The 48,637-nt window shown below is 45.5% G+C and carries 43 protein-coding genes; 22 read left to right on the top strand and 21 right to left on the bottom strand.

Features of this window, described 5'->3' with window-relative positions:
• Nucleotides 1–1,924, top strand: a 1,924-nt coding sequence (locus Q7V21_RS01895; RefSeq protein WP_304915664.1) for a LapD/MoxY N-terminal periplasmic domain-containing protein, incomplete at its 5' end; no start/stop codon positions are given.
• Between the two features lie 3 nt (nt 1,925–1,927).
• Complete coding sequence (locus Q7V21_RS01890; RefSeq protein WP_304915663.1) at nt 1,928–2,599, top strand: transglutaminase-like cysteine peptidase; 672 nt, start codon at nt 1,928–1,930, stop codon at nt 2,597–2,599.
• A 46-nt stretch (nt 2,600–2,645) separates the two neighbouring features.
• Here Q7V21_RS01890 and Q7V21_RS01885 read toward each other — a convergent pair whose 3' ends face one another.
• From Q7V21_RS01885 to rapA, 4 genes are read right to left on the bottom strand one after another with little or no spacing between them, the layout of a single operon-like run.
• Entirely contained in the window at nt 2,646–3,866 is a 1,221-nt protein-coding gene (locus tag Q7V21_RS01885; protein ID WP_304915662.1) for a TolC family protein, read from the bottom strand.
• 4 nt (nt 3,867–3,870) lie between these two features.
• Complete coding sequence (locus Q7V21_RS01880) at nt 3,871–7,011, bottom strand: efflux RND transporter permease subunit (RefSeq protein WP_304915661.1); 3,141 nt, start codon at nt 7,009–7,011, stop codon at nt 3,871–3,873.
• Entirely contained in the window at nt 7,004–8,236 is a 1,233-nt protein-coding gene (locus tag Q7V21_RS01875; protein ID WP_304915660.1) for an efflux RND transporter periplasmic adaptor subunit, read from the bottom strand. The genes Q7V21_RS01880 and Q7V21_RS01875 overlap by 8 nt, the downstream gene beginning before the upstream one ends.
• Before the next feature lie 41 nt (nt 8,237–8,277).
• Complete coding sequence (gene rapA, locus Q7V21_RS01870; RefSeq protein ID WP_304915659.1) at nt 8,278–11,136, bottom strand: RNA polymerase-associated protein RapA; 2,859 nt, start codon at nt 11,134–11,136, stop codon at nt 8,278–8,280.
• Nucleotides 11,137–11,247: 111 nt separating this feature from the next.
• On the opposite strand from rapA, the gene Q7V21_RS01865 reads away from it, so the two are divergent.
• A complete protein-coding gene (locus Q7V21_RS01865; RefSeq protein WP_304915658.1) occupies nt 11,248–11,823 on the top strand; it encodes a YigZ family protein in 576 nt (191 codons plus the stop codon).
• Here the strand turns inward: Q7V21_RS01865 and Q7V21_RS01860 are convergent.
• The 7 genes from Q7V21_RS01860 to Q7V21_RS01830 all read right to left on the bottom strand — a co-directional run bounded on the left by Q7V21_RS01860 (nt 11,816) and on the right by Q7V21_RS01830 (nt 16,256).
• A complete protein-coding gene (locus Q7V21_RS01860) occupies nt 11,816–12,415 on the bottom strand; it encodes a class I SAM-dependent methyltransferase (RefSeq protein WP_304915657.1) in 600 nt (199 codons plus the stop codon). The genes Q7V21_RS01865 and Q7V21_RS01860 overlap by 8 nt on opposite strands.
• A 41-nt stretch (nt 12,416–12,456) precedes the next feature.
• Nucleotides 12,457–13,179 (bottom strand): DUF445 domain-containing protein, encoded by a 723-nt coding sequence (locus tag Q7V21_RS01855; protein ID WP_304915656.1) that lies wholly within the window; start codon nt 13,177–13,179, stop codon nt 12,457–12,459.
• A gap of 16 nt (nt 13,180–13,195) precedes the next feature.
• On the bottom strand, nt 13,196–13,480 hold the full coding sequence (locus tag Q7V21_RS01850) for a hypothetical protein (protein WP_014707111.1): 285 nt from the start codon (nt 13,478–13,480) through the stop codon (nt 13,196–13,198).
• 20 nt (nt 13,481–13,500) lie between these two features.
• Nucleotides 13,501–14,793, bottom strand: a complete 1,293-nt coding sequence (locus tag Q7V21_RS01845) for a M18 family aminopeptidase (protein WP_304915655.1) — start codon at nt 14,791–14,793, stop codon at nt 13,501–13,503.
• Between the two features lie 78 nt (nt 14,794–14,871).
• Nucleotides 14,872–15,360, bottom strand: a complete 489-nt coding sequence (locus Q7V21_RS01840) for a hypothetical protein (protein WP_304915654.1) — start codon at nt 15,358–15,360, stop codon at nt 14,872–14,874.
• 7 nt (nt 15,361–15,367) lie between these two features.
• On the bottom strand, nt 15,368–15,793 hold the full coding sequence (locus Q7V21_RS01835) for a hypothetical protein (RefSeq protein ID WP_304915653.1): 426 nt from the start codon (nt 15,791–15,793) through the stop codon (nt 15,368–15,370).
• A complete protein-coding gene (locus Q7V21_RS01830; RefSeq protein WP_304915652.1) occupies nt 15,783–16,256 on the bottom strand; it encodes a YcgN family cysteine cluster protein in 474 nt (157 codons plus the stop codon). The genes Q7V21_RS01835 and Q7V21_RS01830 overlap by 11 nt, the downstream gene beginning before the upstream one ends.
• Between Q7V21_RS01830 and Q7V21_RS01825 the strand changes: the two genes are divergently transcribed.
• From Q7V21_RS01825 to Q7V21_RS01815, 3 genes are all read left to right on the top strand, one after another.
• Nucleotides 16,255–16,734, top strand: a complete 480-nt coding sequence (locus tag Q7V21_RS01825) for a DUF6231 family protein (RefSeq protein ID WP_304915651.1) — start codon at nt 16,255–16,257, stop codon at nt 16,732–16,734. The two genes, Q7V21_RS01830 and Q7V21_RS01825, sit on opposite strands and share 2 nt — an antisense overlap.
• 134 nt (nt 16,735–16,868) lie before the next feature.
• The gene (ppk1, locus tag Q7V21_RS01820) at nt 16,869–18,950 is read left to right on the top strand and encodes a polyphosphate kinase 1 (protein WP_304915650.1); all 2,082 of its coding nucleotides are present in this window, start codon (nt 16,869–16,871) and stop codon (nt 18,948–18,950) included.
• A gap of 2 nt (nt 18,951–18,952) precedes the next feature.
• Nucleotides 18,953–19,705, top strand: a complete 753-nt coding sequence (locus Q7V21_RS01815) for a ParA family protein (protein ID WP_304915649.1) — start codon at nt 18,953–18,955, stop codon at nt 19,703–19,705.
• Here Q7V21_RS01815 and rlmKL read toward each other — a convergent pair.
• On the bottom strand, nt 19,697–21,931 hold the full coding sequence (rlmKL, locus tag Q7V21_RS01810; protein WP_304915648.1) for a bifunctional 23S rRNA (guanine(2069)-N(7))-methyltransferase RlmK/23S rRNA (guanine(2445)-N(2))-methyltransferase RlmL: 2,235 nt from the start codon (nt 21,929–21,931) through the stop codon (nt 19,697–19,699). The genes Q7V21_RS01815 and rlmKL overlap by 9 nt on opposite strands.
• A gap of 49 nt (nt 21,932–21,980) precedes the next feature.
• Here rlmKL and yhbY point away from each other — a divergent pair, with 49 nt between their 5' ends.
• The 10 genes from yhbY (at nt 21,981) to Q7V21_RS01760 (ending at nt 31,898) form a co-directional block, all read left to right on the top strand.
• Nucleotides 21,981–22,274, top strand: a complete 294-nt coding sequence (yhbY, locus tag Q7V21_RS01805; RefSeq protein ID WP_304915647.1) for a ribosome assembly RNA-binding protein YhbY — start codon at nt 21,981–21,983, stop codon at nt 22,272–22,274.
• A gap of 29 nt (nt 22,275–22,303) precedes the next feature.
• Entirely contained in the window at nt 22,304–22,897 is a 594-nt protein-coding gene (locus tag Q7V21_RS01800; RefSeq protein ID WP_304915646.1) for a nitroreductase family protein, read from the top strand.
• A gap of 24 nt (nt 22,898–22,921) precedes the next feature.
• Complete coding sequence (locus Q7V21_RS01795) at nt 22,922–23,386, top strand: pentapeptide repeat-containing protein (RefSeq protein WP_304915645.1); 465 nt, start codon at nt 22,922–22,924, stop codon at nt 23,384–23,386.
• A gap of 112 nt (nt 23,387–23,498) precedes the next feature.
• Nucleotides 23,499–24,476: a YdiY family protein gene (locus Q7V21_RS01790; protein WP_304915644.1), complete on the top strand. Its 978-nt coding sequence runs from the start codon at nt 23,499–23,501 to the stop codon at nt 24,474–24,476.
• Nucleotides 24,477–24,597: 121 nt separating this feature from the next.
• Entirely contained in the window at nt 24,598–28,440 is a 3,843-nt protein-coding gene (gene hrpA, locus Q7V21_RS01785) for an ATP-dependent RNA helicase HrpA (protein ID WP_370654039.1), read from the top strand.
• A 119-nt stretch (nt 28,441–28,559) separates the two neighbouring features.
• Complete coding sequence (locus Q7V21_RS01780) at nt 28,560–29,099, top strand: glycine zipper 2TM domain-containing protein (RefSeq protein ID WP_304915642.1); 540 nt, start codon at nt 28,560–28,562, stop codon at nt 29,097–29,099.
• A gap of 16 nt (nt 29,100–29,115) precedes the next feature.
• Nucleotides 29,116–29,511, top strand: a complete 396-nt coding sequence (locus Q7V21_RS01775; RefSeq protein ID WP_304915641.1) for a cytochrome c — start codon at nt 29,116–29,118, stop codon at nt 29,509–29,511.
• A 70-nt stretch (nt 29,512–29,581) separates the two neighbouring features.
• Complete coding sequence (locus tag Q7V21_RS01770) at nt 29,582–29,872, top strand: PepSY domain-containing protein (RefSeq protein ID WP_304915640.1); 291 nt, start codon at nt 29,582–29,584, stop codon at nt 29,870–29,872.
• Nucleotides 29,873–29,875: 3 nt separating this feature from the next.
• Entirely contained in the window at nt 29,876–30,553 is a 678-nt protein-coding gene (locus tag Q7V21_RS01765; RefSeq protein ID WP_304915639.1) for a response regulator transcription factor, read from the top strand.
• The gene (locus Q7V21_RS01760; protein WP_304915638.1) at nt 30,546–31,898 is read left to right on the top strand and encodes an ATP-binding protein; all 1,353 of its coding nucleotides are present in this window, start codon (nt 30,546–30,548) and stop codon (nt 31,896–31,898) included. Before Q7V21_RS01765 ends, Q7V21_RS01760 begins: the two co-directional genes overlap by 8 nt.
• Here Q7V21_RS01760 and yjgA read toward each other — a convergent pair.
• The 5 genes from yjgA to Q7V21_RS01735 are packed head-to-tail and all read right to left on the bottom strand — an operon-like array spanning nt 31,892 to nt 36,630.
• Nucleotides 31,892–32,422 carry a ribosome biogenesis factor YjgA gene (yjgA, locus tag Q7V21_RS01755; RefSeq protein ID WP_304915637.1) on the bottom strand — a complete coding sequence of 177 codons (531 nt, stop codon included), beginning with the start codon at nt 32,420–32,422 and terminating at the stop codon, nt 31,892–31,894. The two genes, Q7V21_RS01760 and yjgA, sit on opposite strands and share 7 nt — an antisense overlap.
• 2 nt (nt 32,423–32,424) lie before the next feature.
• Nucleotides 32,425–32,841, bottom strand: coding sequence for a secondary thiamine-phosphate synthase enzyme YjbQ (locus Q7V21_RS01750; protein ID WP_304915636.1), 417 nt, complete (start codon nt 32,839–32,841; stop codon nt 32,425–32,427).
• Nucleotides 32,838–33,884 (bottom strand): anthranilate phosphoribosyltransferase, encoded by a 1,047-nt coding sequence (locus tag Q7V21_RS01745; protein ID WP_304915635.1) that lies wholly within the window; start codon nt 33,882–33,884, stop codon nt 32,838–32,840. Before Q7V21_RS01745 ends, Q7V21_RS01750 begins: the two co-directional genes overlap by 4 nt.
• On the bottom strand, nt 33,885–35,897 hold the full coding sequence (gene ligA, locus Q7V21_RS01740) for an NAD-dependent DNA ligase LigA (protein ID WP_304915634.1): 2,013 nt from the start codon (nt 35,895–35,897) through the stop codon (nt 33,885–33,887). It abuts the gene before it with no gap.
• Entirely contained in the window at nt 35,881–36,630 is a 750-nt protein-coding gene (locus Q7V21_RS01735) for a cell division protein ZipA C-terminal FtsZ-binding domain-containing protein (protein ID WP_304915633.1), read from the bottom strand. The genes ligA and Q7V21_RS01735 overlap by 17 nt, the downstream gene beginning before the upstream one ends.
• A 59-nt stretch (nt 36,631–36,689) precedes the next feature.
• Here Q7V21_RS01735 and queF point away from each other — a divergent pair, with 59 nt between their 5' ends.
• From queF to Q7V21_RS01715, 4 genes are all read left to right on the top strand, one after another.
• Nucleotides 36,690–37,079, top strand: a complete 390-nt coding sequence (queF, locus tag Q7V21_RS01730; RefSeq protein ID WP_014707089.1) for a preQ(1) synthase — start codon at nt 36,690–36,692, stop codon at nt 37,077–37,079.
• 2 nt (nt 37,080–37,081) lie between these two features.
• Nucleotides 37,082–38,359, top strand: a complete 1,278-nt coding sequence (locus tag Q7V21_RS01725) for an FGGY-family carbohydrate kinase (protein WP_304915632.1) — start codon at nt 37,082–37,084, stop codon at nt 38,357–38,359.
• Nucleotides 38,360–38,370: 11 nt separating this feature from the next.
• Nucleotides 38,371–39,129 (top strand): sulfate transporter CysZ, encoded by a 759-nt coding sequence (cysZ, locus tag Q7V21_RS01720; protein WP_304915631.1) that lies wholly within the window; start codon nt 38,371–38,373, stop codon nt 39,127–39,129.
• Between the two features lie 437 nt (nt 39,130–39,566).
• A complete protein-coding gene (locus Q7V21_RS01715) occupies nt 39,567–41,636 on the top strand; it encodes a TonB-dependent siderophore receptor (RefSeq protein WP_304915630.1) in 2,070 nt (689 codons plus the stop codon).
• A gap of 63 nt (nt 41,637–41,699) precedes the next feature.
• Here the strand turns inward: Q7V21_RS01715 and Q7V21_RS01710 are convergent, their stop codons facing one another.
• Nucleotides 41,700–41,903 carry a (2Fe-2S)-binding protein gene (locus tag Q7V21_RS01710; RefSeq protein ID WP_304915629.1) on the bottom strand — a complete coding sequence of 68 codons (204 nt, stop codon included), beginning with the start codon at nt 41,901–41,903 and terminating at the stop codon, nt 41,700–41,702.
• 288 nt (nt 41,904–42,191) lie between these two features.
• On the opposite strand from Q7V21_RS01710, the gene Q7V21_RS01705 reads away from it, so the two are divergent.
• Nucleotides 42,192–43,691, top strand: coding sequence for a glucan biosynthesis protein G (locus Q7V21_RS01705; protein ID WP_304915628.1), 1,500 nt, complete (start codon nt 42,192–42,194; stop codon nt 43,689–43,691).
• Nucleotides 43,658–45,844, top strand: a complete 2,187-nt coding sequence (gene mdoH, locus Q7V21_RS01700) for a glucans biosynthesis glucosyltransferase MdoH (RefSeq protein WP_304915627.1) — start codon at nt 43,658–43,660, stop codon at nt 45,842–45,844. The genes Q7V21_RS01705 and mdoH overlap by 34 nt, the downstream gene beginning before the upstream one ends.
• 50 nt (nt 45,845–45,894) lie before the next feature.
• Here mdoH and Q7V21_RS01695 read toward each other — a convergent pair whose 3' ends face one another.
• From Q7V21_RS01695 to Q7V21_RS01685, 3 genes are read right to left on the bottom strand one after another with little or no spacing between them, the layout of a single operon-like run.
• On the bottom strand, nt 45,895–46,506 hold the full coding sequence (locus tag Q7V21_RS01695) for a trans-aconitate 2-methyltransferase (RefSeq protein WP_304915626.1): 612 nt from the start codon (nt 46,504–46,506) through the stop codon (nt 45,895–45,897).
• Between the two features lie 15 nt (nt 46,507–46,521).
• Entirely contained in the window at nt 46,522–47,709 is a 1,188-nt protein-coding gene (locus Q7V21_RS01690) for a pyridoxal phosphate-dependent aminotransferase (RefSeq protein ID WP_304915625.1), read from the bottom strand.
• A complete protein-coding gene (locus Q7V21_RS01685; protein ID WP_304915624.1) occupies nt 47,693–48,460 on the bottom strand; it encodes an HAD family hydrolase in 768 nt (255 codons plus the stop codon). The genes Q7V21_RS01690 and Q7V21_RS01685 overlap by 17 nt, the downstream gene beginning before the upstream one ends.
• Nucleotides 48,461–48,637: the final 177 nt, after the last annotated feature.

Here is a 48,637-nt window from a genome sequence, read left to right as displayed (position 1 = left end):
TTTCATATTGAGGTTGTATCTTATGTCTTTATCAAAACAATTACTTATCTTGCTAACGCTGATTTTTCTGATTGTGTTCTCAGTAAATTTTGTCATGAGCATGGACAATATCCGTAGTTATCTGCAAGGTGAATCGGAAGTCCATGTACAAGACACTGCAACCTCTCTCGGATTATCTCTCAGCCCGCATATGGCAGATGAGACCGATCCTATTCTGCGAACCATGATGAACGCCATTTTTGATACCGGCTATTACAAAGAAATGCGTTTATTGGATGTCGACGATAACGAGCTGATTCGACTGACCAATCCAGATGAAGTCAGAGGTGTACCGAATTGGCTGATTACACTGCTGCCAATTGAGACTGTTACTGCCGTCAGTGAAATCAGCACCGGTTGGAATATTGCCGGTAGCCTGCATGTCACCAGCAATCCCGGTTATGGCTATCTCAAATTGTACGAGCAATTTAAATCCACCCTGAAATTCTCCCTGCTGATTTTGCTTGGCGCGATCATGCTGCTGTTGATTGTATTAAGAATGACCTTGCGTCCATTAAAAGACATTACCAAACAGGCTGATGATATTTCTGCTGGTAAATTTACTGTTATCGAGCATTTGCCCTGGACCAAAGAAGTTCGTTCTGTGGCTAAATCAATGAACAGCATGTCGAGCAAAATCGGCAAAACCATTCATCATTTGAATACCCGGCTGGATAAACTGAACGACAATCTCAACCGTGATCCACTGACCCATTTATTAAATCAACAAACCTTTAATGTTGACGTTAAACAGGCATTGTCGATTGGAGAATTCGGTCACGTTATCTATATTAAATTCGATGATTTAAGCGCGATTGCGAAAAATCATGGCAAGCAGTCAGTTGATGAATTACTAAAAGCTTTTGCCGGTCAGTTAGAACAACTGCCATTTCAACACACCCGTTGTTACCGTTGGTATGGATCTGAATTTGCTGTGATGACAACTGGCAGCAATGCCGACGATATCACGCTGCTTGCAGAACAAATTCAATCTTTGGCCAATGCTTTAGGTCAGCAATATGATCATGCTGATCTCTTGCATATGGGTATTGTTTCATTTGAACGCAGCAGTGAGTTTGAACGAATGGTTCCTGCGCTGGTTGAAGCCTACGAACAGGCTCGCATGATTGAAGCCAATGCGTTTTATCTCAAAGAAAATACGCTTAGCTCAATGACCGAAATGAGCTGGAAAGCCACCATCGAACAAGTCATTAAAACCGATTCCGCAGTTATCACCTTTACCAATCAGGCTTATAACTACAGCGATACGGTTAAACCGACCTTAGTCATGCGCGAAGCCTTTACCGAAGTTCGTGATGAAAACGGTGATTTGCTGCCAATAGGAACATTTTTCTCAATGGCCGAAGCATTTGATCTGGTTGAAATTTTGGACAAACACCTGGTACAGAAAATATTGAAACTGATGTCAGCTGAAACCGATCCTGCTCCGGTCACCATCAACCTGTCTCTGGTTTCGATCGCCTCGCTGGATTTCCGTCAATGGTTGGCAAAAGAAGTTATTCAGTCAGGTATTTCCCCTGCCCTGTTAGCCTTTAGTGTGACGGCTTATGCCGCAGCCAAAGACCTGGAAACCTTTACCAACTTCAGTATTTTTGTCAGACAACTAGGCGCACACAGTTTGCTGAAACGTTATAGCAGTGACGTCATCCCAGTGAACCTGCTTAAAGATCTGCATATTGATTACATCCGTCTTGCCCGTGATTTAACGACCGATATCAGCAGCAATACCAATAAACCGGATTTGCTGGATATTATTCAGGAAATTGCTCGTTTAATTGAAGTGCGGGTATTGGCCGAAAGTGTGCAAGATGAAGAAGACTTCCTGTGGTTGCAACAGGCAGGCTTATTCGGGATCAGTCGTTAGTCAATGTTAAAACGGCTAAAGCCAATTGTTTTAGCAGCCATCCTCGCATGGTTGCTACCGTTTTCGGTACCGCTGTTAGCAGAGTTACTGATCTCGGATGCATTACTGCAAAAGATTGAAAAACAATACGACCGTGATGCCAGAAACCGGGTTGAGGCCTGGCAAACATTAATGTTGGAAGGCAAAGAGCTGACGGATCTGGAAAAACTCACTCTGGTGAATGATTTTTTCAACAGTAATATTATGTTTGTCGATGATATTTTGCTGTGGAATCAGGAAGATTACTGGGCTACCCCCATAGAAATGCTGTCAATGGGCGCTGGTGATTGTGAGGATTATTCGATTGCCAAGTATTTCACGCTGAAACAACTCGGTGTTGATGAAGATAAACTGCGTATCACCTATGTTAAAGCCGTTAGTTTAGGTCAGGCACATATGGTGCTGACGTATTTTGAGAATAGACGGGCCATCCCGCTGGTTTTGGATAACCTGATTAATGAAATCAAACCGGCCAATCGTCGCCAGGATCTGATCCCGGTTTACAGTTTTAATGGTACGGGTTTATGGCTGGCGAAATCCCGCGGTGAGGGACAACGGGTCGGTGATGCTTCACGTTTATCATTATGGGAAGATCTGACTGCCAGAATGCGCGCCGAAATGGGAACCAGCAGATAATTAACCTTAGTTCTGGAGAAGCACAGCTATCCAGAACTCAGGTTAATTACAATGTTCGGCCAGCGATCTGATTAATCTGAGCAATCTGCTGCTGAATTTCGATTTGTAACTGCAGCAATTGGTGACGATGGCTATTGGTCACTTCCTGACTGCGTAACAATGTCGTTAAATCGATGCCACCCATATCAAAACTGCGTTGCTGCATCGAAACATATTGCTGACTGACATCAAACTGCTGTTTCAACATTTCTTGTCTTTGCTGCAAGCTGTTCAGCCTATCCATTGCCGCAAGTAAAGCGGCTTCCAGTTGCCGAAGCTGCTGTTGCTGGGCAATTTGCAAATCAGCTAATTGTCGACTTGCAGCAGCAATAGCCGGTTGCTGATAGCGGGCATCATTCAAAGCAAAATTCATCCCAACACCGATACTGTTATTGTATGGGGCGGCGTGTTCATCACGTTCTCGTTTAATGCCTAGCGACAAGCTTGGATGGCGCACATTTTCATAACGGGCATTGGCGACTTCACTGCGTTGTCTGGCAATTTGCTGTTCCAGTTCGGCCAACAAAGGATGATCACGATGAATTTCTGGCGATTCCGGCAGACGTTCTTCAATTTCGTCGGGCAACACTTGCTGCCCGGTCAGGTAACGATATTGATTTAAGCTTTGTTGCAGATCCAGTTTTGCCGAGGCAAGTTGCGACTGCATTTCCAGCTGATGCGTTTGTGCCAGCAACGCTTCAGAATCAGCCAGATCACCACCCTCAACGCGATCTTGGACACTTTTCAGTAAATTTTCTGAGTTTTCCAGTAAGCCTTCGGCATGACGGACTTTAGCCGCTGAAAGCATTACCTGCCAGACATGCTCTCTCACCTGAGCTGACGCATCCAAACGGATCCGTTGCTGATAATAAGGTACTTCTGCAGCCAGATGACGAGACAGATTCTGTTGCTGACGTTTTTCTCCGGGCAGCCAGATCGGCATTTCTACCGAGGTTTCCCATTCCTGTAAGCCATCACCGCTACCGATTACATCATTGTAATGATTGACCGACAAACTTAACGGCTCGGCGAATAACTGACCGGCCAATGCTGAACGACTTTCTGCCAGGGCATCCATACTGGCTTCAGCCTGACGTGCCGGATGATGCGTGAAAACATAATCTGTCAGGGTTTTCAACGTAACAGCCGCAGCATCATCCGCGAAAACCGAACTACTGACGCCACTGACTGCCAGCCAAATTAATAAACCCAGTGAATGTCGCTTCATCGTTTTATCCTTTTTCTGTTTGTGTCTTGCCGGAACGAAATTTAGCCATATAGTCGGCAATACTTTCGTGGAACGACAACAAGGCAGGAATGACCAGCAACACTAAGATGGTGGCAAACATCAGGCCGAATGAAATGGAAACGGCCATCGGAATTAAAAATTGTGCCTGAGGTGAAGTTTCAAACAGTAACGGTGTCAATCCGCCGATAGTGGTTAGTGAGGTCAGTAACACCGCCCTTAAACGCAAAACTGATGCTTCGATAATGGCAGTTTGGGTATCGAGCCCTTTTTCACGTAAGTTCTTGAAAAAGGTCACCAGTATAATCGCATTATTGACCACAATACCTGACAGACCAAAGATGCCGAATAACGACAGAATGGTCAGATCTATCCCCAACAGCCAGTGGCCAACCAAAGCACCGATTAAACCAAACGGTATCGCTGTCATCACCACCAACGGCCAGCCGTATGAGGCAAATACCCAGGCGAGAATAATGTAGATCAGCGCAAATGCCAGCAATACCCCTTGTTTCATATCACCAATAGTATCGGCCTGCTCTTCCGCCCTGCCCTCAAATACCACCTGAATGCCATAGCGTGACGTCAGATCGGGTAAAAATTCTGCTTGTAAATCTGCCAAGATCGTATTGTTATTGGTCACCAGACTGTCGACTGTAGCAGTTACATGCACCGCTAAACGGGTATCAGTATGCCGCAACACATCAAAACCTCGACGAGCATCAAAATGCACTACCGATTCAAGTGGCACACTGCCGCCGTTTGGTAAACGGATCATAAATGCATCCAAGGAAGCCTGCGTATTTCGCTGACTATCCGGCAACATCACCCGCACTTCGACTTCGTCATCACCGTCCTGGAAGATCTGCACCAACCGTCCGTCATAAGCCGCTCTTAATTGCCTGCCGACATCTTCAACGGTTAATCCCAGCACCTTCCCTTGATCCTTAAGCCGATAAATCAGTTGCGACTGACCATAAGGCAGATCGTCTTCAATGGCACTGACTCCTGGGTAGCGTTGTAAGGCTTCGATTACTTCTTTTGCAGCAGCTTTCAGAATATCGGTATTGCCACCAGTCAGACGGATATCAATATCACTGCCCGGTGGACCACCACGGCGTTCGGAAATAGTAAATGTCTCGATGCCTGCTGGCAGTACAATCTTTTCACGCCAGGCATTGATAAAGGTCTGATTACGCACATCACGCTGATCCGGAGAAGTCAGCTCTACTTGCATAGAAGCAAACCGATCATCAATTTGTGATTCGGACATTCCACCTGCTGTGCCAGCAGCACCCAACTTACTGGTTGCTACATCCACTAGGGGTTGCTCCCATTGCTGATCGGTCTGCTCTAAGGTGGCGGAGATATGCTGCAGAAATTTATCCACTTCACTACGCGGCGTGCCAGCGACAAAACGTGCATTGGCTAATACAGTGGTGCCTTCCGGTGACGGGAAAAAGTTAAAGGCGATTCGCCCGCCGGCTAATAAACCAAAACTGATAATCAGTAAGCCAATTGCCACACTGACGGTTAAACCGCGGTTTTTAACCGTCTGCGTGACCAGCGGACGGAAGAGATCATCACGCAGATAATTAAAAGCGCTGTCTAATCGTGCACGAATGGCCGAGGGTTTAGCATGATGAATGTTGTGAAAACTATGGCGTAAATGTCCCGGCAATATCAGAAAGCATTCGATTAATGAGGCGATAATCACACAGATCACCACAAACGGAATATCAAACAGAATATTGCCAATGACCCCGCTAATCAGCATCAACGGAATAAATGAGGAAATCGTAGTCAGCGAAGATGACAGAATCGGTGCCAGCATTCTTCTGGCGCCACCTTCTGAGGCGGTCAACGATGGTTCACCGCTCTGGTAGTGTGCGAATGCATCTTCGCCTACCACAATCGCATCATCGACAATGATCCCCAATGACATAATCAGCCCAAACAAGCTGATCATATTAATGCTGCCACCTAAAGCGTATAAAACGGCCAAAGCCGCCATAAACGACACCGGTATGCCAACAGCAACCCAGAAAGCTACCCGCCCATGCAAAAATAGAAACAAAATACCTAACACCAGCAACAAACCGCCCAAGCCATTTTTCAATAGCAAATTGATGCGTTCTTTTATTAGCTGCCAACTGGCATCGTAGACCTTTAGCTGAACGCCTTCCGGCAAACTGCCGGCTTTTTCATCCAGCCATTTTTCAAGGATCCGCGCGCTTTTTAACGAATCAGCATTTTCGGTACGCTGCAATTCCAGCTCAATAGCCGGTTGGCCTTGATAAAACAGGCTCATTTGCTTGCGTAATGGCCGACGCTCAATGGTTGCCACATCTTCCAGTTTGACTAAGCCACTGGCAAAGTCTGACTGCAAGGCGAATTCGGCAAATGCCTGTACACCACGGCCTTGATCCAGACTACGGATCTGTCGTGTGCTTTCATCATTACCAATTTCACCAGCGGGAAGGTCCTGACTGAGCTGAGCAATACGATCAGCGACCTGATCCAGATCCAGTCCCAAGGCCTCTAATTTGGATTTATCCAGTTGAATTGCAATTTCTTCGAGCGGCAGACCGCTGATATTAATGCGTGAAATACCGCGGTCCAGCAGTTCGTGCTCGATATCATGAGCAAGGTAACGCAGCGAGGCCAGATCGCCGGTTTCACTGGTAATCAGAATACGCGCCACACTTTCGTAATTAGTGACCAAAGTGACTTCGGGTTCTTCACTGTCAGTAGGCAAATTACGGATCTGTGCGATACGATCTTTAACCTGATCCAGCGCCTGACCCATATCGCTTTTTTCGATAAATTCAATGGTAACCAGCGACATACCGTAAGACGAAGTGGAAGTCATTTTTTTTACATAGTCGACACTGCGTAATTCCTGCTCTACCTGACGGGTGATTGACTCGGCAACGTCTTCAGCACTGGCACCACGCCATTCAATTCGAACGGTAATAATATCCAATGCAAAGGTAGGGAAAAACTGTGTATTGATTCGGTTTAACGACAGGATTCCGGCGAGAATCATCACCAGCATCAATAAATTAGCGGCAACCTTATGTTGGGCAAAGATGCCGATAAAGTCGCGACGCACCGTATTATTCATTTTTAACACTCACCGCTAAGCCATTGATAGCATTAGGTAACTGCGTGGTAATAATCAGATCGCCCTGTTGTAAATCCTGACTTTGAATCAACAAACGACTTTTACCATCCTGATCCGAATAATCGCCGATTTTGCTGACCTGGACGGCTTCAAGACGATTATCACGAACCCGATAAACCCGATCCAGACCATATAAAGCGCTGTATGGAATCGCGATACTGTTGCGGCGGGGCGGTAACGTAAGCTGTACGCTGACAAACTCTCCGACCGCTAAGGGGCCAGGCTCGCCTTTTAGACGGAATAAACCATCACGACCCGCCACATTGGCATTCACTTCACCACCGAGTCGTTGTAATTCAAATTGATAACGCTGACCGGCAATCTGTGCTGTGGCATTTAAACTCCTCTGGGCAAGCACTGGATAAATATCCACCAGATAACGCTGTGGGATGGATGCCCGTAACTCCAATTGCTGCATATCATAAAGAGTCATCAGCGCATCGCCGATCTGCACTCTGTCACCCTTGGCAATCTGGCGACTGCTAATACGACCATTAAATGGCGCTCTGATAATCGTACGACTGAGATCCAGTTCCGCACGATTCATTTGAGCTTGGGCTTGTTTACGTCTGGCGTTGAGTTCGGCAAGACGAATGGGATGATCCTGAATATCAAATTGACGTTGTTTAAGTGTCAGAATTTGCTGCTGTTGCAGTGAGATGGATTCATCTAATAAGGCTTGGGAGCTTAACTGGCTTTGTTGTAATTTTTCAGCGCGCGTCACCGCTGCTTTAGATAAATCTACCAACTGTTGCTGCGTACTTAACAATGCTTCATTACGTTTGAGCTGAGACTGTTCAGCAGCGATCTGTGCATCAATCAAAGCCAATTCCGCTGCAGCCTGATCCAGTGCCAATTGTGCTTCTTGAGGATCCAACTCGATTAACACATCACCTTGCTCGACCTGCTGCCCGTCAAATACATGTACTTCAATCACATCAGCAGTAACAGCCGCTCGAAGATTGGCCATTTGCGGGGCTTCAAGCCGCCCATAGAGAGTTAAGGTTGGTGATAAATCAGCAAAATCAATCTGCTGAGTATCCACCAACACCGCTTGAGACGGACGATCCTGGGTAGGAGCTTGCGGGCGAGTACTGATCAACGTGCTGAAAATCACAATGGCTAATGCCACGACCAGCAAAGGTGGTAACAAACGTTTAATCAAAGCCCTACTCCGTAATAAATATCATCCGTGACTTTGGCAGATCACTCCGCTTCTGTCACGATGATAAGACGTAACGCATCCAATTTTAATTCAGCATGTTGAAGATACTGCTGCAGTTGTTGTTGCTGTGCTTGCATCGCTGCAATTTCTGCCGGCTTGATATGGGTATTTTTGTCGGCAAGATGTTGCAAGCGTTGTATTTCATTATCCGTCAGCTGAGTCATTTTAGTGATGGCATCAGCGATAAACTGTTTTTGATATTGAGCAGCCACTTGTTTACCGGAATCAATTAAGCCGTCAATGCGTTCCCGAGCTACCTGCACCATCTGCTGCGCAGTATGTTTTGGAATCCGTCCCACTTGCTGATTCATCTCCTGCTCGGTTAAATGCTCATCCAGACGCCGTGCTTTTTCATCTATGACGAGCCGCAGATACGATTCAGGTATAAAGCGGGTGATATTAAACTGTTTTGGTGCCGGGCAATGCATCACAAACGCCACTTCCAGCAATAAACTGCCAGCTGGCACCAGATTACTTTTCAACTGACAAAAAGCGGTATTGCCCAGATCAGAGCTGATCACCGCGTCCATTGCCGATAGCACCAAGGGATGTTCCCAGCTTAAAAAAGCCATATCTTCACGTGACAGCGCTCTGTTACGTTGATAAGTTGCCGTCAGGCCATCTTCTGGCAAATCAATTTCATCACTGCGCAGTTCATCACCGCGTTGCAGAATAATGCTGTCAGCACTATGCGCCTGCTGTTCAACACCATAAGCATCAAAGAAATCATCCATAAAAGCTGCCAGTTCCAATGGACTGCTGGCTTCTTCAACCTGCATCAGGATCTCTTTTGCTGAAGATTCATCATAGGAATTCAGCGTCAGCAGGCGATCTCGGCCTTGACTGAGGTTTTCGCGTAATTGCTGTTCAGCCTGTTGCGTCTCTTTGAGTAATTTGGCAAAGGCTTTTTTATCTGCAGGATCGCGCAGACACTGTTCCAGTTGTTCAGCAAATTGTTCACGCAAAGCAGAACCCGTTTTGCAGACAGATTCAAACGCATTTAATCCCTGCTGATACCAGTCGAGCAGCAATTGCTGAGCCGTATCCTGATAAAACGGCAGCACGATATTGACGGTATTGCGTTGACCAATACGATCCAGACGACCAATGCGCTGTTCCAGCAAATCCGGATTCAGCGGCAGATCGAATAACACCAAGTAGGAACAGAACTGAAAGTTTCGACCTTCACTGCCAATTTCCGAGCAAATCAGGATCTGCGCACCCTCTTCATCATCTGCAAAAAATGCTGCAGCGCGATCACGATTGATCAACGTCATATCCTCATGGAACACACTGCTGCGCACACCATGTTGCACCCGCAGATGCAGCTCCAACTGTTGAGCAGTTTCAGCATCGGCGGTAATTAATAAGGTTTTTTCACTGCGATGCTGTTTCAACCAGTTGACCAGCCAATCAACTCGCGGATCCAAATCCAGCCAGTTTTCGCCCAGTAATGCTTCCGGCTGCAATAAGTCAGTTAACTCACTATCTGCTGCAGGCAAATAAAGTTCGGGGGCAGGTAATGGCTGTGTTGTTAATTGACGCTCAGGGAAACCTTTCACGGTATCGCGGGTATTACGGAATAAAATCCGTCCAGTGCCGAATTGATCCAGAAACAGTTGTTTGGCCTGTTCGCGTGCCGTTTCAAATTCATCTGCAGAACTGAGTGCTGTCAGCAGCGTTTTATCCAGATATCCGGCCAATGCCTTTTTCAAGCTTGTGTTCGCGGCAAAATCAGCAGCCGATTCAACAGCCATTAATTGATCGAGTAACAGGCTGATTTGCTGATATTTTTGCTGTTCTTCTCGAAACTGCTCTAGATCGTAGTAACGATCCGGGTCCAATAGTCTCAGCCGGGCAAAATGACTGTCCATGCCCAATTGTTCTGGAGTGGCGGTGAGTAATAATACCGAGGCAATCTGCGCCGCCAGTTTTTCGACCAGCTGATAACCCTCGCTGCTGTTATCAACATGCCATTGCAGATGATGCGCTTCATCCACCACTAACATATCCCAGCTCGCCTGCAAGATGTCTTGTTGCATTTCCGGATGGTTTTCCAGTGTCTGCAAATCGGTTAATACCAATTGCGCGCTGTCATAGGCATTACCTTCGTTTAATTCAACCAGGGCCTCATAGCGCTCGGCATCAATCACGGTAAAGGCCAGATTAAAACGCCGCAGCATTTCCACCAACCATTGATGCAGCAATGCCGAAGGAACAATAACCAATACCCGGCTGGCTCGTCCCTGCAGGATTTGCTGATGCATAATCAAACCGGCTTCAATGGTTTTGCCCAAACCAACTTCATCAGCCAGTAATACGCGGGTGTTAATACGATTGGCCATCTGTGAAGCGATATAAAACTGATGCGGTAAACATTGCACCCGGCCACCCAACAGACCAAATACCGGCGATTGATGCAATCGATGAAAATATTGGTGGGTACGCAGCCGCAATTGAAACTGGCGGTTTTTGTCTATCTGTCCGGCAAACAGACGATCGGTGGCCTGGCTGAACTGTACATAACTGTCCAAATCCATTTCATGAATACTGATGGCTTCACCACTTGCCGTTTCACCCTGATAGATAACACAGCCATTTAATGGATGTTTTTCGCTGATAGTGAATAACTGGCCATTACGGGTTTTTACCTGCTCGCCAACGGAATAATCCACCCGACTCAACGGCGCATTATTCGCTGCATAGCTGCGTTGTTCATCGGCGGCGGGAAATGAGATTTCAAGACGGCGACTGGTGACTTCAGTGATGATTCCCAGACCTAACTCGGCCTCGCTGTTACTGACCCAACGTTGGCCAACTGCAAAACTTAATTCTGACAAACTGTGTTACCTGATGATTGAACGGTGAAAGAAATGCTGCTCTGCATAGCACGCGAGCAAACGATGGCGATATGGTAAATTGTCAGGCTGTATTTTCCTATAGCAAATAAAATGTCCAGCCAATTTTTTATTCTACGCGCCGCATCCAGTGTTGAATCCGAAATAAAAAAATCGCGTTTTATTGGTTTTGCCATGCCCTGTGACAACGAACAAAGCGCCTTAAAACAATTGCGTCAAGTGGCTGCACAGCACCCCTCCGCCAATCATTTGGCCTTTGCCTGGCGGATCCGTGCGCCGGAAGGATTTATCACTGAACGTTTTTTTGATGCCGGTGAACCGTCCGGTACCGCAGGCCGACCAATTCTGGCACCGCTGCAAGGCGAAGATCTGATTAATACTGTGGTTGCGGTGATTCGTTATTTCGGCGGCGTTAAATTAGGCACCGGCGGATTAACCCGCGCTTATGGCAATGCTGCCAAACAAGCCATTGATGCCGCCGGGAAACTGCCTTGGGTGGAAATGGCGCAACTTCGTCTGCAGATTGATTACAGTCAGTTGCAGATGCTGGAATACCAACTGAAACAGATCCACGGTCACATCATCGATCAGCAATTCACTGACACGGTCACCGTAATGATCGAATTACCTGCTCAACATCTGCTCGCCATTCGTGAACAGTTCAGTTAGTGATGGTGATTAATCGCTCATTGAGTTCAACGTTGTTGAACGCAAACTGCTGCTGAATAAACGCCAGACTGTCGGGATGATAGAAAAATACATGGGTGATATCGTTTTTATAATGCCATTTGGCAAAATCAATTGCGTTATCAAAAAGTTGCGTCATACAAAACAATTTACCGCCCGGTTTCAGTAGCGACTTAAGACGAGCGAATTCCACAGCTGGACGGTGGAAATGCTCCACCACTTCACAGCAGATAATAAAATCATATTGCTGATCTAACACTCTGTTATCCGGATAAAAAACCGGATCATACAACCGTGTCTGATAACCGTTTTCAGTGAGGATCTTGCTGATAACTGGGCCGGGACCTGCACCAAAATCCAGACCGATTTTGTCAGTCGGTATTTGCTTCAGGATGGCCTCAGTGATGGGTGAGACAAACTGCTGATATCGAGGATCATTAACGTCATTTTCATGGGTCAGATACAGCGCTGTTTCGCTGTCACGATCCGGCAGATGCTGTTTGTCCATCTGCACGGCATGACATTCATTACATTGCCAGTAATCGCGACCGCGCCAATGCTGATAAAACGACACTGGCGCAGCACATAAGCGGCAATTGTTCTCGGACCAGAGGTTCACAACGGTAAAAAGCTGGTCAGCAATCCTATCAGCCCACCAAACACACCACCCCAGACAACCAGCCAGCCCAGATGCTGACGGATCAAATCCTGAATCATCTGCTTGACCATTTGCGGTGTCAGTTCATCCAGTCGACTGTGGACGATGGCATAAATCTGCCGGTATAAATCATCACTGACCGGACCACTGCTGAGTTTGTCACGCAAATGCTGCTGAAAATGTTCACTATGAGCAATGTCATTGAGTGACTGCTGCATTTTGCGAATAAAGGGTTCTTTTAATGGTTTGAGTGCCTTGGCACCACCCACCATCGACAACATGCTGCCAAACGAAGATTCCATAATGGTGGCCACCAGGTTATCAAATACCGGATTCAGGTCGGTTTGATCGATGATTTCGGAAAAATCGAGCTGATTCTCACGTTTTTCATCCAGCATTTCACTGACAAAACGATCCAGATTCTGCGGATTGAAAAACTGCTCCATTACTAGTTTTTCAATGGCGCTGCGAAACTCACTAAACCTCGCCGTAATAACACCAGAGCCATATAAGCCAGGCACTTTTTCAAACAGCATATGAATGGCCAACCAGTTGGTTATGCCACCGGCCAGGGCAAACATACCCGTGGCTAATACGGGCTCGCGCCAGGGTGAATCCAGCAATAAACCTGCGCCAACCACAGCGGCAGCGCAGAGATTCGTCAATAAACTCTTATTCATAGGCGGCGGATGCTATTTAATCTTTGGTCCAGCGGGTTAAGGCTTCAATGATCTGTTGCGCCTGATCACGACTTGAAATATTGAATTTTGAACGTTGGCCATACTCGCCATTACGTTTTTGGTAGCGACGAATCGTATATTTATCCGGGCCAAATTCGCCGGTTTTACGATCCAGATCCTGATAACGGAACATCACGGTTGCCCAGGCGCCTTTGGTTAACACAACCTTGTCTAATTCTTTAACTGTAGTGACATCACCTTCTTGATAGGTCACCGTTAACTCATCAACTGTTTCTGACATAAGCTATCTATTCCTTTGATTTAATTATAAAACTGTTTAAGTGCGCTGTATAAATACCAGGTATCACGACTGCCAGCGAGTTCACGGATGGAATGCATGGCAAAGGTTGGTACACCGATATCCAGCGTTTTTACCCCGATGCTGCTGGCCGTTATTGGACCAATGGTGCTGCCACAGGCCATGTCTGTGCGAACCACAAAATCCTGAACCGGCACATCAACCAGTTCGCAAATCTGCCGAAACCGTGCACTGGTTTCACTGTTGGTTGCATAACGCTGATTGGCGTTACTTTTGATAACCGGGCCTTTATTCAAAATAGGCCCGTGCTGCGCATCATGACGATCCGCATAATTTGGATGAATGCCATGGGCATTATCCGCAGAGATCAATAATGACTGTTGAAGCATCCGTTGAAAGCTTTCATTGTCCTGTGCCAATCGCTGCAGTACCGACGGTAAAAATGTGCCCTGCGCACCACTGGTCGATACACTACCGACTTCTTCATGATCGGTACATACCAACAAGGTCGCTTTATCTTTCGAGCCAGCCAATAAAGCCTGTAAACCGATATAACAGCTGAGTAAATTATCCAGCCGCGCCGCACTGATAAAGTCTTCATTAAGACCAACTAATGCAGCAGGTTGGGTATCGTAGAAGCAGATTTCATAATCCAGCACTTTGCCGACGGTCTGTTCGCCATGTTCGGAGCGTAGCTGTTGTTCCAATAAGGCACGAAAATCCGGTTTATCGCCCTCTTCGGTCTGCAATACAATCGGCGGCAAATGCAATTGCGGATTGATACTGCGATTCTGATTCACTTCCCGATCCAGATGAATCGCCAGACTGGGGATAATCGCTACAGGCTTATTGAAGTTGATCAGCGTGTGACGTAATTGATTATCTGCATCCACGTAACTGACTCGGCCAGCCATCGATAAATCACGATCAAACCATGGGTTTAACAAGGCGCCACCGTAGACTTCCACGCCCAGTTGCCAGAATGAGTGTTTCACCGTGCCAGGTTGCGGTTTCACTTTTAAACATGGACTATCGGTATGTGCCCCGACCATTTGCAGGCCTGCTTCAGCGATAGGTTGTTCTGGCAGATTAAAGGCAATTAGTGATGAGTCATTACGGGTCACAAAATAGTGCCCCGGCGCTAATGTTCCCCAACTATCCTTTTCATCCAGCGACTGGTAACCGGCGGCTATTAACGCCGATTGCATATTCGCTACGGCGTGAAACGGCGTAGGTGATGCGTCAATAAAATCAAGTAAACCTCGATTGAGATTTTGGGGAGACATGCTGCTCATGATGAATTCCGGAGTCTGTAACGTGGCGATATGTTAACGATTTTGGCGCAATCAATGTGACAAATTCATGGGATAAATTCAATCTTCGATGACCTGACCACGATATATGCGCTTACTTTTGCTTTTTTTAGGCGGCACATCAGGTGAAGATTCAACGACAGGTTTTGCAGATTTTGGCGTGTTAATCGCCCGCTCTTCTTCAACAATCACATGACCTCGATACATGCGCTGCGGTTTAACTGAAGTCTGAGTTACCTCAGTTTCTGCGACCTGCTGACGGCGCAAGCCGAGGGCGGCGAAGATATCTGCCTGATCTTCAATGTTGGCTCGCTCACTTAATGGCATTCTGAGCGTACTGTTAAAACTGGTACGTTCAATCAACAGTCTCGGTAATAAATTGGCAACAGCAATGCCTTTAACCGAACCAAACGCCATTGCTTCAATACGTCCATTTTCAAAAATAATATGGCAGGCTTTGTTATCTGCGGTGCTTAAAAATAAGGTGCCGCTTTTTTGCTCGTTACACAGCGTCAGTAATCGGTTCAGAATTTCCGTTGTCTCAAGCATAAGTCCCTCATTCTGTATCGTCCTCTTTTTTAGAACGAATGATGCGCCGGGCATTTCCGCCGTGAAGACGGCAACGATCTGCCAATGCACCCAATGACCAGGCTTCTGGTTGGCGTATTGCCACTGAACGTTTGCACTTTTTGCCTCCCGGCAACCTTGCGCCACATGGCGGACGATAACGTTTAATTTTTTCCCAACCTTCCAAAGTTTGGGTGGCTTTACGAATCACTTTGACTTCGCGAGGCGACAAACTGTTTTGATCCACAGGACGGGTTTTCTCGTCGGTTTGGCGCCACCAGTAACGAACTACCGGCAATGGCAATCCGAAACGGCGGGCTAAATCATCGGGTTTTCGGTAAATTTCCATTTCAAGCAGCGTCAATGCAGCTTGTTCAAGACGGGCGGTAAACTCGCGACTTTCTTCAGGTGTCATGCGGATAAACGGGGGGCTGCAGAGCAATGACCTCTTCGGTTAAATCAATATCATCAGATTCGCTGATGGCGACATGTCGCACGGAAACACCTGCATCAATCACGCTTTGTGGATCGCCAGTAATTAATGGATGCCACTCAGGTAACGATTCGCCTTCGGCAAGTAAACGATAGGCACAGGTATCAGGTAACCAATCAAAAAAATGTGCCTGCTCGACGCTGAGTTGAATACAGTCCGGCACTGTCTTTTGACGATTAGCATAATCCTTACAACGGCAAGTGGAAATATCTAATAACTCACAGGCGACCCGGGTGTAATACATACGGCCATCAGTATCGTCTTCCAGTTTATGCAGGCAGCAGCGACCACAGCCATCGCAAAGGCTTTCCCACTCGGTATGTGTCATCTGTCCCAGACGCTTGTGTTTCCAGAATTCGGCAGATGTTTTATGCTGGTCAGTCATGAATCAATCAGTCTTATTGTCTTCGCTGCTCAGTACGCTGATACAGCAATTTAAACCGCAATCAATTTTAGTTGCGGGAGATGCGGCCAGGTTGTGCCTGAACGACTGCCAAGATACCAGATCCCAGACGCTGACAACACCATTTGAACAATCCCAATTGCAACAGATCCACAGCGTAGATCTGGCTGTTATCAGTGATTTGACAGAGACATTACCCTTGCAGAGCGGGCAACAATGGCTGGGTTATTTACGTAATTTGCATGCGCCGCATATCATTCTGATTACCGATCCTGCGCAAGCGCAGCGTCAGGGATGGCAATTTCGTGATTATCTGGCCATGGGACTGCATCATATTGCTGGTACCAGCGATGGATTGCAGTTGTTCAGTTACGCTATTGAAAATTATCAGCCCAAACGCGACTGGCTGAATAGCCGCTTTTGGGCAAATCCGGAAAACTATGACAAGTATCGCTGGTAAGCTGTCATCAGATTGTCATCAAATCCCTCTAGTTTGCTTGGGGATTCTTGAGTAACACAATGAGCACTCGTACACTTCAAAATACTGCACCAATTTATTAATCAACTTTTTAATAAGCTACCAAAATGGAAAACATGGAAACACAAATTGATTTGAATAGCTCCGAGCTTTATCTGAATCGTGAGCTGAGTTTGCTGGAATTCAATTGGCGCGTATTACAGCAGGCTCTGGACCCCAGTGTTCCGCTGTTGGAAAGATTAAATTATTTGTGTATTTCCAGCACCAATCTGGATGAGTTTTTTGAAGTACGCGTTGCGGGGCTGATTCAACAAATCGAAATTGGCGACCCCTATCTTGAAGCCGACCAAATCAGTGCTCAGGAAGCATTAAGACTCATCAGTGCACGTGCCCATGAACTCGTCGATGAACAATACAGCGTGCTCAATAATGAGCTGTTACCTTTGTTGGAACAGCAAGATATCAAGGTTCTGGCACGTCCAATGTGGAATGCTGAACACAGTGCCTGGCTGGAACAATATTTCCGTGATGAAATTCAGCCAATCCTCAGCCCGATTGGATTGGACTCATCTCATCCCTTCCCCCGCTTACTCAATAAGAGTTTAAATTTTATCGTCTCAATGGATGGTAAAGATGCCTTTGGCCGTAATATTGGTTATGCCATTTTGCAGGCGCCTAGAGCATTACCAAGGGTGATTCAATTGCCCCAGGAACTGTGTGAACCGGGGCAATATCACTTTGTGTTTTTGTCTTCGATCATCCATGCGTTTGCTGATGATTTATTTTTCGGTATGAAGATCAAGGGCTGTTATCAATTCCGGGTAACCCGTAACAGCGACCTTGCCATCGATACTGAAGAAACCAGTGACTTGCTGGCTACCATTGCCGATGAGTTGACACACCGCAACTATGGCGACGAAGTACGTCTGGAGATTGCACATAACTGTCCGGAAGAAATGGTTAATTTCCTGCGTGACCAATGTGCGATGCAACAGGAAAACGTTTATCTGGTCAATGGACCGGTGAACCTGAGTCGCTTGCAAGCATTGCATTCAATGGTGGAACGCTCGGATCTGAAATTCAAACCTTTTACTCAGGGCCGCCCAAATGGTCTGACAGCTGATGTAGAAATCTTTGGTTTGTTAAAACAGAAAGATGTGCTTTTGCATCATCCGTTTCAGTCATTTACCCCGGTCATTGATCTGATCAAACAAGCGGCAACCGACCCGAATGTACTGGCTATCAAACAGACCCTTTACCGTACCGGCGCTATTTCACCGATCGTGGATGCCCTGGTTTCAGCCGCGCACGCTGGAAAGGAAGTCACCGTCGTAATTGAATTAAGAGCACGCTTTGATGAAGCCGCTAACGTGGCATTAGCCGCTAAATTACAGCAGGCTGGTGCACATGTTGTGTATGGCATTGTCGGTTATAAAACCCATGCCAAAATGTTGCTGATTTTACGCCGTGAAAACAATAAATTACGCCGTTATGTTCACCTTGGAACTGGTAACTACCATCGCAATACCTCGCGTATTTATACCGACTATGGTCTGTTGACATCAGACAAGCAGATTGGTGAAGACGTTAATAACCTCTTTATTCAACTGACCAGCCTTGGCAAAATCCCTAAAATGCATAAATTGATGCATGCCCCATTCAATCTGCATCAAGGGCTGCTCGATAAAATTGATCGGGAAATTGCTCATGCTGCGGCGGGCAAAAAAGCGCATATTATTGTCAAGGTCAATGCATTGGTTGAGCCGGAAATGATTAATGCCTTTTATCGAGCCTCAATAGCCGGCGTTAAAGTGGATTTGATTGTTCGTGGTATCTGTACCTTAAAACCCGGTGTTGCAGGTGTGTCGGAGAATATTCAGGTACGTGGCATCATTGGTCGTTTCCTGGAACATACCCGGGTATTTTATTTTGAAAACGCCGGTGACATTGAAGTGTGGGCTGGCAGTGCCGATTTAATGAAACGCAACTTGTTACGCCGTGTGGAAACTTGCTTCCCGATTGAATCCAAACGTCTGCAAAAGCGTGTTATCGACGATCTGAATTTGTACCTTGCTGACAATACTCAAGCATGGATTTTATCTGCCGATGGTCGTTACCATCGTGCTGAACGTAAGGAAGGTGATGACTTGATCAGTGCACAGACCGCTCTGCTTGATGAGCTGGCGAAAACGATTTAATCATGCAAATAATCGCATTTTTCAATTTGAAAGGCGGCGTGGGTAAGACCACTTCTGCCGTTAATATTGCCTGGCAGGCTGCCAATCAAGGTATCCCTACTCTGTTGTGGGATCTGGACCCACAAGGCGCTGCCAGCTGGTTATTGCAACGCAAAAGTAAATCGAAAGCTGAAGCCAAAAAATTACTATCTGGCAAGATGCCTATCGGTGAATTGGTTAAGAAAACAGATTACCCCTCACTGGATATCATTCCCGCCGATTTTTCCTTTCGCCAAATGGACTTGGATCTGGCTAAAGCGGGAGTTGATAAAGATCAGCTGGGCAAGCTGCTAGCACCGTTTGGTGAGAGCTATTCGTTAATAGTGCTGGATTGTCCACCAAGCTTTTCGGAGCTGACCGAACAAATGTTTGCGGCAGCAGACGCGATTTATGTACCGATTATCCCAAGCCATTTATCAATGCGTACTTTTGAGCAGACCCGCGACTTTTTCAAAGAAAACAACCTTAAACCAAAACGACTGCATGCATTTTTCACCATGGCTGACCGCCGACGCAGCCTGCATCGTGTCATGCTTGCCCACCCACCCAAAGTACTGAAACATGGTTTGCAAACAGCCATTCCCTATGCTGCCGTAGTGGAAAAAATGGGTGAAGCCAGAGCACCATTGGCGGCTTTTGCAGCAAATTCTGCTGTCAATAAAGCCTATGAAGCGTTATGGGAAGAAATTAAACTCACCCTCGATAGTTCAAGCTGATTTTTGTATTTTCCAGCAATAATGAATCTTTGGATTTCTTTCAAAATCAACTGGTAATGTTGCTTTGCTAATGTCTTTTATATCCAGACCTTTTAATGCTGATGTATCCAGTTTGAAGTCCCGTCGATTGGTCGAAAAGAAAATCTCACCACCTGGATTCAACATCCTGGACACCTTGTACAGCATATCGATGTAATCACGCTGAATATCGAACACCCCTTCCATTTTGTTGGAATTGGAAAAAGTCGGCGGATCGACAAAAATCAAATCGAAACGCAATTCCTGAGTAGCGGGTTCATTTAGCCACGCTAATACATCAGCACGAATAAACTGGTGCTGCTCACCAACAAACTTATTAAGTTGCATATTATCTTTGGCCCAGCCCAGATAGGTGTTGGACATATCAACGGTAGTAGTCGATTTAGCGCCCCCTGCAGCGGCATAAACCGTCGCACTGCCAGTGTATGCAAACAGATTCAGAAAGGCTTTGCCTCTGCTGGTTTCAGCCAGCATCTGCCGGGTAATACGATGATCCAGAAATAAGCCGGTATCCAGATAATCAGTCAGATTAATCCAGAAGCGCAGATCATTTTCCCGCACTTCAAAACGCTGGCGTAATGCCGCCTGAGACTCATATTGATTAGAGCCACGTTGTTTCTGACGTAATTTCAACGCAACTTTATCGTTGCTCACTCCCAAAACGGCCGGAATGATATGCATTACTTCATCTAATCGTTCGCTGGCTTTTAACGGATCAATATCGGCTGGTGGCGCGTATTCCTGCACATGTACATAATCGCCATAGACATCGATTGCCACAGCATAATCCGGTAAATCAGCATCATAAACGCGATAACAATCCAATTGATTTTTACGTGCCCATTTCGCCAGATGGCGAACATTCTTTTTCAATCGATTGGCAAACATTTCAGCTTGTGGAGATAAGTTTTCCACTACAGATGAATTATCAACAGGCTTGGGTTTAGTTTTTGGCGTTTTATCCCAAGGTGAAGGTGAAGCCGACATTTCCTGTTGTACGGGTTTGGCATCACGGCGTAACGCTTTGGGTGCTCGATATGACAACACTTCACAGGCAATCGGCCCGTTATCAAAAGGTTTGCTGTCAAAGATGGTCAAACCGGTAAATTTACCCAGCTGGGCATTATCGGTAATAATCGTAGTACGCCATGCGGGTAAATGCTGATTGACCAAATCACCCAGTGCTTCATACAAATCATGTAAGGAAGCGGTATCACCAATGCGTTGACCATATGGTGGGTTAGAGACTAACAAGCCAACCTCTGGCAGTGTTTGAGCTACTGTTGCCCAATTCTGCAGATCACGGTGAATAACCTGAATACGATCACTGATCCCTGCTGCTTCAATATTAGCCTGCGCTGCAGTTACTGCCGTTTTATCCTCATCACCACCCATGATCATCGGTAAACGGGCCAGACCACTTAAGCGTCTTCTTTCAGCATCAGCCTTTAATTGCTGCCAGGCGGCTTTGTCGTGCTGTTTCCAATAGAGAAAACCAAAATAATCACGTTGCAATCCAGGCGCAATATCCGCAGCCATTAAAGCCGCTTCAATCAGAAATGTACCGCTACCACACATCGGATCCAATAATGCCCAGCCCTCTCTAGCCAGTTTTGGCCATTCTGCTGAAAGTAATATGGCGGCGGCTAAATGTTCTTTAATCGGTGCGTTAGTTGGGCTGACGCGATAGCCGCGTTTGTGCAGACTTTCACCTGACAAATCAAGGCTGACAATCGCTTGATTGTGTTTAAGATAGACATTTACCCGCAGATCCGGTTGATGCAAATCCACTGAAGGTCTGGTGCCAAACAAATCCCGCAGTCGATCCACAATGGCATCTTTGACTTTCTGCGCACCAAATTGTGTGTGATGGATTTTCGATCGAAAGCTATTGAAATCAATGGCCAAGGTGGTGTCCTCAGCATCAATATGCTCTTCCCAGGCCAGTTCTTTTATGCCGTTATAAAGCTGATCGGTGGTTTCAGCAGAAAAATGCGCTATAGGCATCAGCACCCTGACGGCGACCCGCGACCATAAACAGACCTGATAGGCTTCCTTAAGACTGCCGGTAAAACGGATACTGCCCGCTTCTGTTTTGAACTGTTTAATACCGATTTGTTTGAGTTCGGCTTCGAGCAGCGGCAACATGCCACGTGCTGCGGTGACGGTGAACTTATGTTTAGTCATGAAACTATCCTGATATAATCACGGCATTTTAATACAGGTAGCCCTACACATGGCAGTCAATGATAAACAACGCCGATATCTGAAAGGATTGGCCCACCCACTAAAACCTATTGTGATGATTGGTAACGCGGGTCTTACTGAAAACGTTCTGGCTGAAATTGAAAATGCACTGGCGTTTCATGAGCTGATTAAAGTACGTGTTAGCGGACAGGAAAGAGCCGATCGCAAAAAGATGCTCGATGAAATTGCCGAAAAAACCAAAGCAGATCTGGTGATGGTAATTGGTCATATCGGTGGCTTTTATCGTCCGGCCGAAAAACCTCGCATTGAGTTACCTCGTTAATTATTCAGTTAGCTGACCAGGAACGCTGCATGATTCAAAAACCAGCTGAAACACAACAGAAACTCGCCTCCATTATTGCTGAGCGCTGGAGTGGCAAAACATTTGATGCGACCCAGGCGGTAAGTGACGAAACCATTACAGCGCTTTGCGAAGCTGCATTATGGGCACCCTCCTGTTATGGCGAGGCCCCTTGGCGTTATGTCATCTGTAATAAATTCAATGATGTCACCAGCTGGCAACAAACTCTGGATTGCTTGTCTCCGGGTAATCAAATCTGGGCAGTTAATGCACCGTTATTAATTGTTACCGCTTCACAAACCAAATTCACCCACAATGGTCTTGAAAACCGCTGGAATGGCTATGATACTGGCGCAGCCAGCCTCAATTTATGCTTGCAAGCCACTGCAGCAGGTTTAATGTCTCATCAAATGGGTGGCTTTGATGCAGACAAATTGCGTCAGGCTTTATCCATTCCCAGTGAAATAAACCTCTGGTCAGTTATTGCCATTGGCTACCCGGCAGCACTTGATACGTTGACGGCAGAGCAACTGGAACAGGAACTTAAAGCCAGGCAACGGCGTCCATTAAGCGAACATTTTTTTGTCAATCGCTGGTCAGATTAACGCTACAAAATTGAGGGAAGTACAATGAAATCAATGGTGATTATCACAATCCTGAGTTTTTTCAGTGCCTCGGCCTATGCATACAATGAAATTTATCTGAAAAGACTACTTGAACAAAACCAGTGTCATCATTGTGATTTAAGCGACGCACAACTTGAAGATCACGATCTGCAGGCTGCAGATATGAGCGAATCCAATCTCAAAGGTATTAACCTTAAAAATGCCAATGCCAAAGGCGCGTGGTTTACTCACTCACGTATGCATGGTGCTCAGCTTGAAGGTGCTAATCTGAGCAATTCCTTAATGGATTATGCCCAACTCATCGATGCCAACCTTAAAAATGCCATCCTTGACGGAGCTCATTTGATTTTCTCGGACATGACAGGTGCTGACTTAACCGGAGCTTCAATGAAAGGTGCCCATGACAGAGGCATTAAATTCTGTAATACAACCATGCCTGATGGAAGCATCAATAATGATGGTTGCTGACAGAGGTTAATATTTCCCGATATTAAAAGAAATATTCCCGAACAATTACCACTGACAATTGACTCGGTTGTCGATAGTATATGGCTGTAAAAATCTGTCATAGGAATTAGTTTTGTTGCTGAAAAAATTTGTACTTGTCTGTTTGTTGGCTCCTGTTTTATCTCATGCTGCTCCCGTTACCTTGGTATTAACCAATGGTGATCGTCTACAAGGCGATTTGTTGGAGCGCAATCAGGAATCTTTAACGATTAAACACCAACTGCTCGGTGAAATGATCATCAGAACCAATACGGTAGCTGAAATCAAGACCGATTATGAAGCTTTGGCACAGCAAACACCTTCTGCTGACTCATCTACCCCTCAACCTTATGTCGAACCAGCTGGTCTTACAGCCGCTGAGCCTGAAGATACCGGTTTGTTTGGTACCGGTTGGTTATCTGATTGGGAAAGACGGTTCGATTTAGGTCTGTCGGGAAGCCGCGGAAAATCAGATAACAGTAAGGTGAATGTTGCCTTTAATGCCGATCTGGCAACCGAGAAAACCCGTATTAACAGCCGGACCGCTTATTTTTATGCTAAATCAGAAGATGAAACCTCTGACAACAGCTTTTTTACCTCGATCAACCGCGACTGGTTGCAACCGACCACACCATGGTTCATGTTTGCCGGCGGTCGTTTTGATATCGATAGGTTCAAAGATTACGACTATCGGGTGAATGCAAACAGTGGTTTCGGTTATGAGTTTGCCAACACCGAGAAGTTTTTATTTGTTGGACGTAGCGGTGTGGGTTTCAATAAAACCTTTGGTGGAGAACGTCAGGAATTTACCCCTGAAGGTCTGTTGGGCCTTGAAACTCGCTGGCGCATCAATGCTGCCCAACGTCTGGCACTAGCCAATACGTTCTACCCTAGCTTTGATTCGTTTGATGAATATCGTAACGTAACGTCATTTGACTGGATTCTGGATCTTGATGAGCGTGCAGGCGTAGCATTAAAAGTTGGCATGACCAATGAATATGATTCAGAAACTGAAGATAACATCAGTAAAAATGATTTCAAATACATGCTGTCACTGTCCTGGAGTCTGTAAAGACGTCGAATCTCACATAGTACAATGATGGCTATGTAAGATATGAGCCCTTGGGGCCGTTTAAAATTGAAGATCAGTGAACAACCTACAGCAACAACTCGAATCACAAATACAAAACACAATGATTGCCGACCAGCACAAGCTGCGTCGGCGCTTATTGCAGTTGCAGAATAAATCCGCCAATGAATCTGAATGGCTGAACCTGCAACAACAAATTGAAAAATCTCACCAACGTTACCTCTTACGCCTGGATAATCTTCCTAAACCATCCTTAAATGCTGATTTGCCGGTTATTGAACGCCGCCAGGATATTGCCACTGCCATTCAGCAACACCAGGTAATTATTCTTTGTGGTGAAACCGGTTCAGGTAAGACGACCCAGCTTCCACAAATCTGTTTAGAGCTTGGTCGAGGTGTGGCAGGCATGATTGGTCACACCCAGCCACGACGCATTGCAGCTCGAACCGTTGCCAGCCGTATTGCAGAAGAACTGGGCTCTCAACTCGGTGAAATTGTCGGTTATAAGGTTCGTTTTCATGATCAGGTGAAGGCTGATAAAAGCTATATCAAACTGATGACCGACGGTATTTTGCTGGCAGAAACGCAAAATGATCCGTTTCTCAGTCAATATGACACGCTGATAATTGATGAAGCCCACGAACGCAGTCTGAATATTGATTTTCTGCTGGGTTATCTGAAACAACTGCTCCCTAAACGCCCCGATCTGAAACTGATCATAACTTCGGCAACCATTGATACCCAACGCTTTTCAGAGCATTTCAATAATGCACCGGTTATAGAAGTCAGTGGCCGTACTTATCCTGTCGAAATCCGTTATCGGCCTTTATTGAGCCGCGATGATGACAGCGAAGATCTGGATTTTGTCGATGGAATTGTCAGCGCAGTTGATGAATTGTGCCGTGCCGGACCTGGTGATGTACTGATTTTTCTTTCAGGTGAACGCGATATTCGTGATGTTTCAGAGGCATTACGCAAACATCATCCGCCCAATACCGAAATTCTACCGTTATTTGCCAGACAATCGGCCAGTGAACAGAACCGGGTATTTAAAACCGGTGGCCCACGACGAATCATACTGGCGACTAATGTCGCTGAAACTTCATTAACGGTACCGGGAATTCGCTACGTTGTAGATCCCGGTCTGGCCCGTATCAGTCGCTACAGTGTGCGCAACAAAGTGCAGCGTTTACCGATTGAGAAAATATCTCAGTCCAGTGCCAATCAACGTTCTGGTCGATGTGGACGGGTGGCCGCCGGTATCTGTATTCGTCTTTACGATGAAGAGGATTTTGCTGCAAGACCAGCGTTTACTGATCCAGAAATTCTGCGTACCAATCTGGCTTCAGTGATTCTACAAATGACGGCGTTAAAACTCGGCGATCCCGCCAAGTTTCCGTTTATCAATCCCCCGCCGCCAAAGATGATCAATGATGGTTATCGATTGCTGGAAGAGCTTAACGCCGTAAATAACAAACGACAAATCACCGAAATCGGCCGACAACTGGCCAAACTGCCCATTGACCCACGTATTGCCAGAATGATTCTGGCGGCAAATGATCAAAACAGTCTGAATGAAGTTTTGGTGATCGCCAGTGCCCTGAGCATTCAGGATCCACGTGAACGGCCAATGGACAAACAACAGGCAGCTGATGAAGCTCACAGCAAATATAAAGATGAACGATCAGATTTTTTAGCGTTTCTCAAACTGTGGGATTTGTATCATGACCGTCAGAAACACTTGAGTCAGAACAAGTTTCGCAAATACTGTAAAGAAAACTACCTGTCGTTTTTGCGATTACGTGAATGGCATGATATTTATCAACAACTGCATGTGCAAACCACCCAGATGGGTTTTAAGCCAAATCAGCAGCCTGCGGAATATCAGGCCATTCATCAGGCTTTGCTGAGTGGTTTGTTAAGCAATGTTGCCATGAAAGCTGATCAGCATAGTTATGCCGGAACCCGTAATCTCAAACTGAAAATTTTCCCCGGTTCTGCCTTACACAAAAAAGGCCCGAAGTGGATTATGGCTGCCGAGCTGGTCGAAACCGGACAACTCTATGCGCGGATTGTCGCCAAAATTGAACCTGAATGGATTGAGCCAATTGCCGGTGAGTTGGTCAAGCGCCAATATAGTGATCCGCATTGGGAGAAAAAACCGGCACAAGTCGTCGCCTTTGAAAGTGTCAGCCTGTATGGTCTGCCCATTGTTAATCGCCGCAAGATTCACTATGGCCCTCTGGATCGTCCCACCGCTAACGAAATATTTATTCGAGAAGCGCTGGTTAATGGTGAATTCAATTGCCAAGCTGCGTTTTTCAAACATAACCGTCAGTTGATTGACGAAATAGAACTACTTGAACAAAAATCCCGACGCCGTGATGTGCTGGCAGATGAAGACACCCTGTTTGCCTTTTATCAACAACGTGTTCCCGGCGACATCATCAATGGACATGGCTTTGAAAAATGGCGTAAACAGGCTGAGCAAAAACAGCCGCAATGTCTGTTTTTAAGCCGTGAAATTCTGATGCAACATAACGCAGATCAGGTGACGGTAGAAAGTTACCCGGATCAGTTACTGGTCAACCGTGTGCCTTTGCCACTGGAATATCATTTTGAGCCCGGCAAACAACACGATGGCATTACCCAGACCATACCTCTGTCGTTACTCAATCAAAGTGATGCTGAGCGGTATGAATGGTTGGTACCGGGCCTGCTGCGTGACAAAGTCATTTTTCTGCTGAAAAGCCTGCCCAAATCCCTGCGTCGACATTTTATTCCAGTACCCGATTATGCCGATCGTTGCCTTAAAGCACTCACACCATACGAAGGCGCATTATTACCCACGTTAAGCGATCAATTACGCAAAATGACCGGTGTGGAAATCAAAGCCGATGACTGGCGTTTGGAAGATCTGCCGTTATATTTAAAAATGAACTTCAAACTGGTCGATGAACAAGGTCAGTTATTGGCTGAAAGTCGTGATTTAAACCAGTTAAAGCTGGACTGGTCAAAAGAAGCGGCGGCCAGTTTCCGGCAATTACCGGATTCAGACTATGAAAAAACCGGGCTGCTCGGATGGGATTTTGATGCATTTCCTGAGCAGATAGTAATGCAGCAAAACGGTCTGGAAATGACCGCCTACCCTGCTTTGGTTGATCGAGGTGATCATGTTGATCTGACATTGATGGACACTTTGCAGCAAGCCAAAACATTTTCGGCTATCGGTTTAAGGCGATTGTTTATGCTGGCCGAGAAAGACAAAGTCAAATACCTGCAGAAAAATCTGCCGGATATTCAGAAAATGTGTCTGCATTATGCCAATGTGCCTGCAGCACCGTTTGAAGAAAAAACAGCGCAACCAATCACGCCTTGCGAGCAGTTGAAACAGGACTTGATTGCAGTAGCATTTGATCGGTGTTTCTTGAAAGATCAAGACTGGCCACGCAGCAAACAGCAATTTGAACAACGGCTGCAACAACGCAGCAGTGAACTCATCAATATCGCCAATCAACTTGCCAGACTGATTGCCGAACCGTTAAGTGAATATCATGCGATTGCCAAACGCTTGTCCGGAAACATTCCACTAGCGGCTATGCATGCCGTTAAAGATATCCGCGAGCAATTAGCCTATCTGCTATATCAAGGATTTGTGCATCACACACCGGATGAAGCATTACAACGTTTACCGGCGTATTTTCGTGCTATCGGTGCACGTCTCGATAAACTCAAGACGGATCCCAACAAGGATCGCCAGCGACAACTGGAGGTTCAACCCCACTGGCAGCGTTATCTGAACAATAGCAAACGTGCTGATAACGAATCGATGCAGCAATACCGCTGGATGATTGAAGAGTTCCGTATCTCGGTTTTTGCTCAGGAAATCGGCACCGCCTACCCTGTTTCCGCCAAACGGTTAGATAAACAATGGGCTGAATGTTAGGGCTTGTTGAAGCTCCAGGCTCAGGCGTCAAAAATTTAACAAAACATTACTAAGCCATTCAGGCACAGTTCAGTTAACCGTTGCTACTCTGGGCTCAACTTCAACGAGTGGAGTAGATCATGAAAAAAACAATAACAAGCTTAAGTCTGGTCACAACGTTAGTACTTTCATCGCCGATGGTTATGGCCGGTGGCAAGCACCATAAACCATATCGAGGTGGCGAAATGGCCAAAGTCACCTATGTACAACCTATATATCGCGAAGTCCGTGTCAACTCCCCAGTCCGGGAATGCTGGGATGAACCGGTACGTCATTCACAACATCAATCTTATACCAGCACCATCGCCGGCGGCATTATTGGTGGCGTTGTTGGTAATCAATTCGGTGGTGGTAATGGTAAAACAGCCATGACCGTTGCCGGCACCCTGCTTGGTGGATCAGTTGGTCGGGATCTGGGTAACCGACATCAAAATGATGGTTACCGCTATCAACAGCAATGTCAGGTTCGTGACCGCTACCATACTGAACGTCAGATTGAAGGTTACGATGTGAGCTATCGCTATAAAGGCAGAGAATATTCAACGTTTATGGATTACCACCCGGGTGATTATGTTCCGGTCGATGTCGTGGTAAGCTCACCACCACGTCGTTATTATTAAAAGGTTAACCGTAGACATGTCATTACGCCTGACGACATTGTTGGTTTTATGCTGTACCGGCTTATGGTTTGAGCCGGTACAGGCTCAGGCTGGTTATAAAGTCACTGAGGGAAATAAACTCGATCCGCAAACCTATCATGGCTATGTGCTTTACCGAAACTGGTGTGCCCGCTGTCATGGAACATTTGCTCAAGGACTGGCAGGCCCCAATTTAGCCAACAGTCTGAATCAATCTTCTAAAGAAGAATTCATGCAGATTTTGTTTAAGGGTAAAAAAGGTCGTTCAGGTGTCATGCCCGGCTTTCAAGACAATCCCCAGATCGTCAATGGTCGCGAGCAACTCTACAGCTACTTACGTGCTCGGGCAGACAATGCCATTGGACCAGTACCCCCAGAACAGGGGCCAAAATAATGCGTTCACTGACTGGCCGCAGTTTGTTATTATCCATCTAAAACAAACGTACTAAAACTAAGGTTATTACATGAAATTTTCCTGGTATCTGCTGATTATGATGCTCACCTTACCGCTAACTGGTTATAGCGATCACTTACCGCCAGAAGCGGAAGCGGGAACCAGCATTAATGATATCGCCCTACCACTGACCAAAAAAACAGCTGCAGAACTGGCTCAAGTCGAATCGGGCGGCCGTGTGCTGTCGGTGGATCAAGAACAATATCAAAACCATACAATTTTTCGCGTCAAAGTATTGCATCAAAATGGTAAGGTAAAGACCTACCGACTGGATCGGGATACCGGATATCAAATGCAATAATTTATGCGTGTTTTACTAATCGAAGATGAACCACAGCTGCGTGAACAGATAGGTCAGCATTTACGTCAACAACAACTTACTATTGATATGAGTGCTGATGGTGAAGATGGATTATATCTGGGCACAGAATACCCTTACGATGTTGCTGTTATTGATTTAGGGCTGCCAAAACTGTCTGGTATCGAAGTGATTAAAAAGCTTCGTGAACAAAACATCACTTTTCCTATTTTAATATTGACTGCACGAGGTCGATGGCAAGACAAAGTTGAAGGTCTTGAAGCCGGTGCCGATGATTATCTTGTCAAACCCTTTCACTTTGAAGAATTACTGGCACGATTAAATGCTTTAGCCCGTCGTGCCGCTGGCTGGTCAAACTCCACCATGCGTTGTGGTCCGGTTGAACTGAATCCGGCATCACAACAAGTTATGGTGAATCAATCTCCAATCGAACTCACGGCCTTTGAATACCGCTTATTACATTATTTAATGCTTCATGCCGGTGAAGTCATCTCTAAAACCGAACTTACTGATCATATTTACGAACAGGATCAGGATCGTGACAGTAATGTCATTGAAGTATTTGTTAAACGACTGCGTAATAAACTGGATCCGGATAAATCCTTGAACCCGATTGAAACCCTTCGCGGCCGTGGTTATCGATTGACGTTACCTCGTGAATAAATTCACTCTGTCTTTGACCAATCGCCAGCTAATTGCTGTTACGCTGGTATTAAGTGCTTTTCTGGGAATTTCCGCGTTCAGCTTATTTAATGCGTTTGCCGGTAATGCCGAAACGGCTCAAAAGCAGCGTTTATTAAACTATGTCTACACACTGCTGACGGCTGCAGAAATCAGTCATGACGGTAAATTAATCATGCAGGATAAGCTGGCAGAACCTAAATTTTCCATCCCCAATTCCGGCCTTTACGCACAAATTACCAGTGGTGATAACATTGTCTGGCAATCACCGTCTGTCATTGGGTTATTTCTGGCACTTCCCTACCATCCCGGTCCCTCAGAGCAACTGTATAGTCAAATCAATCTTGATAATGGTATGAAATTACAGAATCTTGCCTTTGGTATCGTCTGGGAAAATGACGATGGTGAACATTTTGACTACACCATTAATGTGTCTGAAGATCAGCATATGCTGGAAGCACAGATTGATGAGTTTCAGTTAAACCTCTGGTATTGGATTGGCGGAACTGGTTTGATGTTACTAATTGCCCAGTGGCTAATTTTGCGCTGGAGTTTACAGCCGCTGCATAAGGCTGCCGCAGATCTGCATGCCATTGAAGCCGGAAAACAACAACGCCTTGGCGATAATTATCCCAGTGAACTGCAACAGCTCACCCGTAATATCAATAATCTGCTGGATCACGAGCAATCACGCCGGCAACGCTATAAAAACTCACTGGCTGATCTGGCTCACAGTCTGAAAACACCGTTGGCTTTATTACGTTCTGAGCTGGAAAGCTGTGATGATGTTGTCGCCTGCAAATTGACTGGTGAAGAGCAATTAGATCGAATTAATGCCTTAGTCGATTACCAACTGCAACGAGCCGCAACTGAAGGCAAAAGCAATCTTTTGGCACCGGTTTCGATAGGAGAAATCATCAATAAGCTGATGAATTCACTTAAAAAAGTCTATCAAAGCAAAAATATTCATACTCAATGCGAAATTGAGCGGGATGCGATGCTGCATGCTGATGAAGGTGATATGTATGAGTTGCTCGGCAATCTGCTGGAAAACGCCTTTAAATACTGCAACCACCAAGTAAATATCGTATTACGGCAGCAAAACCGCCGAATTGTCGTTCGAATCGAAGATGATGGACCCGGAGTACCGGCGCATGCCAGCGCTGATATTATCAAGCGCGGCAGACGCATCGATACCCAGATCGAAGGTCAGGGATTAGGCTTGGCTATTGCCAGTGATATTGTTGAAGCCTATCAAGGGAAAATCAGCGTGCAACCAAGTTATCTGGGCGGTGCCTGTTTCCTGATTGAACTCATCGATCACTGATTTTGCTGTAGCTGCTGCAGATACTTGAAGATTAACCGAGCCGATTTTGGTGGCTGTTGTTTGACGGCTTCCTGCTTGGCATTACGTACTAACTGCCGTACATGCTGATTATCAAACTCTTCAAACTGTCCACGTAACTCGGCCATCACAGTATCGTCTTCAATCAACAAACGATCACGCCAGTTTTCCAGCTGATGAAATTGTTCGGTTTGTGCCTGCAGTGGCTGCTTAAGCTGATCCAGTTTCTGCTGAATTTCTTCATGATCCAGTCGAGCAATGATGCCACCGATATAACCTTTCTGACGTTTTAGAGCGCCTTTGCTCATGGATTGCGCTTTAATTACCGCTTCTGTTAAATCTTCATCCAATTCCAGTTTTACCAAATCTTTTTTAGACAGATCAATTAAGTCCTCGCCTAATTTTTTCAGTGCATCCAGTTCACGTTTGATCCGTGATTTACTTTTAGGGATCGAAGACCAGTCAAATTCCTCATCAAGGTGATCCTGTTCATATTCTTCATTCATTATTATTCACCTTGTACTGTCACAATCACTCGACGCTGCTGACGATGCGTGCGATGTTCCCATAAATAAATGCCCTGCCAGATACCCAGGGCGCATTTGCCATTACTGACAGGTACCACCAAATCCGGATTGGTCAAAACGGTACGAATATGTGCACTCATATCATCCGGGCCTTCATCCTGATGTAAAAACATCGCATCACCATCAGGAACAATATGCTGCATAAAGGTTTCCAAATCACGTCTGACATCCGGATCGGCATTTTCGCAAATCATCAACGACGCGCTGGTATGTTGCACAAACACATGACAAGTACCGGTAGTAATTCCCGATGCTGCCACAATTTTGGCCACTTCGTCAGTGATATTAATGGTGCTGCGGCCTTTTAATTCAAATTGTAACTGCTGCTGCAGAATCATCTTGTTTTACCTTGTTCAAAAACAGCATAGGCTTTGCCAGAATCCAGAGCATTCCGAACGACATCGCCCGCTGCCATCTGATCTTTCACCAGTCCACAATGCCATAAGGCCATGGCGGTGCCATAAACCAGTAAATCATAGGCCACACCTTTTTCACCCTGCAAAGCGGTCAGACCACGTTGAGCGGATTCAGCAGCCGTTAACTGTTCCAATTCTGGCATGACGCCACGGGTTTGTTGACTGACACCAAAAGCCAACGGATCCAGTGAACAAGGTTTTAATGCACCATCAATCAATAAAAAGTTGTCCGAAGCTTCACGTAAGGTCGGCACAATGCCGCCCTCCAGACCACGCACTATCAACGCGCTGTCAAAACCACTCTGCTTTGCCAGATATGCAAGCACCGGCGGATAAGCTTTATGCACAAAGCCGATTTGTAAATGTGTCTTTTTAGCCTTAACCGGCATTACCAGTTTTTCCAGTGTCGCCAGACTTGGACGTTTAATCATTAAGCGGCGTAAATCCTGTAGAGCAAACAAACTCGGTGTAGTAATTGCCTGATCCAGATAGGCCCAACCAATATCAGCATGATTTAATTGCTTGGCAGCTTCAGCCACACTGAGGCGAATATTCGCTCCAGCCGCTTCTAAAACCTGTGCATGTGTGACACCAAATTTTGGTGCCATTTCGTAGACACCTTGAGATAAGGCTGGCAAACCACAGGCAGCCATTACTGCAGGTAAAAACGCAGCGATTGGACAATGACGGCTGAAACCATTAAACGGATCGGAAAGCAGCATGACATTTTCAACATCTAATGCCTGTTGGCCAGTGACTTCTTGCATGGCCAGCAATAAACCCAGGTTTTCCTCATCAGTCTCACGTTTCATCCGCAACGCAATCAGCATCACCGCCATTCGCACCGGATCGACTTTACCTGACAGGATCTCCCGCATCGCCTCGCGACTTTCCTCCAGACTGAGATCTTTACTCAGATGGGGGCCGGTAGCGACTTTTTTGATGGCATCAGCAACTGCACTCATTTAATTAATCCACTGTATTAAGGTCGCTTCATCGACCACTTCAATCCCGAGAGATTGGGCTTTATTCAATTTGGAACCGGCATCTCTACCAACCACCACATAATCGGTTTTGGCTGACACACTGCCCGCCACTTTGGCACCTAATGCCAATAATTTTTCTTTGGCTTCACTCCGTGACAGGTTTTCTAACGTGCCAGTCAACACGATGGTTTTACCGGCCAATTCGGAATCGGCATACACCGGCTTTTCTTCTGGCCAGTTCACCCCGGCCTGCAATAATCGCTGAATCACATCCAGATTATGTTGCTGACGGAAAAAGGTATAAATATGATGCGCGACCACTGGGCCGACATCTTCTATTTCAATCAATTCATCCTGTTCGGCAGCAATTAATTTATCCAGTTCAACAAAATGCAAAGCCAACGAACGCGCGGTAGCTTCACCAACTTCCCGAATACCTAATGCATATAAGAACCGAGCAAAGCGGGTATTTTTTGCATGGTTTAAAGCATTCACGAGATTTTCGGCAGATTTATCGCCCATACGTTCCAATGCAGAAAACTGTGCTTTGGTCAGATAAAACAAATCAGCTGGATCTTTGATTAATTCAGCGTCGACCAGTTGTTCAACAATCTTGTCGCCCAAGCCATCGATATCCAGCGCTTTACGGGAAGCAAAATGTTTAATCGCTTCTTTACGTTGCGCTCCACAGAATAATCCACCACTGCAACGGGCTATTGCCTCGCCTTCCACCCGTTCAACATCTGCACCACAAACCGGACACTGGCTGGGCATAACAAATTCGACGGCATTGACAGGACGTTTATCTTTCACGACTTGAACGACTTCCGGGATAACATCCCCGGCCCGTCGAATAATCACCGTATCGCCGATACGAACATCTTTACGGCGAACTTCATCTTCATTATGCAAGGTAGCATTACTGACAGTGACACCGCCGACAAATACCGGCTGTAATCGAGCAACCGGCGTTAACGCACCGGTACGTCCAACCTGTACTTCAATATCCAGAACCTGAGTAGTTTCTTCCTGCGCCGGAAATTTATAGGCAATCGCCCAGCGTGGTGCACGGGAAACAAATCCCAGACGTTCCTGTAATCGGCTGTCGTCAACTTTAAATACCACACCATCAATGTCATAAGACAGTCTGGCGCGACGCTCACCAAGTTGATGCAGATAATCAAGACAAGCTTCGACACCTTGCAGCTGTTGTGTATCCGGACTAACAGCCCCACCCCATTCGCTGATGATCTGCATAGCTTCAGTATGGCTGGCAGGACGCTCCATGCCCTGTAATTCACCAAGCCCATAACAGAACAACGCCAAAGGTCGTGCAGCGGTTACCGAAGAATCTAGTTGCCTTAATGAGCCTGCAGCGGCATTACGCGGATTAACAAAAAGCTTTTCATTATTGGCCAGACGTTGTTGATTGAGCTTCTCGAAGCCCGCCTTTGGCATATAGATTTCGCCACGAATTTCAACCACTTGCGGAACATTGTTGCCTTGGAGTTTTAATGGAATGTTGCGAATAGTGCGAACATTTTCAGTAACATCTTCACCTACTGCACCATCACCACGAGTAGCAGCCTGTACCAATAAACCGTTTTCATAACGAATGCTGATAGCCAGACCATCCAGTTTTGGTTCGGCAGCATAGGTAATTACCGCATCCGTGTTCAAACGATCACGAACTCGTTGGTTAAAAGCAGTTAATTCGGCTTCATCAAATACGTTATCCAGCGATAACATCGGCATCGCATGAGTAACTTGTGTGAATTTATCTAACGGCGCCGAGCCCACACGTTGGGTGGGCGAATCGGGGGTAACTAACTCAGGATTGTCCGTTTCCAGCTGTTTCAATTCGGCAAACAGGCGGTCATATTCCGCGTCGGTTATTTCCGGATCATCAGCGCTGTAATAGAGAAAGTTGTTACGGTTAATTAACTCTCGAAGTTGCGCTGCGCGGTCACTGATTTCAGTTGAAATCGTCATCAGATTTATTGCCTGCCTGCAAAGATAAATTCAATTCAAAAATTCTGTTACGAGTGGCTTCCAAATGCTTGTCAGTGATGGGTTCCCGTTTTTCATCACACAATATGCCGCCAAGATAAGCAGTCAATTGATGAGCGGTATCAAGCATGGAATCAAACACAGTCAGACCATTTACCGGCCCGGGTAAACGAGCAAACATCAATAATCCAGGGGTTTTCATTGCAATCATTTGATCCGGCAATAAAGTGCCAGGATCAAGAATATTGGCGACACTGAATAAAGTTTGACGGCGATTATTGACGGTATATCGATGATAAATCTGCATATCGCCAAAATGCATTTCCTGTTGATCCAATGCGGATTTAATAGCTCGGCCGGTAAACATCTGTGATTCTGGCGCCATGATTGTCAGCGCAACTACCATTTCCCAGTCTGGCGCTTCTTCTGGATCAGTTTCCTCAAAATCATCGTCACTTTCAAAATCGTCATCGGCTGCATCAAAATCCTGATCAGCTGAATCCAAACGAACTTTTACATCGGACGATAAATCCACCGTGTCTTGCGCAAAAACCGAATCAAACCGCGCATGAAAATCATTATTTTCCGTGGCATCAAACCGATCCAGTTCGCGCTCGAACTCTTGCGCACGCTGCTGCTGCCGCGTATGGGTATACCAGCCGCCGATCACCAGCGCCACTAAAACAACTACAGACAGAAGAATGATTTCAAACACTTAATTAAATCTACCAACTCAGGGATAATAACGGTTTTGTTAACTGTTAGAGATTACCTATGTCTACGCTACCAAGCAAACAACTGGAAACCTTCGATAACGCTGTACCGGAGCGGGATTATACCATCCACATCGAAACACCTGAATTTACTTGCCTATGTCCGAAAACCGGTCAACCGGATTTTGCCACGATTAAAATTGATTATGTACCGGATCTTAAATGCGTCGAACTGAAATCTCTGAAACTGTATTTCTGGTCATACCGTGAAGAAGGCGGTTTTCATGAAAAACTGACCAACCAAATCCTGACTGATCTGGTCGCCGCAACTGAGCCACGTTTTATGCGGGTAACCGGTATTTTCAATGTTCGTGGTGGTGTTTACACCAATGTCGTTGCCGAATACCGTAAGGAAGGTTGGGTTGCCCCAACACCTGTTCATCTCCCATAAACATGCGCAACAGCGCATGGATTGGCATTGATTTCGGCACCTCCGGGTGCCGGGTCTGCGCCATTGATAAATCCGGCGATATTATTGCTCACACTAAACAAAGTTTTCCCGCTTCACCAAACGCTTATCCCTCCCCCGAACAGCAATCAGAATTTCTTTTTAGTGCATTAAAAACGCTGTTAAGCGAACTTCCCAAGTTGATGATTGAGTCCATTTGTATTGATGCCACTTCTGGATCAGTAATGGTGTGTGATCCTCAGGGACAACCACTCAGTGAAATGTTGATGTACAACGATCAACAAGCCATTAAGGCAAGTGAGGTTATCGCTGAACTTGCGCCGACAAACTCAGCAGCACAGGGTGTCAGCAGTGGACTGGCAAAATTATTATATTTGCAGCGCTCATTGGCATTACCGGAAACGTATTTTCTATTACATCAGGCAGACTGGCTAGCTGTTCAGTTGGGTGCCAAACCCGGCATGACTGACTATAACAATGCACTTAAATCCGGATTTGATGTGCTCGACAATCGTTGGCCTGACTGGCTAGAGTCATTGACTACAAGTCACGTTTTACCCGAGGTTGTAGCACCGGGTACGGTGATTGGCAAAATGTCAGCAACCGTTCTGCAAAAGCTCGGCCTTAAACAAGCCTCACCTCCCCTCATTAAAGCAGGAACAACGGATAGTCTGGCTGCATTTATAGCAACCGGTGCCATCAACATCGGTGATGCTGTGACCTCACTGGGTTCAACACTTGTGTTAAAGCTTGTCTGTCAAAATCCAGTGTTTGATGCCAAACGTGGCATATACAGTCATAAACTTGGCAATCGCTGGTTGTGTGGTGGTGCATCAAATTCTGGTGGTGTGGTGTTAAGGCACTATTTCAGTGATGAGCAATTAGTCGCTTTAAGTCAAAAAATTGATTTGCAAATGCCAGTCGAAGATTATTATCCATTGCTAAAACCCGGTGAACGCTTTCCAATAGCCGATCCCGACTATCCTCCACGCATGCCTCCACAGTCTTCAGGAGATCAACAGTTTTTATATAGTTTACTATCAGGAATTGCCCGTATTGAAAAAGCCGGATATGAATGTCTGCAACAATTAAGTAATACTCCATTAAGCTCAATACGCAGTGTCGGTGGTGGTGCAAAAAATGCTGTGTGGACTCAACTTCGCCGATCATTAATAAACGTGCCTTTCAAACCAGTAGAACATACTGATGCTGCCTTCGGCAGTGCATTACTTGCAAAAGATGGTCTTAAGTTATTTCAATAAGGTATTGATGTATGGGTGATTTCATTCAAGGTTCGCGTTATTTATTAAGTGGTTTCAGGTTAATTAATCAACCTGGGGTGCGACGCTTCGCCTTTATTCCAATTCTGATAAACACCTTGTTGTTTGCTGGCGCTATCTGGTTTGGTATCAGCCAATTTGATTACTGGATGACTCAGTTAACACCAACCTGGTTACCGGAATGGTTGGCCAATGCTTTGATGTGGATCCTCTGGCCGGTGTTTGCGATTCTGATTGTATTAATCGTATTTTTCACCTTTTCGATCATTGCCAATATTGTCGCTGCTCCCTTTAATGGCTTATTGGCTGAAGCCGTTGAAAAACGTCTCGCCGATCAACCCCCTCCTGAACAAACTCTATGGCAGTTGGTTGCTGATACACCTCGGATGATCTTTAACGAATTACGCAAATTAGCGTACCTGCTGAAATGGATGATCCCGTTATTTATCCTGTCATGGATACCGGGTTTAAATCTGATTGCACCATTGTTATGGCTGTTTTTCTCCAGCTGGACCTTGGCACTTGATTATCATGACTATCCGTTAGGAAATCATCTGATGGGGTTTAAACAACAGCGGGAACTGCTCAGAACTAAACGTTCATTAGCTCTAGGCTTTGGCATGACCACATTGGGAGCGACAATGATTCCAATATTGAATTTTTTGATTATCCCGGTGGCTGTTGCCGGTGCGACGGCTCTTTATGTTGGGCGTTTACAAAGCCTTAGCCAAAGTACAACGCCCGTGAATTAGTTGCTCCCCCTCATACGCAACTGATTGTTCTAACCATAGGCCTGATAACCTGTAGGTCATTGCCTGCCACGAGCTTGCGCTATGTTTGAACGTCATTAACAGCATAATTCGCTGAAAATGGGCATCTCAGCTTAATCCTCAACTGACCTCGATTATATAGCTACTTAGACTCAATTAAGGCTATCTCTAGATTTCCCCTTACCTTTACATAAAAAAATCTTAACATTTAAGTGAAAACCTCTTGACAGGATAATAAGAACTATTATCATTCGTCTTTACATTTATTTACATAATAATGAATTCGACAGTTTTAACCAAAAATATCAAGTCTAAATTTACACCAGCATTAGCAACGTTAGTGAAGTTTTGTAGAGGCGCTACAACACGATTCTTATGCTGATCGACTTGTTTCAACATTTAAACCATAAGGAAAGAAAATGAGATTAAAACCACTTTACGTGATGCAGGTATTGGCAATCGCCAGTATTCCAATGTCTGCAAGCGCCGATACAGCCGCTAATACTCAATTTAAAATGCCTGCATTACAAGTCGTAGGTTCGGCAGACTCGAAAGAAGAAAGTATTTCACGTCAGACCGGTGCAGTAGTGCTCATTGACCGTGAAGAAATCGAACGGATTCAACCAACCTCAACCGAAGACGTTTTACGTCGTATCCCAGGTATCAATGTTAAAACTGAAGAAGAATCGGCAGTAGTCAGTAATATTGGCCTTCGTGGCCTATCTGCCAGTGAATCGAAATCACTGATTCTTGAAGATGGCGTTCCAGTTGCACCTGGCTTATTTATCGGAAATGACCGTTATTTCAATCCCCGAATTCAGCGTATGGAAGGTATTGAAATATTAAAAGGCTCTTCATCTTTACGCTATGGCCCATCAACTATCGGTGGGGTAATCAACTACCAAACTAAAACACCTGATGATGGCGTACATGTTTCAACTCGTGTAGGTTCATTTAACACACGTGAAGCAACTTTAGAGGCCGGTGGCCGCACAGAATCTGGTGATGCTTTTGCTGGTGTTGTGGCAACTCGTGCCCTGAGTGATGGCTTTATGGATAGAGGTTATGCAATGACCGATATCATGATTAAAGCTGGTGCAAAACTGAATGAAGATCACAGCTTAGGTGTTAAATATTCCTACTATCAAAATGATGCCAACATCTCTTACCGCGGCATGTTTCTGAATGATTACAAGTCAGGTAGAACATACAACCCGGCTCCAGATGATTATTTTCTGACGGATCGCAGAGCTGTTGATGTCAATCACGAATGGCAATTGAGTGATAATGTTACGCTTACTACGCTGGCCTATTGGAGTGAAATGTCGCGTGACTACTGGCGTTATGGAGTAAACACAGATGCTTCAAATGCAGCTGGACGTTGGGTCTACACTGATAGTCTTACCGGTAACAATCGCAGCTTTGAGCGCTATGGTGTTGAGTCTCGTTTAGCAATTGATCATAACCTCTTCGGCATAACCAATGAAACTGAGTTTGGTATCCGCTATATGCAGGAAGAGTCGGATGATAGAGCTGTCGGTGCTACCCGAGTTCAAGATCGCAGTGGGGTATTGAATAGACGCCTAAAGGATAAAGCCGACAGTATTGCTGGTTATGTCCAAAACCGCTTCGTTATTACTGATCGCTTTGCAGTCACACCAGGTCTTCGTGTTGAATCGTATGAGCAAAAACGTAACGTTTTAGTTGCTCAAAATATTGCAGATCTGGGTAAAGCCAAAACGAACAATACCGAAGTTCTGCCAGGTATTGGAGCCACCTATCAATTGATCCCAGAAGCACAGCTATATGGTGGTGTTTATAAAGCCTTCTCTCCAGCTTCAAATGGTGTCGCTCTGGATGGTCTGACGGATCAGAAGCTGGACGGTGAACGTTCAGTGAACTATGAATTGGGAATACGTGGTGGTGTTGATCGCGTTACCTATGAACTCACTGGTTTCTATATGGATTTCGATAACCAGGTGGTTACTGGTAACTCTGATCCAACTTTGTCACAATCTAATGCAGGTAAGACCAAGCATTATGGTCTGGAAGCAGCTTTGGGCTATGAATTAGGTGGTGGTTTCAGTGTCGATACAAACCTGACTTGGGTACCCTACTCACGATTTGAAACGGGTGAAAATAGCGGTAACCGTCTGCCCTATGCTCCTAAATTTCTGGCTAACGTAGCGTTGAACTATACTCAAGGTAAGTTCGCCACCTCCTTAACAGCGCATCACCGTGGTGAGCAATATGGTGATCCAACTAATCGCAAAGATATTCCTGACGATGCGGCGGGTGGTATCTGGGGTGGTCTGATACCTTCCTACACTGTCTACGATCTTTTTGCACAGTATCAGGTTAGCGAACAGCTGCGTGTACGTGGCGCAGTTAAAAATCTGACTGATAAACAATACATTACCGGTTTACGCCAAGGTATTTACGTTGGTCCAGAGCGTTCGTTTGAAGTTGGTTTTGATTACAGCTTCTAAATCTGAAACTATGGAGGTGCGGCAATTCTGTCGCACCTCAATTTCTGATAAATCTGCTTTTCTCTATTTAAATACTAATTCATCCAGCAACATTTCAATCTCGTGATCACAGGAACCACAGCCTGAAATTGCGCCGGTTTTTCGTGAAATGGTATCGCTATCCACTATGCCCTGCTCTACCAGACTGATAATTTTGCCTCGTGTAGTACCGCTGCAATCACAAATCACCTCATCGATATTTTCATTAGTGTTGTTTTTATTATCCATCCTGCTTACCTGGTAAAAATAATTGTGGAGAAGATTTCTCCGGTTTGGTTTAGCATATTAAATTACGTTAGTGCTGATTAACCCAAGTTATTGTGACGTCAAACTCAAGCTGAAATAGTCATTAGTAATGAATTGTTCTTGATCAGACAAGCGCCTTCTCAATATTTATCCCATTTTAATTGCGTCATCAAAGGATTTAACTGCATGTTGAGTTATCAATCTCTACATCAAAATTTCAACGTGTCACGTCGTTCAAAGAGCTTTTATGGGCTTTTAAGCATCATTATTATGAGCTTGTATTTTCATACGGCATACGCTGAAACATCTGTTGAGAAAGATGCCAAGGGTTCCGAATTTTCCCATAACACGGTTATCGAATTAGCACGTCAACTTGCGGAACAAGAATTTAAAGAGCCCGCGAATGCACCTGAAGAACTAAAAAAACTGGATTATTCCACTTATAGGCAAATCAATTATCAAGAAAATGCTGCCATTTGGGGGGGAACGCCGACCAAGTTTTCGGTGCAGTTATTCGCGCCAGGTTTTTTGTATAAGGATTTGATTGATATTGATGTTGTGGAAAGTGGAAAATCGTTTCCGCTTGAAGTGTCAGAAACTTCCTTTCGTGTTCCTAATGAATCTATCGGAAAAAAGCTTGCGGAAGTGGGTAAGTATGCCGGTCTGCGACTGCACTACCCGTTAAACGATGATAAATATCAGGATGAATTTATTGTATTTCAGGGCGCCAGCTATTTCCGCGTAATTTCCAAAGGTCAATTATACGGTGTTTCAGCTCGTGGGTTGGCGATTGATGTCGCCCAGCCGAAAGGCGAAGAGTTTCCGTTGTTTAAACGTTTCTGGATTGAACGCCCTTCTTCGAAACAAAATTCCATTGTGGTCCATGCCTTACTGGATAGTAAAAGCGTGACTGGAGCCTATCGTTTCGGAATACATCCTGGCTCAACCAGCAAAGTGGAGGTCCAAGCCATTCTGTTTCCCCGCACCGACGTTAAACATGTCGGTCTCGCACCATTAACCTCAATGTTTATGCATGGTGGAATGGATCGCCCTGACCAACTGGATTATCGCCCTGCTGTGCATGATTCTGAAGGCTTGCAAATGCGCAACGGTCTGGGTGAACGGATATGGCGTCCGCTGAGTAATCCTCAGACGCTACAAATCAGTGCTTTTATCGATGAAAACCCGAAAGGTTTTGGTTTGATTCAGCGTCATCGAGACTTTGGTCACTATCAGGATCTTGAAGCCAATTATCATCAACGGCCTTCTATATGGATTGAACCAGTTGGTAATTGGGGAAAAGGTCAGGTTGAGTTGGTTGAGATTCCGTCGGCCTCAGAAGAAAATGACAATATCGTTGCCTATTGGAAACCAGCTGATGGCTTGAAAAAAGGCGAGCCGTTTGAGTTTGCCTATACGTTAACGTCTCCCGATGATATACCCACCAATCAAAACAGACCTCGCATTGTCGGCAGTGCCAGTGGCCTGAAGTTATTCGATGGCAACAAAGAAATCTTGATTGATTACAGCAATATCAACAGCGATGATATTGCACAAATTAACGTAATTGCCAGTATTAGTAAGGGCAAAATCTTAGAAAGCCGCATCGAAGCAAATCCGCATATTAATGGTGCACGAGTTTTTATAACATTTGATTCTCAAGATGCAGATGTTGCGGAGTTACGAGTACAACTCAACAAAGGTGATAAACAAGCCGCACCAACCTGGCTTTACAGATGGTTAAGCAGAGACTGGAACAATTCTTTATGAGCGTTGAGTTATTAACCAACACTAATGAAAAAAACATCGCCTATGAACGCGCTCTGCCCGCTGAGTCGCCATTGCCCATGCCAAGGCATGGTGTATACGAACAGGGCTTGTCAATGCGTCATAATCAACGGACGTTTTTTTATATATTAAGGACGTTGATTTCCAGATTGTTTGTGCTGGCAGTAATGCTTGGATTGTCTTATTACGGCATTACCGAAATCTATGGCGTATTAAGTACCACTAACAATGTCACCTACTTACAGTGGCTGTTTTTAATTCTGTTCAGTATTAACTTTCTCTGGGTATCGTTTGCATTTGCTCAGGCCTTGCTGGGTTTTTTACTGCATCTCAAACCAAGGCTGATAAAACAGGCAGAACAAGAAGCTGATTTCACCACTGCGATTTTGTTGCCTATCTATAACGAAGATCCGATACGAATCAAAGCCGCTTTAACAGTCATGCGTGATGACTTATTAAACAAAGCACCGGGTAAATATGCCTTTTTTATCCTCAGTGACACTAATAAAGCAGATGCCTGGATTGCCGAAGAGCAAGCCTTTCTTGAATTGATTAATAAAGATGAAACAGGCTGCCCGGTTTACTATCGCCGTCGTCAGCAAAATACCGAGCGTAAAGCCGGTAATATCGGTGATTGGGTAGAGCGCTGGGGTGGTGCTTATGAAGCGATGATTGTGCTGGATGCTGACAGTGTGATGAGCGCCGAATGCATGATCAGGTTATCCCAACGAATGGCGGCATCGCCCGGTGTCGGCTTGATACAGACTTTGCCGACAATTATCAGAGCCAACACACTTTATGGGCGTTTACAGCAATTCGCTAACCATTGTTTTGGGCCTATTTACGCTGAAGGTTTGTCAGCATGGCATGGTTTATCTTCCAATTTTTGGGGACATAATGCGATTATCCGCACCCGTGCGTTTGCTGAATCATCACATCTGCCGATTTTGCCGGGTAAACCGCCATTTGGTGGTCATGTATTAAGTCACGACTTTATTGAAGCAGCCTTATTACGCCGTGCTGGCTGGGGTGTGCGATTTGATACCGATATTAAAACCAGCTTTGAAGAATCGCCACCGTCGTTAATTGATGTAATGATTCGTGACCGGCGGTGGTGTCAGGGCAATCTGCAACATACACCGTTTATGTTTGCTCAGGGTTTTGTATTACCAACACGCCTGCATATTTTTTCAGGACTGATGTCCTATTTAAGTGCGGTTTTCTGGTTATCGTTAATCGTCGTGGGTTTAGCTATCGCCGTTCAGGCAACCTATGTTCGCCCGGAATATTTTGCTAATCCATCGCTGTTCCCTACCTGGCCGGTATTTGACTCTGAACGGGCATTGAATTTATTTATTGTCTCAATGGCTATTGTCATAGCACCAAAAGTATTTGGCTGGTTTGCTGCTTTGATCAATATTCCACGATGCATGCAGTTTGGTGGTCCAATTCTGCTGACCTTGAGCACCCTGCTGGAAATGATCATGTCAGCTTTATATGCCCCAATTTTGATGGTGCATCAGTTTAGCGTAGTTGTCGGCATTTTCCGGGGTAAAGACAGTGGCTGGATGCCACAATCACGGGATGACGGTGCCCTAAGCTGGGCTTCGGTTGCCCGTGCTCATATAGGCCACACTATATTTGGTATTATTCTTGCCATTATTTCGTTAGTACTTAGTAGAGAATTGTTTTATTGGTTGTTACCTATTACTGGCGGATTGATGTTATCAATTCCACTATCCTGGATAAGCGGTGGTGCCAGACGCAGCAAATTGATCAAATGGCTGGGTCTATTACGGGCACCTGAAGAGAAATATCCAGCGCCAATTATTACCGCTTTAGAAATACAGCTATCTCAGCTTTCGGATCAGCCTAAACAACATGCGTTTATTCGTTTGCTTCATGATCCTCAGTTATGTCAGTGGCATATCGCACAACTGCCAGATGATGCCGGTCAACGTCCGGTGTTTCATCCCCCAAGAATTCTGGCGGAATGGAAAGTGCGTCATGCCGATAATATGCAACAACTCGAATCATGGCTTGAACCAGCAGAATCAATAGCCTTTTTGAGTCAGCGTGATTGTCTGCAGCAATTGAAGAGCCTGGAAAATGTATTCCTGAAAAAGGTTGGTTAGGTCAGTTTGACAAACCTTTGAGTTCAGCAATAAAAGCAACTTAACAGCGTTTACGTTTGATGGTCATTTTTCTGCACTATCAAATAAAGATGTAATTCGGGGTATTGATCGTATTCAAGATGCCTGCACACCGCCCCTGCTCTATCAATCAGTCTGAGGGTTTCGGGAATGCCTAACACACTGTAATACATCGGAGGTCCCATAACGGCATCAGTTTTTTCAGATGCTGTGTCCATTGCACCCGTGGTAAAAATCAGTATGCCTCCCGGTGTCAGTGCATCAATTAACTTGGTCAATACCGGTTGCTGCTGATCTAATGGCAAATGCCAGATGCTATCCCAGGCAGAGATAAAGTCATATTGGTGCGGAAAGCTCCAGTCACAGATATCAGCGTGATGGAAAATAGTGTTTGGATGTCTTTTACGGGCAAAGTCCAGCATTTTGGTTGAGATATCCAGCCCTTCAACATCAAAGCCGTGACTCATTAACAAATCTAAAATACGCCCACTGGCCCCACAACCTATATCCAGAGCCTTGGTTTTGTGTTTTACAAAAGCGATAGCCCGTTCGTGCTGTTTGATGCCGTTGTCACGGTTAAAGCTATCACTGTTCCACACGTCAGCAATCTGATCATAACTTTCGGCGACTTGCTGTGGTTTCATCTGTGTTTTATCACCCTATAATTTATTCAACGCGACATGAATTCGTTCAACAGCCTGAATCAAACGAGCTTCATCCGTGGTATAAGCGAATCGCACATGTTGATCGGCAAGATGTAATCCGAAGTCGTTACCTGGCGTAATCGCCACCCCGGCTTCACTGAGCAGATATTTAGATAACGCCATCCCATCAGCGATTTTGTCATTCAATAATTTGCTGCAATCAGCATAGATATAAAACGCACCTTGTGGTTTCACGGGAATGGTAAAACCTAAAGATTGCAATGCCGGTAATAATATATCCCGCCTTTGTTCAAAAGCCGCGCGACGCTGTTCAAGAATATCCAGACTGTTCTGCTCAAATGCAGCCAATGCAGCATGTTGTGCGGTAGTTGGGGCAGCTAGAAACAGATTTTGTGCCAAGCGATCCATCACCGGTTCCAGGCTTTCCGGTACCACCAACCAACCTAACCGCCATCCTGTCATGCCAAAAAACTTAGAAAAGCTATTAATAACGATGGCTTCATCATCCACTTCAAGGATGGAAGGTAAATGAACTCCATCGTAATTCAACCCATGATAAATCTCATCGACAACTAATACCCCCCGCTTGGCTTTCACTGCCTCTGAGAGCGCTTTTAAGCCGTCTTTATCGATAATGGTGCCAGTTGGGTTAGATGGCGTGGCAACCAGGGCCATTTGCGTGTCCTGATTCCAGTATTTTTCAATATGATCCGGAGATAATTGATAAGCCGTATCTGGCCCGACTGGAACAGAAACGGCAGAGGCTTCAACAAAGCGGGCAAAATGCCGATTACAGGGATAGCCGGGATCCGTCATCAATAAATGCTTGCCCGCTTCTAACAATGCTCCCATAACCAAAAGCAAAGCACCTGATGCCCCCGGAGTGATGACTATGCGTCGCGGTGAAATGACAAGACCATATTGCTGTTGATACCAGCCAGCAATTTTTTCACGTAACGCCATTAATCCTAATGATGGCGTGTAAAACGTATCACCTTGTTTTAACGATGCTATTGCAGCATCAATAATTGGCTGTGGGGTCTGAAAATCCGGCTCACCGATTTCAAGGTGAATAATATCTTTTCCCTGAGCCTGTAATACTTTTCCCTGCGATAAAATATCCATCACCTGAAACGCTTTAATATCCAGTGCGCGTTGCGCGATGTTAATTGGCTTTGGCATGTAAATCCTGAATTGTTTGAGCAGTGATATAGCTCGTATTAATTGGTGAACCCGCAATGACTTTCGACGGCGATTCCGGTTCACCAAGTTGATCCACCACACACACTGCCTGGTTGAAATCTTCTTCCTCCGTATAGTCATTCAGAGTCACCAGAGTGGATATGTCCGCTGCGCAAGCAGCCTGCAAACCATTGTTGGAATCTTCAATTGCCAAACATTCACTGGCTTCCAATTGCAATTGTTGCAGGCAATAGAGGTAGATATCTGGCGCGGGCTTTTTAGCCGGCACAATATCACCCGCTGCAATGCAATCAAACCAGTTCAATGCCGCTTCACCCAGTGTCGCCTTAATTAATCCTGTTACATTCTCTGGCGTCGAGGTTGTGGAAATCGCCAGTCGAACTCCAGCCGCGCGTAATTCTTCTATCAGCCTTTTGACCCCTGTCCGTAACTGAATCGCCTGACTTTCCAGCAGGGCCACATAATGCCAGTTTTTATCTGCATGTAATTTGGCAATCATGTCTCGATAATCACCTGCAAAACCACACTGCAAATGAAAATTTTCCAGATAATACTGGAGGCGTTCTTTACCGCCTGTTATCGACAATAATTTGCCATAAAGTTGCTCATCCCAATGCCAATCCAGACCCGCATCGGCAAATGCGCGATTGAAAGCAATACGATGACCATCACGCTCAGTTTCAGCGAGTGTGCCATCCACATCGAATATAACGGCTTTTAATTGTTTCATTAGTCTCGTAAGGCGTAAAAATGAGTTAAAATAGCGCAATTATTTTGCACATGCCCGAAGCTTCTGGTATAGATGCGCCCTTGTTTTTAGAAAGTATGAGGTTTGCCAACATGGACCCGAACCAAGATGATGTAAGTTTCACCCCGTATCAACCGGGTAGTGATGAAGAATACATGA

It is taken from the genome of Methylophaga sp., from assembly GCF_030651745.1.
The sequence above is the reverse complement of the archived record's forward strand: the minus strand, read 5'-3'. Positions and strand labels throughout refer to the sequence as shown.

Excerpts from the sequence above, each read along its gene's own strand:
- Q7V21_RS01890 (WP_304915663.1), top strand. The coding sequence starts at position 1,928 with ATGTTAAAACGGCTAAAGCCAATTGTTTTAGCAGCCATCCTCGCATGG.
- Q7V21_RS01885 (WP_304915662.1), bottom strand. The coding sequence starts at position 3,866 with ATGAAGCGACATTCACTGGGTTTATTAATTTGGCTGGCAGTCAGTGGC.
- Q7V21_RS01880 (WP_304915661.1), bottom strand. The coding sequence starts at position 7,011 with ATGAATAATACGGTGCGTCGCGACTTTATCGGCATCTTTGCCCAACAT.
- Q7V21_RS01865 (WP_304915658.1), top strand. The coding sequence starts at position 11,248 with ATGTCCAGCCAATTTTTTATTCTACGCGCCGCATCCAGTGTTGAATCC.
- Q7V21_RS01855 (WP_304915656.1), bottom strand. The coding sequence starts at position 13,179 with ATGAATAAGAGTTTATTGACGAATCTCTGCGCTGCCGCTGTGGTTGGC.
- Q7V21_RS01850 (WP_014707111.1), bottom strand. The coding sequence starts at position 13,480 with ATGTCAGAAACAGTTGATGAGTTAACGGTGACCTATCAAGAAGGTGAT.
- Q7V21_RS01845 (WP_304915655.1), bottom strand. The coding sequence starts at position 14,793 with ATGAGCAGCATGTCTCCCCAAAATCTCAATCGAGGTTTACTTGATTTT.
- Q7V21_RS01840 (WP_304915654.1), bottom strand. The coding sequence starts at position 15,360 with ATGCTTGAGACAACGGAAATTCTGAACCGATTACTGACGCTGTGTAAC.
- Q7V21_RS01835 (WP_304915653.1), bottom strand. The coding sequence starts at position 15,793 with ATGACACCTGAAGAAAGTCGCGAGTTTACCGCCCGTCTTGAACAAGCT.
- Q7V21_RS01825 (WP_304915651.1), top strand. The coding sequence starts at position 16,255 with ATGAATCAATCAGTCTTATTGTCTTCGCTGCTCAGTACGCTGATACAG.
- Q7V21_RS01830 (WP_304915652.1), bottom strand. The coding sequence starts at position 16,256 with ATGACTGACCAGCATAAAACATCTGCCGAATTCTGGAAACACAAGCGT.
- ppk1 (WP_304915650.1), top strand. The coding sequence starts at position 16,869 with ATGGAAACACAAATTGATTTGAATAGCTCCGAGCTTTATCTGAATCGT.
- Q7V21_RS01815 (WP_304915649.1), top strand. The coding sequence starts at position 18,953 with ATGCAAATAATCGCATTTTTCAATTTGAAAGGCGGCGTGGGTAAGACC.
- rlmKL (WP_304915648.1), bottom strand. The coding sequence starts at position 21,931 with ATGACTAAACATAAGTTCACCGTCACCGCAGCACGTGGCATGTTGCCG.
- yhbY (WP_304915647.1), top strand. The coding sequence starts at position 21,981 with ATGGCAGTCAATGATAAACAACGCCGATATCTGAAAGGATTGGCCCAC.
- Q7V21_RS01800 (WP_304915646.1), top strand. The coding sequence starts at position 22,304 with ATGATTCAAAAACCAGCTGAAACACAACAGAAACTCGCCTCCATTATT.
- Q7V21_RS01795 (WP_304915645.1), top strand. The coding sequence starts at position 22,922 with ATGAAATCAATGGTGATTATCACAATCCTGAGTTTTTTCAGTGCCTCG.
- hrpA (WP_370654039.1), top strand. The coding sequence starts at position 24,598 with ATGATTGCCGACCAGCACAAGCTGCGTCGGCGCTTATTGCAGTTGCAG.
- Q7V21_RS01780 (WP_304915642.1), top strand. The coding sequence starts at position 28,560 with ATGAAAAAAACAATAACAAGCTTAAGTCTGGTCACAACGTTAGTACTT.
- Q7V21_RS01775 (WP_304915641.1), top strand. The coding sequence starts at position 29,116 with ATGTCATTACGCCTGACGACATTGTTGGTTTTATGCTGTACCGGCTTA.
- Q7V21_RS01770 (WP_304915640.1), top strand. The coding sequence starts at position 29,582 with ATGAAATTTTCCTGGTATCTGCTGATTATGATGCTCACCTTACCGCTA.
- Q7V21_RS01765 (WP_304915639.1), top strand. The coding sequence starts at position 29,876 with ATGCGTGTTTTACTAATCGAAGATGAACCACAGCTGCGTGAACAGATA.
- yjgA (WP_304915637.1), bottom strand. The coding sequence starts at position 32,422 with ATGAATGAAGAATATGAACAGGATCACCTTGATGAGGAATTTGACTGG.
- Q7V21_RS01750 (WP_304915636.1), bottom strand. The coding sequence starts at position 32,841 with ATGATTCTGCAGCAGCAGTTACAATTTGAATTAAAAGGCCGCAGCACC.
- Q7V21_RS01745 (WP_304915635.1), bottom strand. The coding sequence starts at position 33,884 with ATGAGTGCAGTTGCTGATGCCATCAAAAAAGTCGCTACCGGCCCCCAT.
- ligA (WP_304915634.1), bottom strand. The coding sequence starts at position 35,897 with ATGACGATTTCAACTGAAATCAGTGACCGCGCAGCGCAACTTCGAGAG.
- queF (WP_014707089.1), top strand. The coding sequence starts at position 36,690 with ATGTCTACGCTACCAAGCAAACAACTGGAAACCTTCGATAACGCTGTA.
- Q7V21_RS01725 (WP_304915632.1), top strand. The coding sequence starts at position 37,082 with ATGCGCAACAGCGCATGGATTGGCATTGATTTCGGCACCTCCGGGTGC.
- cysZ (WP_304915631.1), top strand. The coding sequence starts at position 38,371 with ATGGGTGATTTCATTCAAGGTTCGCGTTATTTATTAAGTGGTTTCAGG.
- Q7V21_RS01715 (WP_304915630.1), top strand. The coding sequence starts at position 39,567 with ATGAGATTAAAACCACTTTACGTGATGCAGGTATTGGCAATCGCCAGT.
- Q7V21_RS01710 (WP_304915629.1), bottom strand. The coding sequence starts at position 41,903 with ATGGATAATAAAAACAACACTAATGAAAATATCGATGAGGTGATTTGT.
- Q7V21_RS01705 (WP_304915628.1), top strand. The coding sequence starts at position 42,192 with ATGAGCTTGTATTTTCATACGGCATACGCTGAAACATCTGTTGAGAAA.
- mdoH (WP_304915627.1), top strand. The coding sequence starts at position 43,658 with ATGGTTAAGCAGAGACTGGAACAATTCTTTATGAGCGTTGAGTTATTA.
- Q7V21_RS01695 (WP_304915626.1), bottom strand. The coding sequence starts at position 46,506 with ATGAAACCACAGCAAGTCGCCGAAAGTTATGATCAGATTGCTGACGTG.
- Q7V21_RS01690 (WP_304915625.1), bottom strand. The coding sequence starts at position 47,709 with ATGCCAAAGCCAATTAACATCGCGCAACGCGCACTGGATATTAAAGCG.
- Q7V21_RS01685 (WP_304915624.1), bottom strand. The coding sequence starts at position 48,460 with ATGAAACAATTAAAAGCCGTTATATTCGATGTGGATGGCACACTCGCT.